We start from the raw sequence: 57,671 nt of genomic DNA on the forward strand, positions 1-57,671 counted from the left end.
ATTTAATAAAAATGACTCGTTATTTCGGTAGCGGGTTATTTTTATTGGTATAATATAGTTGTGTAAGTACTTACAAATTAGGAGGACAATTTTAATGTCTTGGCAAAATACATTACAGGAATGGCTTGATTATAAGGAATTAGATCCTGAATTGAAATCACAATTGATGGATTTACAAAAGAATCCTGATGAGACTGAGGAAGCATTCTATGCTCCAATGGAATTTGGAACTGCAGGAATGCGTGGATTACTTGGACCTGGTATCAATCGTATGAATATTTATACGGTTAGACAGGCTGCACAAGGATTGGCATCATTTATGGATACTTTAGATGAGTCAGATAAATCCAAAGGAGTTGCAATCAGTTACGATTCACGTTATTACTCACAAGAGTTCGCTTATGAGTCAGCTAAAGTGCTTGGTGCACATGGTATTCACAGTTATGTATTCGATAGTTTACGTCCAACTCCTGAATTGTCGTTTGCTGTAAGAAGCCTTCATACATATGCTGGTATTATGATCACAGCTAGTCATAATCCTAAACAATATAATGGTTTCAAAATATACGGTCCAGATGGTGGTCAAATGCCACCCGTTGAATCAGATAATATTACTAGTTTTGCACGTAAAGCTAGTGACCTATTTGCTATTGAAACAGTGTCTGTACAACAACTCCGTGTGGATAAATTATTGACTTTGATTGGTGAAGATGTTGATTTAGATTATTTAGATAAATTAGATACAGTTGTTGTTAATCATGATCTTATTAAGAATTACGGAAACAAAATGAATTTTGTTTATACACCACTTCATGGTACAGGTAAGATGATTGCTCCAAGAATTTTTCAAAAATTAGGTTTCAAGAATTTCTCAATGGTAGCAAAACAAGCCATTCTTGATCCTGAATTTGAGACAACTCCATTTCCTAATCCTGAATTTGCCCAAACATTTGATTTAGCGATTGAACAGGGTAAAAAAATCGGCGCTAATATCTTGATCGCGACTGATCCAGATGCTGACAGACTTGGTGCTGCAGTACGTCAGCCAGATGGTTCATATGAATTAATGACTGGTAATCAGATTGCTTCAGTATTGCTTAACTATATTTTGAATGCCAAAAAGGAATTGGGAGTTCTACCAGAAAACGGTGCTGTTGTTAAATCAATTGTTTCAACTGAATTGGCAACTGCTATCGCTAATAAATATAACGTTAAGATGTTCAATGTATTGACTGGATTCAAATATATCGCAGAAAAAATTCAAAACTTTCAAGATACAGGTAGTAATGAATTCTTGTTTGGTTTTGAAGAGAGTTATGGTTATTTAGTTAAACCATTTGTTCGTGACAAAGATGCAATGCAATCAACAATTCTTCTTGCTGAAGCAGCAGCTTATTATGAATCAAAAGGTAAAACAATTTATGACGCTCTAGAAGACTTATATCAAGAGTTTGGATATTATCGTGAAAAGACGATTTCTAAGACTTTTGATGGTATTTCTGGAAAAGATAAAATGGCTGCAATTATGAAGAAGTTACGTGAAGAAGGATTTGAAGAGATCGGTGGATTAAAAGTCGTTAAATCACTAGATTATCTCAAACAAACTCTTAAAACTGACAGTGGTACAGAAAGTACTGGTCTTCCTAAAGCAGATGCCTTGAAGTTTATTTTGGAAGATGGTACTTGGGTGGCAGTTCGTCCATCAGGTACTGAACCTAAAATGAAATTCTATATAGGAATTACAAGTGATAGTGATGATCATGCGGCTACAAAACTTGAGAAATTTGCTAAAGAAGTAAGTGGCTGGGAATAAGTTGTAAAATGGAAGTTATCATAATTGATAGTTTCCATTTTTTATTTTCTCAAAAATTATTTTGGTAAGTAATCACTTACTTGCGGTATAATATCACATATGAGAGCGAGGGGTTTTATTTTGACAACAAATAAACATATGGTAGTAATCTCCCTAGATTCATTAGGATTTAGAGATATTCGCGAACATCAAGAGGAATTACCAACATTAAATGAGTTAGTTAACTCTGGAACATGGGTCAAGTCAGTTACTGGTATTTATCCGACATTGACCTATCCATCACATACCACAATCGTTACGGGACAATATCCCAATGTCCATGGAATTGTTAACAATACAAAGATTCAACCAGATCGTAGATCACCTGACTGGTATTGGTATCAAAAAGATGTTAAATCAACGACTTTGTATGATTTGGCACGTCAAAAGAAGATGACTACTGCAGCATTTTTGTGGCCAGTTACTGCTGGAAGTAAGATCAATTATAATTTGGCAGAAATCTTCCCTAATCGAATTTGGACTAATCAAGTTCTGGTTTCATTAAAGGCTAGTTCACCATTATTCTTACTAGAAATGAATCATAAATATGGAAAATTAAGAAACGGTATAAAACAACCACAATTGGATGATTTCATTACTGCTTGTGCAGTGGATACGATCGAAAATAAAAAGCCTAACTTAACTTTGTTACATTTGGTCGATATGGATAGTATGCGCCATCGCTATGGAGTGCGTTCTACTGAAGCAATCCAAGCACTACATAGACTAGATGCACATGTTGCTCAAGTTATTGAGGCAACTAAAAAGGCAGGAACATTTTACGATACTAACTTTGTAATATTAGGTGACCATTATCAAATAAACGTTGATACTATGATACATTTGAATACATTGTTTGCCCACAAGGGATGGTTGACACCAAAGGATGATCAAACGTATGAGAAAGATTGGCGAGTAATGGCCAAAACTTGTGATGGTTCAACTTATATTTATACACGAGACTTTAATGATAAAGATGAACTAGAAAAGTTGATCAGTGAGGTTGAAGGAGTCGAGAAAGTTTATCCACGCTATCGCGCTATTGAACGTGGTGCTGATCCGGCATGTACATTTATGGTTGAAGCAAAGGAAGGGGATTATTTCACTGACGAAAGTAGTCGCAGTGAGGTAGTGGAAAAGGTTGATCCTGATACATTGGGACAAGCTGACCGTTATCATGGTGTTCATGGTTATGATCCTGACAAACCAGATTATCAAACGACTATTTTGTTCAATGGTCCTGCTGTAAATGAAGGACAAACAGTTGAGCATGCTAATTTAGTTGATGAAGCACCAACATTTGCACGTTTATTAGGTCTTGAGTTTAAAGAAGAGATTGCTGGTAAATGTATTAAGGGAGTTATTAAATGAGATTTAATAAACAACAATGGAGTTGGATTTTCTATGATTGGGCTAATTCTGGTTATGGAATCATTGTTACAACTGCGGTTTTACCAGTATATTTTAAAGCCGTTGCTCAAGGTAATGGTGTAAGTGCCGCCAACTCGACTGCGTATTGGGGTTATGCCAATAGTTTTGGTACATTATTAGTGTCTATTTTGGCTCCTGTATTGGGAGCATTGGCAGATTATCCTGGTTATAAAAAGAGGATGCTGAATATCTTTGCACTTGTCGGTGTAGTTATGACACTCTTGTTAAGTGTTGTACCGACTAGTCAGTGGTCATGGTTATTGGTAGTATATATTCTATCTATCATAGGGTATTCTGGTGGTAACTTATTCTATGACAGTTTCTTGACTGATGTTTCTGATAATAAAGATATGGATAAAGTATCGTCATATGGATATGGATTCGGTTATTTAGGCGGAGTTTTAGCATTTATATTATTCCTTATACTTCAATTAACAAGTGGATTTGGGATGTTATCGAGTTATGGAGTAGCAAAGTGGAGTTTTGTATTGGCAGCTGTTTGGTGGATAATTTTTTATATTCCCTTAATTAGAAATGTAAAACAAGTCTACTCTGTGAAGGCTAATGCACACCCTATCACCTCCAGCTTTAAACGAGTGTTAGAAACGTTGAAACACATTAAGAAGTATAAAGCAGTAGCGTGGTTTCTAGTTGCGTATTTCTTCTATATTGATGGGGTCGATACCATTTTTACTATGGCGACTTCGATTGGTATGGATATGGGTATAACAACGACCACGTTGATGTTAGTATTACTAGTTGTTCAGTTAGTGGCATTTCCATTCTCGATTCTTTATGGGTGGTTAGCTGATAAAACATCAACTAGGACTGGTATCTTCATTGGTATAATTTTGTATTTAGGAATTTGTCTGTACGCATTGAAGTTAACTACCGTGACTGATTTTTGGATTTTAGCTGTGTTAGTTGGAACTAGTCAAGGTGGTATTCAAGCTTTGAGTCGTTCTTACTTTGGTAGATTAATTCCTAAAGAATCAGGTAGTGAGTTTTTTGGATTCTATAATATTCTAGGTAAATTCTCAGCCGTTATGGGTCCTGTATTGGTTGGAATAGTGACGCAAATCACTGGTAAATCAACAATTGGTGCAGCATCGTTGAGTATTCTCTTTTTGATTGGCCTTGTAATATTTAGTTATTTACCTAAGCTTTCAAAAGTAAAAATATAGCGAAAGTACGTTCGGTATGTTAATATAAAGGCAATATATTTGTGCCTAACGCAAATTACATCTAATTCGTTGAGTTAGGTGTATTTTTTGGCTTTATGGAGGATGAATTCTTGATAGATAGAGTAGACGATAATAAGTTTGATTTGGTTTCTAAATATTCACCAGCGGGGGATCAACAACAGGCAATTGACAAAATTACCAATGATTTCAAAGCTGGGGATAAAGAGGTCATACTTGAGGGAGCAACTGGTACTGGTAAGACTTTTACAATGGCAAATGTTATTAAAAATTTGAATAAACCAACGTTGATTCTTTCCCATAATAAAACTTTGGCGGGACAGTTGTATGGTGAGTTCAAAGAGTTCTTTCCTAACAACGCTGTTGAATACTTTGTTAGTTATTATGACTATTATCAACCTGAAGCTTATGTTCCATCTAGTGATACTTATATTGAAAAGGACTCAAGTATTAATGATGAAATAGACAAACTACGTCATTCTGCCACTAGTTCATTGTTAGAGCGAAATGATGTGATCGTTGTAGCCTCAGTTTCTTGTATATTTGGTTTAGGTGATCCTAAAGAATATTCTGACAGTATTATTTCATTGCGGGTTGGTCAGGAGATAGGTCGTAATGAGTTACTTGAAAAGTTAGTGGATAATCAATTTGAACGTAATGATATTGACTTTCAACGTGGACGTTTCCGTGTACGTGGGGATGTTGTGGATATCTTCCCAGCTTCACGTGATGACAATGCTATTCGTGTGGAATTTTTTGGTGATGAAATTGATCGAATCGTTGAAATGGACGCTTTAACTGGTGAAATAAAAGGCCAAATGGACCATATCGGTATTTTTCCAGCTACTCACTTTATGATCAGTGATTCCAAAATGGAAGATGCGCTGGATCGTATCCAAAAGGAAATGGATATACAAGTAGCACAATTTACCAAAGAAGGTAAGTTACTTGAAGCTCAACGTATTAAACAACGTACTGAATATGATATTGAAATGATGCGTGAGATGGGTTATACATCTGGAATTGAGAATTATTCTCGTCATATGGAAGGACGTGCTGAAGGTGAACCACCTTTCACATTGATAGATTTCTTCCCCAAGGACTTTAATATTATGGTTGATGAATCCCACGTTACTATGCCACAAGTTCGTGGTATGTATAATGGTGATCGTGCCAGAAAGCAAATGTTGGTCAACTATGGATTCCGTTTACCTAGTGCACTAGATAATCGTCCGTTAAAACTAGAAGAGTTTGAAAAGCACGTTAATCGTATTCTTTACGTTTCAGCTACACCGGGTCCTTATGAGATGGATAGAACAGATCATTTGGCTACTCAGATCATTCGACCAACTGGACTATTAGATCCAAGAATCGAGGTTCGTCCTATAATGGGACAGATCGATGATTTAGTTGGAGAGATCAATGATCGAGTTGAAAAACATGAACGTGTTTTTGTCACAACATTGACTAAGAAAATGGCAGAAGATTTAACTGATTATTTCAAAGATCTGGGTATTAAAGTTAGATATTTACATAGTGATATCAAAACATTGGAGCGTACAAAAATAATTCGTGATCTACGTCTTGGTAAGTTTGACGTGTTGATCGGTATTAATTTGTTGCGTGAAGGTATTGATGTTCCCGAAGTTTCATTGATTGCTATTTTGGATGCTGATAAAGAAGGATTCTTACGTTCAGAAAGATCTCTTGTTCAAATTATCGGACGTGCATCTCGTAATGAACATGGTAAGGTTATCATGTATGCTGATTCTATAACGGAATCAATGAAAGGTGCCATTTCTAAGACGAAGCATCGTCGTGAGTTGCAAGAGAAGTTTAATGAAGAACATAACATCACTCCTACAACTATTGTTAAGCCGATTCGTGATGCAATTTCAATGTTCCAAAAAGTTGATAATACAGCGTCTGAATCTGAAAAAATAGATGATGATTTGAAATTTGAGGATATGTCGAAAAAGGAACAAAAGGACTTACTCAAAAACTTACAAGAACAAATGGAAGCTGCAGCTTCAAAACTAGACTTTGAAGCCGCTGCTAATTTGCGTGATACAATTCTAGATTTAAAGGCGGAAATGAAGTAATTATGTTAAACGATAAAATTGTAATTCACGGAGCTCGTGCACATAATCTCAAAAATGTGGACGTTACAATTCCGCGTGATAAATTAGTAGTAATGACTGGATTATCTGGATCTGGTAAGAGTTCTCTAGCGTTTGATACGTTATATGCTGAAGGACAAAGACGTTATGTTGAAAGCTTGTCGTCTTATGCTAGACAATTTTTGGGACAGATGGATAAGCCTGATGTTGATTCGATCGATGGGTTAAGTCCAGCTATATCAATTGACCAAAAAACCACTTCAAAAAACCCTAGATCAACTGTTGGTACTGTTACAGAGATCAATGATTATCTTCGCTTGTTGTGGGCTCGTGTTGGGACGCCGATTTGTCCAAACGATGGGACAGTTATCACTAGTCAATCAGCACAACAGATGGTTGATGCTGTATTGAAGCTTGATGAGGGAACTAAGTTACAAGTTCTTTCTCCAGTTATCCGTGCTAAAAAAGGTCAACACAAAAAGGCACTAGCTCAAATTCAAAAGCAAGGTTATGTAAGAATTAGAGTTGATGGTGAAATTCATGATATAAGTGAAGATATTGAACTCGACAAGAATAAGAAGCATGATATTGATGTCATTGTTGATAGAATTGTTATTAATGATCATATCAAGTCACGTTTGTTTGATTCCGTAGAAGCAGCGCTTCGTTTGTCAGATGGATATATGAACATTGATGTTATTGGTAAAGAGGCAATGGTCTTCTCTGAAAAGAATGCTTGTCCAATATGTGGTTTCACTGTTGGTGAACTTGAACCTAGATTGTTCTCATTTAATGCTCCTTTTGGTGCTTGTGACAACTGTGATGGTTTAGGAATCAAGCTAGAAGTCGATATTGATTTGGTGATTCCTGATCAATCTAAGACTTTGAAACAAGGCGCAATTCTACCTTGGAATCCTATTAGTTCACAATATTATCCAGCAATGCTAGAGCAAGCATGTAATGAATTCAAGATAGATATGGATACACCATTTGAAAAAATGTCAGAACATGATAAGAATATTGTGCTCTATGGCTCAGATGGTAAGAACTTTCATTTTCATTATGAGAATGACTTTGGTAATGTCCGTGATGTTGATGTGCCATTTGAGGGAGTAATTCCTAATATCAATCGTCGTTATCACGAAACAAGTAGTGATTTCACACGTGAAGTTATGCGTAAGTACATGACAGAGTTAACTTGTCCAGTTTGTCATGGTAAGAGATTGAATCGTAAGGCACTTGCTGTAAAGGTAGATGGTCAAGATATTGCTGATGTTTCGGCTATGTCAATTAAAAATGAACTTCCATTCTTTAAAGAAATAACTTTAGGTGAACAAAATACAGTTATTGCTAAGCCGATATTGAAAGAGGTCAAAGATCGTCTGTCTTTCTTGATCAATGTTGGTTTGGATTATTTAACTTTGTCACGTTCTGCCGGCACATTATCCGGTGGTGAGGCGCAAAGAATCCGTTTAGCAACACAGATCGGTTCTAATTTATCCGGAGTTATGTATATTCTTGATGAACCCTCTATTGGACTTCATCAACGTGATAATAATCGTTTGATTAGTTCGTTAAAGAAGATGCGGGACCTAGGTAATACTTTGATTGTTGTTGAGCATGATGAAGACACTATGTTAGCAGCTGATTACTTGATAGATGTTGGACCTGGTGCAGGTGAAAAGGGTGGACAGATTGTGGCTGCCGGAACTCCTAAGCAAGTTATGCGCAGCAAAAAGTCTCTAACTGGACAATATTTGTCTGGCAAAAAATTTATTCCAGTGCCACTGGACCGTAAAGCTGGTAGTGGAGATTATATTGAGGTTTTTGGTGCAGCAGAGAATAATCTGAAGAAGATAAATGTTAAGTTCCCATTGGGCAAGTTCATTTCTGTTACAGGTGTATCTGGATCAGGTAAATCAACGTTAGTAAATACGATACTCAAACGTGCTTTGGCACAAAAGATGAATCGTAATTCACATAAACCAGGTAAGTATAAGAAGATAACTGGCTATGATAAGTTAGAGAAGATGATAGCTATTGATCAAAGTCCTATCGGTAGAACACCTAGAAGTAATCCAGCAACTTATACTGGTGTCTTTGATAATATCCGTGATTTATTTGCTCAAACAAATGAAGCCAAGCTTCGTGGTTATAAAAAGGGTAGATTTTCATTCAATGTCAAAGGTGGACGTTGTGAGAATTGTCATGGTGACGGAATCATTAAAATTGAAATGAATTTCTTGCCTGACGTTTATGTACCTTGTGAAGTTTGTCATGGTACGCGCTATAACTCAGAGACTCTTGAAGTTACATATAAAGATAAAAATATTGCTGAAATTTTGGATATGAAGGTTGAAGATGCACTTGTATTCTTCAATAACATTCCAAAGATAAGACGTAAGTTGCAGACTATAGTGGATGTTGGTCTTGGATATGTCTCAATGGGACAATCCGCCACACAGTTATCTGGTGGTGAGGCTCAACGTATGAAGCTTGCTTCAGAATTATATAAGAAATCTTCTGGACACAATTTCTATATTCTTGATGAGCCAACAACAGGATTGCATACTGACGATATCAAACGATTATTGGCAGTTTTGCAACGTCTTGTAGATGAAGGTAATACTGTTTTGGTTATTGAACATAACTTGGATGTTATCAAATCATCTGATTGGGTCATTGACCTTGGACCAGAAGGTGGAGAAGGTGGTGGACAAGTTGTTGCCACTGGTACACCTGAAGATATCTGTGAGGTTAAAGAAAGTTACACTGGTCAATATTTGAAGCCAGTGTTAGAACGTGATACTAAACGTACAATTGATGCTGAAGAGAAATCTAAAGTAAAAACTGCAAAATAGGTATACAAAAAATACAACCATAATTGGCTGTATTTTTTTTGTGTCTAAAAGTTAAAGCTATTCAAGGATTTTGAAATGACACGCCAGGAGTGTTGTGGTATGCTTATATCTGAATGCGAGGTGCACTATGTCAAAAGACATGCTAAGTTTGGTGATCGTAACTGGTATGAGTGGTGCTGGTAAGACTGTAGCAATGCAATCTTTCGAAGATCTGGGATATTTTTGTATTGATAATATGCCACCGAATCTTCTTCCCAAGTTTTGGGAACTAGTCCATGAATCTGGAACGATAAAAAAAGTTGCATTGGTTGTGGATATTCGCTCCCGTGCATTTTATGATGAAATTTTTTCTATGATTTCTCAAATGGATGAAGATGAACAAGAGAAGCAACAAAAAGTTGATATGAAGATCTTGTTTTTAAATGCTTCGGATGAAGAGCTAGTTTCGCGATATAAAGAGACTCGTCGGAGTCACCCTCTAGCAATGGAAGGGCGTTTACTTGATGGAATTCATAAGGAACGTGAGTTACTTTCTGAGATAAGAGGCCGTGCTCAAGTAGAAATTGAAACAACTGATTTAACTCCAAGGCAACTTCGTGAAGAAATATTTAATAACTTCCAAGAGAGTACTAATACTCCGGTATTTCATATTGAAGTTATGTCGTTTGGATTTAAGTATGGTTTGCCGATAGATGCTGATATAGTAATGGATGTCAGATTTTTGAAGAATCCATATTATATTGACGATCTTAAAGCCAAAACAGGTATGGATAAACCAGTATATGATTATGTGATGGATGATCCAGTAACTAAGAATTTCTATCAGAAATTGTATGATTTATTAAAAGATATTATTCCTGGATATGAAAAAGAAGGGAAAACAAGCCTAACTATTGCCATTGGGTGTACTGGCGGACAACACAGATCCGTTGCCATTGCCCAGAAGTTAGGAACAGATCTTAGTGACAACTACTACGTCGATATCACGCATCGTGATATGGACAAATCGCAAAAGAAGGTAATTGAAGATGCCAACAAATAGGATAGTTCGTGTTGTAAAGGGACGTCGTCCAAAAGTAGTTGTTATAGGTGGGGGAACTGGTTTACCAGTTGTATTAAACAGTTTAAGAAATAAAGATGCAGATATCACAGCTATTGTGACCGTTGCCGATGATGGTGGTTCGTCTGGTGTATTAAGAGATTACATCAACGTTGTTCCACCTGGGGACATTAGAAACGTTCTTGCATCTTTGTCAGATTTACCAAAGGTCGATTTGGATGTTTTCCAATATCGATTTAATAGTGACGATGACTTCTTCTCTGGTCATGCCATTGGTAATCTAATTATTGCTGCATTATCTGAAATGTCACCTAATATTTTTGACGCAGTTCAAGAATTATCCAAAATGATGCGTGTTGATGGCCGAGTGTATCCAGCAAGTAACACGAAGTTGACCTTGAATGCGGAGTTCACTGATGGAACTACGATATCAGGTGAACATGAAATAACTCACTCAGGTAAGCACGTTAAGCGTGTCTGGGTAACTAACTCAGATGAGCCAGACAAGACACCACAGTCGCTTTTACCAGTCGTAGCTTCAATTATGCAAGCAGATGTCGTGGTACTTGGACCTGGTAGTTTATTTACAAGTATTCTTCCTAATCTTATGATTGGAGACCTTGGTGAGGCAGTCCGTCAGACGCCTGCTGAAGTGGTCTATATTTGTAATATTATGACTCAGATCGGTGAGACTGAAGGTTTCACTGATGCTGACCATGTTAATGTTTTGAATGAACATTTGGGTGGTAACTTCGTCGATACTGTACTTGTTAATACAAGACATGTCCCAGAAGGTTATATGGATCATAAGAAGTATGATGAATATGTCAGTCAAGTAAAATCGGATTTCCCAAGTTTGAGAAATATGGGATGTCGTGTTATTTCAGATGACTTCTTATCACTACATGATAATGGAGCCTTTCATGATGGAACTAAAATTGGTCGTGAAATTTTGAATTTGGCATTTCAAGCCGGAAATAGAAAAAATGAGGTGAGACACTAGTGGCTTCTTACGCAAGTGAAGTAAAAAAGGAACTCACTGGTTTAGAAGTTCATCCCGAACATGCCCGTGTAGAGCTATCTGCTTTACTGAGAATGAATGGTTCATTAAGTTTATACAACCATCAATTTGTTCTAACGGCGCAAACGGAGAATCCTGCGATTGCTCGTAGGATTTTTTCACTCATTAAATTGCGTTATGGGATGGAATCAGAACTATTAGTTCGTAAAAAAATGAAGTTAAAAAAGAACAATCAATATCTTGTTCGTCTTAAACATGATACAAATAAAGTCTTACAGGACTTAGGTATTTTGGATGAGACTGGTTTATCGATCAATACTGATGTACCCGAAGATATTCTTGATGAAGATCAAAGGATGCGCTCATATCTACGTGGAGCATTTCTAGCTACAGGTAGTGTCAATAACCCAGAGACATCAAGATATCATTTGGAAATTTACTCATTATACGAGACACACAATGATGGAATCGCTCAGATGATGAATCATTTTAATTTGAATGCTCGAGTTACACAACGCAGAAATGGCTATATTGTTTATTTGAAGGAAGCAGAAAAAATTGCTGACTTCTTACAAGTAATTGGGGCCACTAATGCAATGTTAAAATTCGAAGATATTAGAATCGTGCGTGACATGCGTAATTCAGTTAATCGTTTGGTAAACTGTGAGAACGCTAATATTAATAAGACAGTCGCAGCAGCACAAAGACAAGTTGATAATATTAAGCATCTTCAAAGTACAGTTGGCTTAGATTCTTTGCCAGCTAAGTTACAAGAAATCGCCGTATTAAGACTTGAGAACCCAGATGTTTCATTAAAAGAGCTCAGTGAAATGGTACCAAGTGGTGCCATTTCAAAGTCAGGTATTAACCATAGACTACGTAAGCTTAATCAAATCGCTGAAGAAGCCGTGTAGGATAAATGAGAGTGTGAAAATGCACGGATAATTTTCGAGCATTAACGTAAATAATTTCGGTATTCACGGAAGTGAATATCGGAATTATTTTTGTTAAGCGGAAAAAATTGTGCATTTTCACACGTTTTCACTGCAAGTTTGAGTAGAAAAATTTCCGCGTGTTATTACACTCTTTTAATTAAACCTTACGATAACGTCTCAAACCAACGATATTTAAGATAGTTAATACTACTAAAATCCCCAGCAGAACAGATATATCAAACCCCAATGACCAGATACTTGTGCCTTTCATAATGATATCTGACACAGCATCACCGGAATATTTAATAGGGATGACATATGAAATATCACTGACCCATTTGGCCATGGAATCCAACGGAACGATTCCGGAGAAGAATACTTGAGGAATAACCACAATGGGAATGAATTGCATCATTTGAAATTCTGATTTGGCAAAAGTCGAAAGTAAAATACCAAATGCTAGAGCTACCAAGGCTAAGATTAAGTTGATTATGATAACTGAGATTATGTTACCTTTAATTTGAATCCCTAACATCCATACAGTAGCAAGGACAATAATCACAGTTTGAACGACTGCAAGGATTCCGTAACTCAACATATATCCAAAGACGATTTCAAAACGTTTGACTGGAGTAGCCAATAATCGATCTAGTGTTCCACTTGTACGTTCTTTGAGAAGAGCCATCCCAGAAATTAAGAATACGAAGAAGAATACAAAGAATCCCATTAATACTGGAAGGATTTTGTCAAAGAATCCAGTATCCTTGTTACCATAAACGTAGTGATTAGTTATTTTTGGCGTTGAAATTTTTGTATTTATTGGAACAGTTTGTCCGGTTAGTTTGGCCAAGGCTGTAGTAGTTGTCACAAGCTGTTTCTTCATTTTACTGACGTTGGTTTTGGTCATTGAAGCATTGAAAACTTGTTTAACAGCAGCAGTTTTAGTTGAATCGGTATTAGCATAAGTTAAGTCATAATTGTCATTCTTTTTTTGAATGATGGCATCAATTGTGTCGTTATTCAAAGCCCTTTTAGCAGCTTTTTTATTACTGTATTTATAAACATCCACATGTTTCATATCATTTACATTATTATATAAAGCACTTGGTAAATCTACGGTGGCAATGTTCACATTAGTGGATGAGTTAGAGTTGAAAATGAAACTCAATAACAATAAAATCACGACCGGTGCAATAAACATTAGTGCTAGTGTCCTTTTATCTCTTATGAGTTCTTTTAGAACTCTAGTCATAATTGCAATTGTACGCATTATTCAACACCCTCAGCTTTCAAGAATACATCTTCAATTGAATCAACCTTGTATTGCATTTTTAATACATCTGGTTTATCAAACGCCATTACTTTGCCATCTAATAATAGTGCCACACGATCACATAATTCTGCTTCATCCATGACGTGTGTTGTTATCAGGATGCTGCGACCTTCGTCTCTAATACTGGATAATTCTTTCCATATTTGGCGGCGAAGTGCGGGATCGATACCGACGGTTGGTTCATCTAAAATCAATAACTTTGGATTTCCAAGTAGGGCGATAGCAAGTGAAAGACGTCTCATCATGCCACCTGAATAACCACTGACACGTTTATTTAAGTCATCTTTTAAATCAACAACGCTAGCAACGTGTTCAATTTCGTTATTTAATTCTGACTTTTTAAGCCCTTTCATTTTGGCATAAAAGATAAGATTCTCTTTACCACTTAGTGCGTCGTATAGGGCGTCTGTTTGTGCCATATAGCCAATATTTGCCAGCAATTGTCTATTGGGCATTGTTTTGTCAAAGACAGTAGCGATACCACCATCAGTAACTTCCATGCCCAAAGTGGTTTTAATTACAGTAGACTTACCAGCCCCAGAAGGTCCGATCAATCCGACTATTTCACCAGAAAGAACATCTAAATTAACATCTTTTAGAACAGTTTGATTACCGAATTTTTTTACAAGATGTTTTAGACTGATCATTGTATTTTCCATGTGGGTATCTCCTCAAAAAGCTTTTTAATGAGTGATTGGTCACTCACCTTTCAAAAACAATAATAGCATGCTTAAATTAATTGTCAATACAAAGAGCGTGACAGAATACGTTCAGTTTTCATATATAAGCCAAAAAACGATATTTACGTGAGTAAATATCGCTTTTTAGATTTAAATTGAGAGAATTGTATTTTGACACGCGTTTTCACTGAAATTTACGATCTATAAATAACATAACCAATCAGTGCAATGAAAAGAACAAATGAAAACCAAATCATATATGGATAAATATGAGGATAATAACTGGCTACAGAAATATTAACAGTGTTAGCTTTTGAAGGGTTATAAATAGCTATGAATCCTAAGTCGTCAGTGGTCCATTTAACTGACTTGTTGTTTACTTTGATGTCATATTTAAGTGATGAATAGCCGAATATTGGTAATTGGACATTGCCACGTTTGATGTTTTTGCCACGATAATTAACACTGTTTGTCGTAGAGCTAGTTTTCTTTAGATTTGTTGTTTTGTTATTTTGACTAGCAGTGTGATGAATCAATAAATTCTGAACTTCAGGTGAAAGAAATTGGCCATTTGAGTTAGGATCAATAGCAACTTTATCTGGAGCATAATCAGGTATCAGAGTTCGTAGTATTTTCTCACTGTTGATGCCACTGGAAGTGAGTTTAACATCTGTATTAGGTGATAGATCAGTCTTTGTTTTGGCAGTCATAGTTGTTAAAGTAGTTCCGTGATTATAGATATAGTTTGTCGTGACTTGTATTGCTGCTGACAAGGAGAGTATAGACATCAATACTAGGATATACTTACTAGTTTGAGCCTTGAAGTTCTCTAATAACAAAATAATTGGGACGATACCTAAAAATAGAGCAAATCTCCAACTTGATTCTTGGAAGTTATTGAGAATCGGAATGTGATTAAAAATTGCCCAAGGAGTTAAATCAGTGCTAAATATTACTAGAACTGATTCCACTAATAACCAAGGAAGAAGTTTGTTTGTTTTTTTCTTATCGAATCCAACCAATACTATCAACAACACAATCAATGATAAAGTTGAAAAACTGGTTTTGGCATTCCATTTAACATTGGTGAATAGTATTGATATTGGGTCAGCAATCACATTCCCCTTACCAAATGGTGGCAATAGTCCAGTTTTTGAAATAGTCATTAGTCGATAGATTAATGGAAGACACAATACCACAGCGATTAATCCTGAAATAACTAGGTTAATAAAGGGAATAAGGGTTCTATTTTTAATTGAACAAACAATTAAGAAGACACCTGCGACCATGGAGATCGCAACGGCACTCAATAAATGTGAATTGATAACTATAGTCATTAAAAGTCCGACTTTAATTGCCAGAATATAGTCAATTCTTTTACTTTCGAGAATATCTTTAAAAGTAAAGATCAGTGGAAAAGAAAAGGCTAGAACAATTGCCACTCCCGGTTGAAACTCGGTTGTAATGCCTCTAAGAACAGCACCAGAATACGTATATATCAATGCTGCCATACTTGAATTCAAACTGCTGTAGCGCTTATTTAAAGATAAAAATGTTACAACAAAAGTCATCATCGCAATCATAACTTTTATAGCGATGATTTGATGAATTGGAGATAACATATCTGTAATAAAAATAAATGGCCAAAGTGTGAAATCAGGATACATACCATTGACAGCTTGACCTGAAGAAAAGAAGGTATCAAAGTTCAACCAACTTGGTAAATTACCGTTAATAAAAGCTTGGCGGATTTCATAAATTCTTTGCGTGTGGAAAAAAGTATCACTTCCAGCAATCATATAATTAAGATGAAATTGCCAAAGCATCCAGATGATGATTGAGATAAAGAACAGTAAAATAACTGAAATAGTTTTTTTGTTAATATGATTTTGAGTATTCATGTTTCTCCCCAATGAAGATTAGTTTTCTTTATTCTTGATCAATAGAGCAAATATGAAGCCGACAATCGCCATTGCACAGAAGAATCCGAATACATAATGATAACCAATTAATCCAAGGTTGGGTGATAACCCGTGATTTTGATTGGCAGTGACAAGAATCAATGTCGCAAGTGAAACACCTAGTGATCCTAGTAATTGTCTGACGGTAGTAATTATTGCAGTTCCATGTGGAATTAAACTTTCAGGAAGGGAATTACCACCAAGAGTAGTTGCCGGCATCATAACAAAGGCATTACCACCTTCTATTAGCATGGCAATGAGGATCATTGGTAGTAAGCCTAACTTAGTATTTAATACAAACAATAACATCCAACCAAGTACTATCATTGACATACCTGATATCAGTGTCTTCTTGAAACCGATTTTATCGGCTAGTTTACCAGTTAGTGGATTGAGAATACTGAGAAGGATTGCTGGTGGAACTAATGCCAATCCAGAGACTAGAACAGAAGTATGTAATATGTTTTGATAATAAAGTGGATAAATTATTGTCACAACAATAAGTGAGATATAAGAGAATCCCGTTAGCAAAACGGAAAGGTCAAAGTTGAAATTCTTCATGACCTTTAGGTCTAGTAATGGTTGATCCTTAGTTAATTGACGATGAACAAATAATACGGATAGGATTAAGCTGACGACAAACAAAATAATTAGGTTTGTAGATAGGCTATGCTGGCTTCCGGCTTGATTTACAACATAGAGTAAGCCGATTATTCCTAATAGATAAATAATTGACAGTGAGTCTAATTTCACCTTTTGACGAGGCATAACGTCTTTGATATAGATTAATCCTGTAATAAAAATGACGATCATTATTAGTAGAAAAATAACGAATAATCCTTGCCATTGTAGAAAGTTTAGAACAATACCAGAAATAATGGGTCCAGATGCCAAGGCAGATCCCATGACTAATCCGGCGAACCCCATAGTTGTACCACGTTGTTCTTCAGGAGTGATGGTCAAAAGGACTGATTGAAACGATGGGAAAAGTATCCCGACACCAACTGCTTCCAAAGCTCTACCAAGCATTGCCATGGCAAAATTTTGAGCGATAATAATGATGAATGTTCCAATTGCAAATATAGCCACGACACTTAAAAATATCTTTTTGAATGAGATATTGTTAAGTAGCCAGGGACTGATCGGCATCATGATACTCATTATTAACATGAATCCAGTTGTTAACCATTGAATGGTTGGTGCACTAACACCGAAAAATTTCATTAATGTTGGGTAAGCAGTCGATAATGATGATTGACTGATGGACATTGTGAATGTACCCGATAGAAGTGTAATGATAAAAAGCTTGCGCTTAAGTTTATTGTTAATTGTGTTTTCCATATATTTAACCTCCAATAATTAGAATAAACTTATTTCTATTTCTCGTCCATTCAGTATGATATACGTGATGTTAAGTTGCCTTGAATTTTTAAAGGCTTAAAGAGATTGGTGCTTGTCTTGAATGTTACTCAAACTTGTAGCGCAAACGCGAGCTAAGACACAATTTCTTCCGTATAACGCAAAAAAATGGTCTTCACTTTCGTGAAGGCCATTTTTTAGTGTTATTACTCGGAAATTAACCGTGTCTTAGCTCGCTCTATTTTGCGGGGCTATTTGTCATGATTTCATCAATCAAACCGTAATCTTTGGCTTCTTGTGATGTCATGTAATTGTCACGATCGGTATCCTTTTGAAGTTTTTCAAATGATTGACCGGAGTTATCAGCTAACATGTGGTTCAATCTCTTTCTTGTCTTCAAAATCTCTTGGGCAGCAATTTCAATTTCTGTTTGTTGACCTTGAGCACCACCTAATGGTTGGTGAATAAGGATTGTTGAATTTGGTAGGGCAAAACGTTTGCCTTTTGTACCTGATGAAAGGATAACTGAACCCATTGAGGCTGCTAATCCAGTTGCGATTGTTGTAACATCAGATTTAACGAAATTCATTGTATCAACAATAGCCAATCCGTCGGTAACTGAACCACCGGGTGAGTTGATATACATTGAAATATCTTTCTCTGAGTCTTGAGCATCAAGGAATAGTAATTCAGCAATAACTGTATTAGCCATTTGGCTGTTAACTTCACCTGATAACATAATAATTCTATCTTTTAGTAATCTTGAATAAATATCATAGGCACGTTCGCCACGTGAGCTTTGTTCAATAACTGTAGGAACTAACATAAACTGCCTCCTAATTAATTAGTACTTTTTGTTTTAGCACTCTTAATAGTACAGTGCTAATTTAGCATACAATTGGTATCGGGTCAACAAACAAACCTCGAAATATAAAAATAAATAAGATTTGTGTGATAACTTTTTTCATTATCGCACAAATCTTATTTTTTTAAGCATTATTTGACCTGTTCTACAACTTCTTTAGAAGAGAATCCACTCTTAACACGTGCCCAAATAATGTGGAAAGTGTAAGCAGATGTGAATGCCAAGCACCATGTAATTAAGTAACAAACGATAATGGCAACTAGGGGATGGTCTAAGGCAAGATTATGTCCAAAGATTCTCCAGATAATTTGGAACCAGAATACGTTTGATAGATATGCACGGTATGCATAAATGGCTAAGAAATGAAATACAGGTAAAGCTTTGGAATTGTTACGTAAGTGATGCATTGATAATGCAGCAACTAAACCAATAACTAGTAGTGCATAAAGTGTCATTGATGGTTTGTAGTAAGGGGCATTTGTCAATTGAACTGGGAATCCGAAGGCTGACAATTCGCTATTTGTCCAATAATAAACAGCAATAATTGCGATGACTAGAATAATCCAAGTTTTCTTGAGGAATGTTTCGAATTGTTCACGATAAACCCAGGCAATAACACCAAAAATCCCGTAAATAACAAAACTTACAAATAATCTATCTAACAAGTACCAATTAGTAGCCTGTGGGCCATGGAATACGTTGGAATCATAGAAGAAAATCCATGCCGCATAACCAACAATAGTCAATCCAATTGCCCAAAATGCATTAGTAACACTTCTTTTGACCCAGTGACCTAGTGCCCAGAAGAATGGCATTAAAATAATGAACTGTAACATCATAGTGTTATACCACAGATGAGGTGCAGCATTACCATTTATAAAATGCCACAAAAAACTAGCAACTCCATTGAATTTGTTAACTTGTTGAACATCTGGAAATACTACTAGATATGCAAGTGTCCACCAGATCGTAGGTACAAAAAGAGCAGACCATTGTTTCTTCATGTATCCGCCATAGTTACTCCATGTATTATCACCAGTAGTTCTGGTAGTAGTGTATAAAATACCAAAAATAAAGGCTGGTGCCGTGAATTTGACTAAGTTATAGATAATTCCAATGATAGATTGGGCATTATCAGGTGGATTAGTGCTGAGAACAACACCAAGGACAGTCTGCATCATAACGGCAGTACAAGCAAAGACCTTCATGTAGTCACCAACATCGGCTGGTCTTGTATTGTCTAATCTTGAATTCATTTAGTTTTTCCCCTTTTATTTGATTGTGAGATCAACAAAAGGATTTCTTATTTGTTAATATAATCGCTTCCAAAATAAAATGCAACTTAAATTTTTAATTCTGATCTTTGAAAACTCAAAAATAACTTGATTAATTCGTTACTTATTTCCCTTTGAATATCAGTTAAGTTCATAGACGGTGAGCTTAGAAAAATGGTGCGTTGCAAGGGTTCTGGAGTAAGTCTGGCTAGTTGGACCTGAGAATCTATAGTCTGCCAAGTTACTGATGGTATAAAACTTAACCCGATTCCAGCTTCAATCAAGCCTCGAATAGTAGCTGGATCGTCAGTTTCATACATATAGTTCAAAGAAATGCCACGGTCATTAAAATATTTATCAGTGGTATTTCGTAATGGATTATTTTTGGTCAAACCAACAAACTTCTCATCTTTGACTTCTTTGGGATCGATGAATTCTTTGGTATATCCAAATTTTGAATTCCAACCAACGAATATTTCTTCTTTTAATACAGGTACATTCGTTAGGTCCTTTAATGGATGACTAGTAACTATAAAGTCAAATTGTTTAAAATCAGCCTCTCTAACAGTGTGCTGGGCGATACTTAGTCGCACGTTAGGGAACTTATCTTTGATATTTCCTACAATACTGGGAATAAAGGGGGAAGCAACTTCCATCAGTATTGAGATGGGTTGTTCTGAATTATCAACACCACCTTGAACAGCGTTTATTCCTCTATCTAATTCCTTTAAGCTGTCATTAACATAGCTGAAGAACAATCTTCCAGCACGATTTAACTTTAAGGTGCGACCAGTTCTGTCGAATAACTGCACATGTAATTCATCTTCTAGTTGTCTAATTGTTTTACTAACTGCAGGTTGAGAAATATAGAGGATCTCAGCGGCCTTAGTGATACTTTCTTGATTGGCTACGATGGCAAAACACTTTAATTGTGTCAGGTTCATTTTATCCACTCCAATTCATAACTATTTGGTTATGTACCATTCAATTTATGTATTATACACGCTTACTTTATCCTTTTATACTGTGATTGTGAGATCAGTGAAAAAGGATGATCTGGAGGTGAATATATGCGTACTTTATGGATATTCCCAGGACAAGGTGGACAACGTCCTGGAATGTTAAGTAATGTACCACGGGATTTGTTGACTAAGGTCAAAGACTTGACCGGTGTGACGTTAAATGATGACGAAGAATCTTATAAAGATTCTATACAGATTCAATTAGGTATTTTAATTTTACAGCTACAAAACATTAGACAATTAAAGTCTATTGAAGAAGTTCCTGATGTTGTTGCAGGTCACTCTTTAGGGGTGTTTGGAGCAGCAGTTGCCGCTGGGGTTTTAACTGAAGAAGATGCAATTAAAACTGTTTTTCTTCGTTCTACTAAAATGAAAGAGGCTTATCCAGTTGGATACGGCATGGGTGCAATAGTTGGATTAACTAGAAAGGAAGTTACTTCCTTAGTTGAAAAGGCTAATTTACCTGATGTTTATGTATCAAACCAAAATTCTGAGTTACAGACAGCATTGTCTGGATCCTTAGATGGTATCAACAAGATTTTGGCTTTAGCAAAAGATAATGGAGCTCAAAAGGCTGTGATCTTAAAGGTACCAAATCCGTCTCATTCACCATTAATGCAATCGGCAGCAACTGCTTTGGATAGTGCATTTGAAACAATCGATCTAAAGAAACCCAAGTGTACTTATTTAACTAATTACAATGGGCATGCTGTACAAAGTGTTGATGAGGTCAAAAAGGACATGGTCAATAATCTGATATATCCAGTTTATTGGGACACGATGATGAGTGTTGCTAGTGAACTAGGTATTGATACAACGGTAGAAGTAATGCCGGGACATGCATTCACCAAATTGATTCACACCAAATTTCCTGATCTGAGAAATATTACCATGAGTGAAATGGGAATTGATGATACTGAATTTCTATTAAAAAAATGGAGGAAAATAAATGACTAACAGAAGTTGGACTACACATCGTGATGCAAAAAACGCTAAGTTAGAAAAAATTGCACCAATGATGGATGGTAAATTTGTAAAAACAGAAAACGCTAAGGAATTGTTGGAGAACCTTATAACTCCTGGCGACAAAGTTGTATTGGAAGGGGATAACCAAAAACAAGCTAGTTTCTTGTCAAAGGTTTTGGCCTCAGTTGATCCAGAAAAAGTTCATGACTTACATATGATCATGTCTAGTGTTTCACGTCCTGAACATTTGGATATTTTTGAAACAGGTATTGCTAGTAAATTGGACTTTTCATTTGCTGGACCACAAAGTACTCGTATTTCCCAAATGATTGCTGACGGAACAATGAATGTCGGTGATATCCATACATATCTTGAATTATATGCACGTCTATATGTTGATTTGATTCCAAACGTTGTCTTAGTTGCTGCTGATAAGGTTGATCATGATGGTAATCTTTATACTGGCGCTAATACTGAAGAGACACCTGTTATTGTTGAATCAGCAGCATTTAAAGATGGTATTGTTATCGTTCAAGCTAATGAGATCGTTGATAAAGTTCCACGTGTTGATATTCCTGGTGATTGGGTTGATGTTGTTGTTCAAGCCGACCAACCATATCAGTTGGAACCACTATTCACACGTGATCCACAAAATATTACTGAACTACAAATTCTTATGGGTATGATGGCTATTCGTGGTATTTATGAGAAGCATAATGTACAAACAGTTAACCATGGTGTTGGATTTAATACTGCAGCTATTGAATTACTGCTTCCTACATATGGTGAACAACTAGGCTTGAAGGGTAAGATCGTTCCTAACTGGGAAGTTAACCCTACACCTACATTGATTCCTGCTATTGAAAGTGGCTGGGTCAAGACTATTCATTCATTCGGTGGAGAAGTTGGTATGGAGAACTATATCGCTCACCGTCCTGATATCTTCTTTGTTGGTAAAGATGGAACTATGAGATCTAACCGTGCTTTTGGTCAGATGGCTGGTCAATATGCACTTGACATGTTCGTTGGTTCAACTTTACAAATTGATAAATATGGTAATTCTTCAACTGTTACAAATGGTCGTTTATCTGGATTCGGTGGTGCTCCTAACATGGGAAGTAACCCAACAGGACGTCGTCACTCAACACCAGCATGGCAAAGTCTTAGACCAGATAATGATCCATTAGGCAAAGGACAAAAGTTAGTCGTACAAATGGTTGAAACATTTGGTTCAAATAAGAAACCTGTCTTTGTTGATCATTTGGATGCTGAAGAAGTTAGAGGAGAAGCTAAGTTAGCTAATGTTCCTATCATGATTTATTCAGAAGATACTACTCATATCGTTACTGAAGAAGGTATTGCATACTTGTACAAGACAGATAGCATGGCTGAAAGACAAGCCGCTATCGAAGCCATTGCCGGAGTTACACCAGTTGGATTGAGAAGTAATCCTAAACAATTAGCTGATTTACGTGCACGTGGTATTGTTGCATTGCCAGAAGATTTACATGTACATCGTAACGAAGCTAAGCGTTCACTTCTTGCCGCACAAACAATGGATGACTTAGTAAGTTGGTCAGATGGACTATACAATCCACCAGCTAAATTCAGAAGTTGGTCATAAAATGCAAATTAAAACATCTATTGCACAACTAGCAGTTGATGCTCTGAAGTGGGAAGTTAATTTTACTCCCAAACCTGGATTAGTAGATGCATTGTCTAATGGTTCACACGATGATATGGACCTTAGTTTGTTCTTGAAATCAGCCGATAGTTTGTTAGATGGTTTCCAAAAAATTTCAGATGTTAGTTTTAATCGAGAAATCGACGTTGCACTACGTGAAGATATCGGTGCAATCGGCAGACAAACAGAGTCTGATATGTTCCAAGCAACCGGTGGGATCAATACACATAAAGGTGCCATTTGGACAATGAGTTTGTTGATAAGTGCAGCTAGTTCTTTGCAGACAGGAGATCTGGAACAAATACTTTTGTCGGCACAAAAGTTAGCTAATTTACCAGATAAATATATTCCACAAACTGCTAAGAGAACTCATGGTATGGAAACTAAGAAAAAGTATGCTTTGTCAGGTGCTAAAGGTGAAGCCCAAGCAGGTTTCCCTAACATCAGAAAAGTTTTGAACTATGAACAAGATGTAGATGACTTGTGGATGCGTAGATTGATGTTGTTATATGGCAACGTTAACGATACTAATATTGTTTATCGCAGTAACTTAAAAGTTTTAGAAACATTACAAAGTATTTCAAAAGAGATATTTGAAAGTAACGTACCGGTAATTGAGAATGCAGAATTCATCGAACTGGAAAAGTTCGTCAATGAATACAATATTTCTCCAGGTGGTTGTGCAGATTTATTTGCAGCAAGTTATTTTTTAATTAATTTAGGAGAAGAATAAATGGAAAAATTACATTATAAATTTGAAACTAAAAATCCTATTAAAAAACCAATTCATATTGGTGTAGTTGCTTCAGGGGATCTTGAAGTAATCTTTCGTCCAACAGATTCAGACGAAACTGTCGTTAACATTGTGACTGGTAGTGATGGTTTTAAAGAAGTTTGGCAAAATGTTTTGGATAGATTCTTTGCAAGATATCCAATTCAAGCAGATATTGAAATAAATGACTTCGGCTCAACACCTGGTGTTGTAAACCTACGTTTAACACAAGCAATGGAGGCATTACAGGATGAAAAATAGTTTTGTTGAATTACATGCACGTGAACGTGCTGAGGCATTACTTGACGGAAAGGTCCGTGAGTTAGTTGGACCACTTGATAATATGATTTCACCACATCTAGAACCACAAGGTATCGTCCCTGAAAGTGACGATGGTGTTGTCTTGATGCGTGGTACTATCAATGGTAAAAACGCTTTGGTTATTTCTATTGAAGGTAAATTCCAAGGTGGTGGTATTGGTGAAGTTAGTGGTGCCAAGATCGTTGCTGCTTTAGAGAAGGCATTGGAAGATAATAAAGCTGGAAAGACTATCTATCCAGTTATCGTTCTTGATACTGGTGGTGTTCGTTTGCAAGAAGCTAATTATGGTTTGCTTTCAATTTCAGAGATCCATAACGCCGTTATTGCCTTGAAGAATTATGTTCCAGTTATTGGATTGGTTCCAGGACGTGTTGGTTCATTTGGTGGGATGTCTATTACTGCCTCGATTCTTTCTTACTTAATTGCTACTAAGAAAGCTAGAATCGCTTTGAATGGTCCAGAAGTTATTGAACAAGAAGCCGGTGTTCGTGAGTTTGATTCTAGTGATAAAGATTTGATCTGGAATACATTGGGTACAAAGCAAAGACTAGCAACTGGATTAGTTGATGAAGTCGTTGAAGATACAGTTGATGACATCAAGAAGTCAGTTTCAGAAGCTATTGATGAGAAGAAAGATGCTCATAGAACTGAACATGCTGACTTCTATCTTTCATTGTTAGATAAGCTTGATTTAACTAAGAAACTTGATATAAAGGAATATCGTAAACTTTATCCAGAAGTTAAAACACAAAAGCATGTTATTGCCGATGCAACTGAAAGTGACAAGCCAGGAACAAAGAGTCGTGGTCGTTTATGGTTTGAAAAACTTACAGGAATTAAGAACGCAAAGAGTTCTGTACCAACAGTTTTGCATGCTGAAAAAGACGGTAAGGAATATGTTGCCATTGTCCCAGATGCTGATAACAAGTTCCCACGTGTTCGTGATGGTGAAGTTGGTCTTGAAGAAGGATTTGCTGTTGCAAGTATCGTTAACAAAGTTGTCGCAGAAGATGCTGATAAGGATGTAAAACGTCCAATTATTATGGTTGTTGATGTTCCTAGTCAAGCTTATGGTTATCAAGAAGAATTGATTGGTATTCATGTTTCTCTTGGTTCAAGTGCTGCTGCATATGCTAAAGCACGTCAAGCAGGACATCCAGTTATTGCCTTTATTCCAGGGGATGCTGTATCTGGTGGATTCTTAGCACATGGTTTGCAATCAAATAGATTAATCGCTTTAGACGATACATCAATTACCATTCAAGCTATGTCAAAGGCTAGTGCCGCACGTATTACACAACGTACTATTGCTGAACTAGAAGAAGCCACAAAGCATGTTCCAGCTATGGCTTATGATATTGATAACTATGAAAAGCTTGGTGCCTTGTACAAACTAGTCAAGGGCATTGGTTCATATGATGCCAGTGATGAGAATGTTTCTAAGATCAAAGATATTATTGATGAGGCCATTAAGAGTACTGTTGGAAAGCCAGCAGACTTACATTTCCGTTATGAGACTCCTATCGCTGTAGAGAGTGGTCGTAAGGCAACAAACGCCGTTCGTAAAGCTGTTTTTGAACAATGGGACGTATAGAATTCTTACCTCATAATTTAATTAAAATTGATCCAAAGGGATTTTTAAGTGAAAATGAAATTCCTGATTGGGTTATTGATAGTTTGGAGAAGACTCCATTAGTAATAGTTCGTCGTGGTGAGATTATTGATAATAAGGTGCCAGTAGGTGTTAGAGGTGTTAAACGAGAACAAAGATTTGCTGGATTCATATTAATTGATTCAGTAATCGATGTGTTAACACCACAGTCTTTGGTAAATAATTCTTGGGATAAGTTATCTGAGGATAGGTTTGAATTACCAGCAATCAAGGCTTTAGATCAAGTCTCAAAAATACTAAAGGACTACAACTTTGGAATTGGTGGAAGTGTCGGTTTCGAGTTGGCAAGTGGACAAGCTACTGCTAAGATGACTAGTGACTTAGATTTAATTTGGTATGAGAGCACACGATTGTCTCATGAGGAAGCCTTTAAGTTATTGAAGAAGTTGAATCAGTTTGGAGTCCATGCTGATTTCCAAGTTGTTCATGGTCAAAAGGGATTTTCACTCGAAGAATTTGTTAATAGTTCAAGTGATACAATATTAGTTAAAACTGCCAATGGACCTATATTGTCAAATGATCCATGGTCAGAAATAGAGAAGGATTAAAAAATCTTGGATTAATATCCAAGATTTTTTTGGTAGATTATGAAATTTTTAACAGATGATAAAATTGAACTGGATTATAACATTTATGGGTCAGGTAAACCGGTCATACTTATTGCTGGATTTGGTGGTTATCAAGAGATATGGCAACTACAAGTAAAATATTTACTTGATATGAATTATCAGGTGATAACTTATGATCATAGGAATCATGGTGCTTCACAACGTACTGACTCACAATTAAATATGGCAAGATTAATTACGGATCTACATGAATTAATTGAATTTTTAAAGCTGGATAAGCCACTTTTAGTTGGTCATTCAATGGGAGCTAGTGTTTGTTACGGATATTTATCAAGATATGACAACGTTGCTGGCGTCATGGGAGTTGATCAGACTACTAAGATGCTGAATGATTCTATTTGGCATTATGGTTTTATGGATATTAATCAAAGCAATTATAAAGAGAAAACCACTAATGTTAATGTTCATGAGACATTGCATGGTTTAGACAAGCGGGTAATTACTAAGTTAAATGACGCTAAGAATAAATATCCATTCAATCGAGTTAGTAATTTGCCACTGCTATATGATCATGTTACTAAGGATTGGACCAAAGCTGTTGAGACTAGTAGTCATCCAGTGATGATTTTGGCTGCTAAAGATAGTCCTTATTACAACTCTGGTTTTGCTAAGGTGGTTGCTGATTTAAGTGAGAATGTGACATTTTCTGTGATGGATAATTCAGGTCACGACATTATGGCTGAAGTACCTGATCAGTTCAATCAGTTGTTACGACATTTTGTATTATCTAATCAACGCTATCAGTGAGAAACACTAATTAAATTAAAATTTTTCAAATCTTTTTATTGACAAACACCTCAAATAGTCTTATTGTCTGTATCAACAAAACAAATTCGTCCATAAACCGTTGAGATGGAGATCAAGACTATTGTGCATGTAAAGAGAGTTTCCGTTGGTGAGAGTGCAATCAAACGCAGATAGTTAAATGGACCATCGAGGGTTCTCTCAAAAATTTTTAACTGAATCAGTACAGAGAAACGTCAGGCATACGTAAGTTGTCGGAAGGGTGATTGCCCTTTGCTAAGAGTAATGGATTGTAGTGTTATTTGTTATACACTACCAGTCTATTAAAATAAGGTGGCACCGCGGAAATTCCGTCCTTAAACTTTTAATTAAGTTTATGGGCGGATTTTTTTTGTGATCAAATTGAAGCGGAGGAACCAAAAATGATTGAAAATGCTATTAAAGAATTAGTTAACGGAAAGAATCTAACTTTTAAAGAAACGAATCAAGTAATTGACGAGATCATGAGTGGGGAAACAAGTGATATTCAAATTTCGAGTTTCCTAACAGCCTTGTCGATTAGAAAAGAAACAGTTGAAGAAATAGCTGGTGCAGCTAATGCAATGCGTGCCCATGCCTTAGAGTTTGAAGCTGATGAACCAGTACTTGAAATTGTCGGAACTGGTGGTGATCATTCGAATTCATTCAATATTTCAACGACTTCAGCATTAGTAGTTTCAGCAACCGGGATTCCAGTTGCTAAGCATGGTAATCGTGCTGCATCTTCGAAAAGCGGTGCCGCAGATGTACTTGAAGCATTAGGTATCCAAATCAATATTGATCCTAAGCAAAGTGAGTCAGTATTGAACAAAATAGGTATTTGTTTTCTTTATGCACAGGAATATCACAGGGCAATGAAGTATGTTGCTCCAATCAGAAAAGAGCTTGGAATTAGAACGTTATTCAATATACTTGGACCACTAGCCAATCCAGCCCATGCCACATCACAATTATTAGGAGTATACGATGAAGAATTAGTCGTTTCCATGGCCGAGGTTTTGAGAAAACTTGGTGTCAAAAATGTCACAGTCATTCATGGTCAAGATGGATTCGACGAGGTTTCAGCCTCTGCCTCAACTACCGTGGCAGAAATCAAAAATGGCGAGATTAATAAATATGAAATAACCCCAGAAGAATTTGGAATTAAGCGTTGTAAAAAAGATGAAGTTATCGGTGGAACTCCGATTGAGAATGCACAAATTACTAGAGATATTTTAAATGGAAAAGTTGGTGCCAAACGAGATATTGTTCTGATGAATGCAGGAGTTGCTATTCATACTGCTAATCCATCACTAAGTATTGCTAAAGGAATTGAAATGGCAAGACAAGTTATTGACGACGGATCAGCCAAAAGAAAATTGGAAGAATTCATTAATCTAACTCAAGTTGGCATGGTCGCATGATCTTAGATGATCTGGTTGAATCCACCAAGAAGAGGATTGCTGATGAGAAGAGCAATAATAATATTCAAGAAATTATAGATAAGTTTTTAAAGTCAAAAATGGGATTCATTGGTGAAGTAAAGCATGCATCTCCATCAAAAGGTGAAATCGTTAAAGACTTCCCGTATATACAAATTGCAAAAGAATATTCAAATGCCGGAATTGATGCCATTTCAGTATTGACTGAACCCACGTACTTCCAAGGTAAATTAGAATATTTATCTGATATAGCAAAGAATGTTGATGTACCGGTATTGAGAAAGGACTTTGTGATCGATCCATATATGATTTATCAAGCCAAGTTTGCTGGCGCAAAAATAATTTTGTTGATCGTTTCAATTTTGACTCCAGAAAAGTTGAAACAATTCCAAAATTTGGCTAATGAATTGGATCTAGCAGCTATTGTGGAAGTCCATTCAACAGAAGAATTACAAATCGCCTTAGATTCTGGTGCAAGAATCATTGGAGTCAATAATCGTAATTTAAAAGATTTCACGGTTGATTTGAATAATAGCTTGAAATTACGGCCATTGGTTCCATCTCAAATACCGTTTATTGCTGAAAGTGGCATCAAGACGGTTGAAGATATTAAGTTATTAAAAGCAGCGAATATCAATGAAGTATTGATCGGCGAGACTTTTATGAAGGCCGAAGACAAGTCATTGATTATTAGAGAATTCAAAGAAGCATGATAGTATGACAAAAATTAAAATATGTGGATTGATGACTATAGAAGATATTGATGCAGTGAATCAAGCCAAGCCTGATTTTGCAGGATTCATTTTTGCAGGTGGCAGACATCATATCGACTTAGATCAAGCAATTAAATTAAGAGAACATTTGGATCCACGAATAATCAGTGTTGGAGTGTTCGTTGACGCTCCAATCGAGGAAATACTTAAGGCCGTGAATAGTGGGGCAATATCAATTGTCCAACTCCATGGCAATGAGTCAGAAGAGGTAGTTGATTATTTGCATGATAAGAATATAAAGGTTATCCAAGTATTTAACCCCACCGATGAAAAGTTCAATACTGGCGCTGACTACACAATGTTAGATAGTGATAGTGGTGAAATATTGGATTGGAAGAATTTGTTGATAATTCCGGATATTTTAGCTGGATCAATTAATTCAGCTAATGTTGATAAAGCAATTAAGATAGTAAAACCCAAAATAATCGATGTTTCGCGTGGTGTTGAAACTAACGGAAAAAAAGATATTAACAAGATAAGACAAATCGTAAACGAAGTACATAATTCTTAAGGAGTGTTCAACTATGAAAGAAATGCAAAAAAAGAGTCAAGAGTCTCATTATTATGGTGAATTTGGAGGACAATTCATTCCTGAAACTTTAATGACGGCACTAAATGCAGTATCTAAGGCGTATGACAAATACAAAGATGATCCAGACTTTTTAGATGAATTTCATACGTTATTAAGAGATTACGCTAATCGACCATCGCTTCTATATTATGCAAAGAATATGACAGAGGACTTAGGCGGTGCCAAGATTTATTTTAAACGAGAGGATTTGAATCACACTGGCGCTCACAAAATTAATAATGTTATTGGACAAGCATTGATTGCCAAACGTATGGGGAAGACTAGATTGATTGCTGAAACAGGTGCTGGACAACATGGAGTCGCTACAGCAACTATTGCCGCATTGTTTGGGATGGAATGTGAAATCTATATGGGAAAAATAGACACAGAACGCCAAAAACTCAATGTCTATCGTATGGAATTACTTGGTGCAAAGGTCCATCCAGTTACAAGTGGTTCAATGGTTCTAAAAGATGCTGTTAATGCAGCCTTACAAGCATGGACTAAGCGAATCGATGATACGTTTTACGTTATGGGTTCTGCTGTAGGGCCATACCCATATCCAGAAATGGTACATGACTTTCAAAGTGTCATAAGTAAAGAGTCTAAACAACAAATCTTGGCTGATGAAGGAAGACTTCCTGATGCAATAGTAGCCTGTGTCGGTGGTGGAAGTAACGCAATCGGGAGTTTTGCCCAATATATTGATGATAAAAATGTTGAGTTAATTGGCTGTGAAGCTGCAGGTAAAGGTGTTGATACTGACCAAACTGCTGCTACGATCGAACGTGGGTCGACTGGTATATTTCACGGGATGAAATCACTCTTTCTACAAGATAAAGATGGGCAGATCGATAAGGTATATTCGATCTCTGCAGGTCTCGACTATCCCGGTGTTGGTCCAGAACACGCTCATCTAGCTATTACTAAACGTGCTAAATACGTGGGTATAACAGACGATGAAGCTGTCGATGCTTTTGAATATATTGCCAAAACAGAAGGAATAATCGCTGCAATCGAGAGTTGTCATGCAGTGGCCTACGTTAGGAAACTAGCTCCAACTATGTCAAAGGACAAAATAATTATCTGTACATTATCTGGTCGTGGTGATAAAGATGTTGCCGCAATTGCAAAATATAGGGGGAAAGATATCGATGAATAAATTAGAAGAAGTATTTAAAAATAAAAAAGCTTTCATTCCATTCGTTGTAGCAGATGATCCTAATTTTGATGAAACGGTGGCTAACGTTTTAACATTAGCCGATAATGGCGCTGATATTATTGAATTGGGTATTCCTTTTTCTGATCCGGTAGCCGATGGTCCAATTATCCAAAAAGCTGATCTTCGTGCGTTCAGTGCTGGAGTTAATACAGATGTTGTTTTTGATATTGTTGAAAAAATTCGAGAATCAACACAGGTACCGATTATTTTTCTTACCTATACTAATATTGTTTATAAGTATGGTTATGAAAACTTCTGTCGTAAATGTTCAGAGTTAAACATCAGCGGATTAGTGATCCCGGATCTGCCATTAGAGGAACAAGATGAATTACGTGAAATTAGTGATTCATATGATATTTCATTGATTCAATTGATTGCACCAACATCTGGGAAACGTGTTGCTAAAATTGCCTCTCAGGCCAAAGGCTTCATTTATATGGTATCTTCAATAGGCGTTACCGGGAAAAGAGAAGATTTTTCCAATGAATTAGGAAGTACTATAGAAGAGATTAGAAAAGTTACGAATGTTCCGATTGCCATTGGATTTGGGATCCATTCAGTTCAACAGGCCAAAGACCTGTCACAAATCGCCGACGGAATTATTATTGGTAGTGCTGTTGTTGAGGTAATTAATAAAGGTGAGAATTTAGCTAAATATTCTCAGTTGATCAGTTCAGCTATTTAAGAGTGTGAAAATGCACGGGTAATTTCCGAGCATTAACGAAAATAATTTCGGTATTCACGAAAGTGAATGTCGAAATTATTTTTGTTAGGCGGAAGAAATTGTGCATTTTCACACGTTTTCACTGCACGTTTGAGTACAAAAAGAGTTATGTCTCAGACTATTTTTGGTTACATTTATTTATTTAGGAAGGCTGTCAATGTTTGTTTCCCCCAAGTATGTGTGATTAGATTGGGTGTAACTTTCATTAGTTGACGTAATAACTTTGTGAATCCAACGTCAATTTGTGGCTTGTTTTTCTCCATTCCTTTAATACCAGCATCTACCAATTTTGATAGTGGAGAACTTATTATTTTGGTTAGAACGGCATTGTCATATTGGGTCGTTAGATTAGTTTCGGTCACTAATGGTGGAAGAAGTTCGACTATGTGAATATTTGCACCGCTAAAACGGACTTGTTCTCTTAAAGCAACGGTATACATATGTATACCTGCTTTTGTAGCTGAATAAATAGGTGAGTCAGAAACTGGTAATAGTGAAAGTAGCGAGCTGATATTGACTATCATTGATTCATTTTGCTTCCTTAAAATAGGTAGTAATGACTTTGTAATGTATATTGTTCCATTCAAGTTTGTTTGGATTTCAGCTGTTAATTCAGTTATAGGTAGATTTTCGTCGAATAAATCATATTGACGCATGATCCCTGCTGAGTTTAGGACTATGTTGAGGTCTGGAAAGTCCTTTTTTATTTTATCAGTCAATATTTGGACATCCAAAGGGTCACTGATATCGGCAGCTATACCACTTAGTTTTGGATGCTCATTCAATAATTTATCAATTTTCTTTTGAGATCTTCCAACGATTATTACGTTGTTATTCATATTCATTAGCCTTAACGCGAATGATAAACCGATCCCAGATGTTCCACCAGTTACTAAAATAGTATTGTTATTAAGCTTCATAGTTATCCTCTTTTTCAATGAATTTATTTTCTAAGTGAGGTAACTATAATTCATTTAGTTACAAAAGTCAATAAAAGTAACCAAAGCTGTTTTGTGATAGAATTGATTTAATAAATCAAATTCAAAGAGAGATTACGAATGAATAAAATAACTAATGAGAAGATAATTGAAACAGCAGAGGAACTTTTAAAAAATAATTCAGACGTAACACTGTACGATATAGGTAAAGAATTAAATATCACTCATGCAGCACTGTATAAGCATTTTAAAAATAAAGATGAGTTGTGGACAGCTGTATTGATACATTGGTTTGACACTGAAATCTTTAATAAAATAGAAGTACATATGGAATATAAAGAACCAAAATTGATACTTAAGAATTGGATATGGCAGTTTATTAATGCAAAGAAGAATGTTTATAACATTAATAAAAGAATGTTTATTTTGAATACACAATATATCGATAATAGGCCGATAGTTTTGAGAGAAGTCCTTGAGAGTTCTTATGCAACTATTAATAATATAATGGGGTATGAAGATAACGACTATAAAACTGCTGAAGCCATTATGTCAGTATTCTCAGTATTTATAATCCCGAGTTTTGCGGAAACATGGAATTTGCCAGATTATGAGGAACGCTTTGAGAATATTTGGAATTTGATTGCTGGTGGAATTTAATCAAAAAAGTTTCTGTCAAAAAAATGATAGAAACTTTTTTGTTTTATATTGAAATATAAATATTACAAAAAAAGCATCCCAGATTTGGAATGCTCATTATTCTAATTTAAAATTATATCTGCAACGTCTTCTGAAATATTTGTATTACCTGATTTGGGATTAAATTCTTTGATTTTTTCTGAGGAATTAGTAAATAATGTCATAACCACGGGATCTTTTTTTGCTTCTTGGATTTGTTCTATATCCATAGAAGCTATAGGTTGTCCAGCTTTTACAATTGCTCCATTTGTTACTTCCATTTTAAATGGGGAGCCATTGAGTTCAACGGTATCAATTCCTAGATGAAGGATTACTTCCAAACCATTTTTTGTTGTGATTCCTAGTGCATGCTTGGTATCTGCAATCATCCCAATGGTTCCGTCTACAGGACTAACTATTTGACCATCGTTAGGAATTATTGCAATTCCATCACCCATCATTTTTTGAGCGAATACCTCATCACTAACGCTTTCTAAAGGAATTATTTTACCAGAAACAGGGGCTTTTATTGCTATTTTTTTTGAGGATTTAAATAGTTTTATCATTATGGATTCTCCTTAAACTGGTTCTTCTTCACCGACTTCAGAAATAAGTCCGTATTTTTTGTCGGGGCGCTTTAGTTCTGGCCAAAATTCTTTGTTTGCTTCAACTAAGTCATCAAGTAATTCTTTTGCCACTTGTGCACTTGGAACAGTCTTTGAAAGGGACAAGGCTTGCCAAAGCTTTTGATAGTCATGTTCAATCCATGCTTGAACGGCAAGTTTTTCTACTGTTACTTGTTCGTACATCATTCCACGTTGGAACATTGGAATATTTCCTTGAGCTAGTGGTTCAGGGCCATCATTACCGACAATGCAAGGAACTTCAACCATGGCATCATCATCAAAATTCGAAATTGCTCCATTGTTAGGGACAATTAGAAGCATACGTTCATGGGTATTGAATGCTATGGCACGTGCCAAATCAACGATGAAAGATGCGTGACTGTCAATATTAAATTCACCAACCGATGAGGTTCCGGCATCAACTATACGTTTGGCAGCGGAGAATACATTTTTTTCTCGTCCGTCCATAACTTCATTTGCTCTAGTATAATTAGGATCTGACTCTTCAACTACATAGTCTGGATATAGATAATATTTTAAATAAGTGTTAGGTAAGAATCTTGGATCAATGGCCAATAGGTCTTTAGCTTTTTTGTGTGTCGCTTGCCAACTGGCGTCCATATGTTGAGTATCAACTTCAACTTTTGTTAAATAACCATGTTCAGCTACATAATCTCTAATTTCTGGAAGGTATTCGTGTCCTTTGTGATCTTTTACGCTTGTCCACCAACCAAAATGATTCAGGCCAAAATATTTAACTTCTAGGTCTTCAGGTGTTAATCCAACAATTTGTGACATTCGTCTAAGTGTACCAACTGGCATATCACAAATATTAAGGATTTTTGAATTTGGTCGAAGTACACGACATGCTTCGGCAACTATCGCTGCTGGATTAGAGTAATTCAACATCCATGCATTAGGAGAATATTTTTCCATAAAATCAATTAATTCAACAATATCACCGATACTTCTCATACCATAAGCAATTCCACCAGGACCACATGTTTCTTGCCCAACAACGTTGTGTGCCAATGGTATTTTTTCATCTAATTCTCTCATACGGTATTTACCTGATCTAATATGAGCAAAGACAAAGTCAACATTAGTGAATGCTTTTTCAGGATCAGTCGTATATTCGAATTCAATTTGTGGAGCTTTTTCAGTTAGAACAATTTTTAGTGCTCTTCCAAGCTTAGCCTGTCTTTCCTCATCATTATCATAAAGTTTCAATGAATCAATTGGGAAACGATCCATATTATCTAGTAACATCATTACAATTCCTGGAGTAAAAGTACTTCCGCCACCTGCGATTAAAATTGAATGTTTTTTCATGATTAAATTTCTCCCTTTATTCTATTTCTGCATCCATATCTGAGATTCCAAGTGCTTCGTCAACAGCTTTTCTGACTGCAGTGACTGTTAGACCATAAACTACATGTACGTTTTTTCCCTTAATTATCAAACCGCTTGCTCCGGTATCATTTTTTAGAGTTGCTTCATCAACCAAGGAAGGGTCTTTCAAAACGGTTCTTAGTCTTGTATAACAATTTGTGACACTTTCAATATTTTCTTCACCACCCAAGGCTTCAATAATTAAGCTGGCTGGTATACCTTCATTTGCTTTTGGTAGAGTTTTCTTTTCAGAACTATTATCTTTTTCTTTGTAGTCTTTTTTAGAATATAATTTAACATCCTTAGTATCATCTTCGCGTCCAACCGTTTTAAGATTGAAGGCAGTTATCAGGACTCTAAATGTAATATAGTAAATAAAGAAGAATACTATACCTACCACTATGTACATTGGCCAATGTGTTTTTGATACTCCTAAAGGTACATTGTATAGAAGAAAATCTAAGAATCCATTTGGTCCAATTGCTCTGACGTTCAGTAGGTTTAGTACCACCATACTCAATCCTGACAATGCTGCGTGCACAACAAAGAGTAATGGGGCAAGAAACATAAATGAAAATTCAATTGGTTCTGTAACACCAGCTAAAAATGAGGTTACTACTGCCGGAATTAAGATGGCCTTAACTTTCATTTTGTTTTCTGGTTTTGCAGTTTGGTACATGGCCAAGCATGCGCCAATTAATCCAAACATTTTAGAAATTCCTCTGGCATCCCATATAACGGAACGTGATAGGAGATGAATTGAGGGATCTGCCATTTCAGCGTAATAAATATTCCTAGCGCCTTCATATACATGTCCGGCAATAGTTTCTGTTCCACCAAGTGATGTATATAAAAATGGAGTATAAATCAAATGATGTAGTCCGGTTGGAATGAGTAATCTTTCTAGTGAACCATATAAGAACAATCCAAAATTACCAGACTGTCTAATAAAACCACCCATGCCTGAAATACCAGATTGAATGAATGGCCAAACATATGTTAGAGCAATTGCTAGAATTACAGTTACTGGAATAATAACGATAAAAACAAATCTTGACCCACCATATATTTGAAAGGCACTTTTGAATTCTGTGTCAACAAATCGATTGTGAACGATACCGACAATGATTCCTAAAATGATTCCTAGGAAAACGCCCATATCTAAAATTTGAACACCAAGAACCATTGTTTGACCAGTTCCTTGTAAATCTTTAGATGTGTTCAATAGATTGTTCAAATCCATAAATTTATTCATTGCATTAATAAATACTAGAAAAGCTAGTAGTGCCGTGAAGCCAGCTTCAGCTTTCTTTTTCTTAGCCAATCCAACTGCTAATCCAACACAGAAGATTATTCCAAGATTAGTTAAAATTGAAACTAAGGATCCTGACAGAATAGCTCCAAATCCAGTTGTTATAGGATTGTTTAGAAATGGAACTGCCTCTAAAAGTTTTACGTTTGTAAAAATATTTCCAATTGCAATTAAGATACCAGCTATTGGAAGTATAAGAACGGGAATAAACATTGCTTTTGAAAAATGTTGTAGCCCATTCATAACTTTTTCTTTCATAATAAGTAACATCTCCTTTACTTGAGTTCATAAGTGAGTATATACAAAAACAAGCTCCATGAAAACGCTTTTATAAAGTTTGGAAACAGGTTACTGAACAATAAAACTTGTTTCGTAGAAAATAAAGAGCTTGTGACATAACTCTACATTAAAAGAGCCTTCATACAGAAACGTTCGGTTTCCGTATGAAGGCTCTTCTTGTATAATAAAAGAATAATAAAAAAAGAGCACCGGTCCGAACACCGATACTCCACGAAATCACCCTCGAAAGGATGTTCCAAATTATGTTCAATAATTATAACATAAATCAGACAAGTTTAAATATGGCAATCGAATTTATTCCAGAGAAAGATCACGAAGCGTATTATATCAATGAATTAGTGGAATCTATTGAGTTTCACGATAGTTATGAGACAGGACGTCCGCGTGAATATGATTTGCGGGCCGTCCTAAAATTAGTACTATTTTCATATCTTAGAGGTCGCTACACTTGTCGCCAAATTGAGCGAGAAGCTCGCGAGAATATCTATGCACGTTGGTTGACTCAAGAACACGTTCCTTCATATCGCACAATTGCACGCTTTATAGTTTCCGACGAAGCTATGGAGATGATTCAATCAAGTTTTGAATCTATGCGTAGCTTTTTAGTTGAACATAACTTGATTGACGATTGTGTATTTATTGATGGGACCAAGATTTTGGCGAATGCCAATAAATATTCGTTTGTCTGGAAGAAGAAAATCATTCATTATGATGATTTAAACCGCGAAAAAGCTGAAGTCATTCTAAATGAAATAAAAGAAGTTGAAACCACTGCCTTTTCAGAATCATTACCCATGGACTATGATAATTTAGATTTGACTATTGCTAAGTTAGAAGAACGAATTGAACAATTGGATTTAAAAGTAGAAGAAACCAAGAAAATCTCTCCTAACCCTGCGAAGCGGGTGCGGAGAATAATGAAATCCAAGTTAAACAAGACAAAACATATCAGTGAGAAGCATGATAAATATTCAGAAGATATGAAGATTTTTGGTGAACGTAATAGCTTTTCAAAAACTGACCATGACGCTACATTCATGCGAGTCAAAGAAGACCCAATGCAAAACGGACAACTGAAACCTGGATATAACCTACAGATTGCCACTAGTAATCAATTTACCTTGGATTATGATCTGTTCTGGAATCCAACCGATACTCGTACCTTGATTCCATTCCTCAAAACTCTGGAGACCCACCGAGTTTTAGGACGTTTCATAGTGGCTGATGCAGGATATGGTTCAGAATCTAACTACAGATATATTGAAGATGAATTACTAGACCAAACTTCCTTGATTCCTTACGGTACGATGCTCAAGGAAAATAGTCGTAAATGGAAATCAGATGAAAAGAAAGTTCTAAACTGGGACTACCATGATATCGATGATTATTACATTGATCCCAACGGTGTTAGATTCAACTTTCTAAGAGTTACTATTAGAACCGATAAATATAAATTTAAAAGACAGTTTCGTTGTTATAAAGCCGAATCAAAAGATGAGAATCAAGAAATAATTGATGCGGCATTTAATAAAAGTGGAGGTGTCAGATATATTTATATTAATTCTGAATGGGAATATTTCAAAGCACATGAACGAGAGAAGCTTTATGGTAAAGTTGGGGCAAAAATATATGCCCAACGAAAAATCGATGTAGAACCGGTTTTTGGACACCTTAAGGCTTATTTGCATTTTACCAGGTTCACGGTTCGTGGAACTGATAAAGTCAAAAGCCAAATGGGATTAGCCTTAATGGCAATGAATATGGGAAAACTAGCCAAAAGAATGGCTTTTTCTTTAAAAAACAAAAGGACCAGAACAGGAAATCTTCGGATTTCCAAGTTCTGGTCTTATTTTTTATGGAGTTTTGTCACAAGCTCTTTATTTATCAAAGCCGTTCATAGAGGCCTATGATATGTTCGAATAGTAATAATATATTGGGGAAAAAGTCATTTGAAAATTGATTATAGTCATCCAAAGGGTAGTCATCTTTGCATGTTATAGGAAGATTTGAAATATAGTTAATTGAGCTTTCTTTATTACCAGTGATACTAATAACTTTAATATCCTCGTCCTGTGCCATTTTGACCTTATCTAAAACTTGTTTTGTTTCGCCAGATTTAGAGATTACGATCAGTAATCCAATGTTATTTAAATTGTTTTCAAATACTCCAATGGAATCACCACCGGTAGATATTAAACATTTTTTACCTAGAATCAATAGCTTTTTATAAAAATATTCGGCCACTGTTGAAGAGAACCCAGTAGCATATATATAGATAAATTTTTCCTCTTGTTCAGAAATTAATTTGGCAAATTTTTTAAATGAAACTTCAGTAGTGTCCACCACTATACTATTGATGTCAGTAGATGGTTGTTTTATAGGTGTGTCTTTCATAATATATTCCGCAATTCGATAGTGCATTTCAACAAATCCGGAATATCCCAATTTTTGTGCTAATCTCATCACAGTTGAGGTAGAAGTGTAGTTTGCTTTGGCGACTCCACGGACGCCTAAGTCCAGCACAGTGTTATTATTATCTAGTAAGAATTGTAGAACTTGTCTTTCATTTGAAGAAAGTTTATCGCTATTCTTAAACTTAGAGATGTTCATAAGACTGCCTCCAATAAAATTTTAGATAAAAAAATGCGCCACGTGGGAATCGAACCCACATCCCAGGAACCGGAATCCTATGTGCGATCCATTACACTAGCGGCGCAATTACGCTTACAATTCTATCGCAAGTGTATAGTAAATGTAAATTGCAAAAAAAAATTCACAAAGATAGATGTTTTTAGGTGATATTACTTGAAATAATCACAGGACCAGTTATAATAATCAGTGTGCTTAGGAGATTAATGGTTCGACTGAGCTATTATTTTTTGAGTATATGGGTCGTAAACAGACATACAGGGACGACACATGTCCCATGGAGTATATCAAATGACTAATAATGAAGATTTAGAATTGCTTGATTTAATTGCCCCAGACTTCATTAAAACTGTGGAAAAGCGATTTATGATTCTTCAGAACATACTATTAATGGAACCTGTGGGACGCAGAACTCTTGCTGATGATTTGAACGTTACAGAACGAAGCCTTCGAACAGAGACTGATTTACTTAGGAAACAAGGTTTGATTATTTCCTCTAAGTCAGGGATGTCTCTTACTAGAAATGGTAGACATGTAACAGATCATCTGGGAAAAATGCTAGCTGATTACCAAGGAGTTGCTCTTTTAGAGAAACAACTTAGTCAGAAGTTAGGAATCTCTCGTTGTATAGTTTTACCGGGTAATTCCGATAAGCAAGCACGTGTGATTGATTCATTTGGTAGACGATTGAGTCAATTACTTGGATCAATTCTTCCAACTGGTGAAGCGTTAATATCGGTAACCGGTGGAAGAACGATGGCAAGAGTTGCAAGAAACTTTTCACCAGACTTATCCAAGAATAGAAAATTAATTTTCCTACCTGCTAGAGGTGGAGTGGGAGAATCGGTTGAAATTCAAGCGAATAATGTCTGCGCTGAAATGGCGGATAGAACTAAGGGTCAGTACCGGGCTATGTATCTTCCAGAAGATATTAGTGAAGAAAGTTTTGAATCTCTTCAAAAAGAGACTTCAATTAAGTCGGTACTTGATTTAATATATAGGAGTGATGTTGTTGTTCACAGCATCGGTTCAGCAAGTATCATGGCTGATCGTAGAAACTTGTCACGAGAAGAAAAGATGGACATCGTAGAAAAAGGTGCTGTTTCTGAAGCTTTTGGAGATTTCTTCGATCAAAGTGGTAGACTTGTATATAAGGTACCTAGGATTGGACTTCATGTCCGGGACCTTGATAGAATTAAGTATGTGATTGCGGTTGCTGGTGGGTCAAATAAGGCCAACGCAATTCAATCATATATGAAAAACGCACCTGCTCATACAGTACTCATTACTGATGAAGGTGCCTCAAAACTGATTTTAAGGGCTAACCCTTAAAAATATATTTTTTAATTTCCTGAAGGAGGAATTTTTGTATGACTACAAAAGTTGGTATTAATGGATTTGGACGTATCGGTCGTTTGGCATTCCGTCGCATTGCTGATCTTCAAGCACAAGGCAAGACTGAATTGGAAGTTGTTGCAATCAACGATTTGACATCACCTGCTATGCTTGCACATTTATTGAAGTATGATACAGCTCATGGTAACTTCAAGGCTGACAAGATCAGTGCTACAGAAAACTCAATCGTCGTTGACGGTAAGACTATTCCTGTATATGCTGAAATGAACGCTGCAGACCTTAAATGGGTTGGCAACGACGGTGTTGACATCGTTCTTGAATGTACTGGATTCTACACATCAACAGAAAAAGCACAAGCTCATATCGATGCTGGTGCAAAACGTGTATTGATCTCAGCTCCATCAGGTGACATGCCTACAGTTGTTTATGGTGTTAACGACGATGTTCTTACAAATGACGTTAAGATCGCTTCAGCTGGTTCATGTACAACAAACTGTCTTGCACCATTAGCTAATGCCGTAAACAAAGAATTCGGTATCAAAGCTGGTACAATGACAACAGTTCACGCATACACAGCTACACAAAAACTTCAAGATGGTCCAGAACGTAAAGGTAATGTTCGTGCTGCACGTGCTGCTGCTGCTAACATCATCCCTCATTCAACTGGTGCTGCTAAGGCTCTTGGCCTTGTTGTCCCAGAACTTAAGGGTAAACTTGATGGACATGCACAACGTGTACCAGTTATCACAGGTTCACTTACAGAATTAGTTGCTACTTTCAACAAAGAAGTTACAGTTGACGAAGTAAATGCTGCCGTTAAGAAATATACTGACAATAACCCTTCATTCGGTTACAACGATGACGAAATCGTATCATCAGACATTATCGGAACATCATTTGGTTCAGTATTTGACCCAACACAAACACAAGTTGTTGGTTCAGGTGCCGGCCAAGTTGTAAAGACTGTTGCTTGGTATGACAACGAATCAGGATTTACTGCACAAATGGTTCGTACACTTGAAAAATTTGCTACATTAAACTAATTCATTAGTTTAACTAGTAACTAATTTAAGATAAAACCTAATTTAGTATGATTTAAATTGGCGGAGGGAGGAAACTCCTTCCGCTTTTTTTTAAGGAAAATATTGGAGGATTTATTTACAATGACTAAACTTATTGTTTCTGACGTTGACGTAAAAGGCAAAAAAGTCTTAATGCGTGTAGATTTCAACGTTCCTATTAAAGATGGCGTTGTCGGCGATACAAACCGTATCGTTGGTGCTATCCCAACAATCAAATATGTATCAGAAAATGGCGGAAAGGTTATCTTGCTATCTCACTTGGGTAGAATTAAGAGTGATGCAGACAAGTTAGCTTTATCATTGAAGCCAGTTGCTGCTAAACTTCAAGAGTTAAGTGGTATGTCTGTTAAGTTCGTACCAACTAACGAAGGTAAAGAACTTGAAGATGCTATCAACGAATTAAAAGATGGCGAAATTCTTCTTATGGAAAACACTCGTTTCCAAGATATCGACAACGACTTTGGTAAACGTGAAAGTAAGAATGATCCAAAACTTGGTGAATACTGGGCATCACTTGGTGACGTATTTATCAACGATGCTTTTGGTACAGCTCACAGAAGCCATGCCTCAAACGTTGGTATCTCAACAGCTATGAAAGCTGCTGGCAAACCAGTTGCTGCTGGATATTTGATGGAAAAAGAAATCAAATTCTTAGGTAACGCTGTTGATAATCCTGTACACCCATTTGTTACAATTCTTGGTGGTGCAAAGGTTTCAGATAAGATCGGTGTTATTGAACATCTAATTCCAAAATCAGATCACATTATTATCGGTGGTGGTATGGCATATACATTCTTGGCCGCTCAAGGTCACAAGATTGGTAAGTCACTATTCGAAGCAGATAAAGTTGAACTAGCTAAGGACCTCCTTCAAAAAGCTGGCGACAAGATTGTACTTCCTGTAGATCACATTATTGCTAAAGAATTCTCAAACGATGCTGAAGCAACAACTACTGATGGTGTTGATATTCCTGATGACGAAATGGCTCTTGATATCGGACCTAAGACAGTTAAGTTATTCCAAGACACTCTAAAAGGTGCCAAGACTGTTGTATGGAATGGACCAATGGGTGCATTCGAAATGAGCAAGTTTGCTGAAGGTACACTAGAAGTTGGACGTGCTATGGGTAACTTATCAGATGCTATTACTATTGTTGGTGGTGGTGATTCAACTGCTGCTGCTAAGAGCCTTGGTATTGCTGATAAATTAACACACATCTCAACTGGTGGTGGTGCCTCACTAGAATATCTAGAAGGTAAAGTATTACCAGGAATTGACTCAATTTCTGACAAATAATTTAAGGAGAGTTTAAATTTATGCGTACACCTATTATTGCGGGTAACTGGAAGATGAACAAAAATCCTAAAGAAACCCAAGAATTTTTAGACGGTATCAAAGGTAAATTACCAGAATCAGGCGTAGAAACTATTATTGGTGCCCCAGCCATTGATCTTACAACACTTGTTGCAGGAGCAGAAGGTACACCATTAAAGACTGCTGCTGAAAACTCATACTTTGAAGAATCTGGTGCATTTACTGGTGAAACTTCACCTAAGGCTCTTGATGAAATGGGCATTGATTATGTAATCATTGGTCACTCAGAAAGACGTCAATACTTCGGTGAAACTGACGAAGATATCAATAAGAAAGCACATGCTATCTTAAAAAACAACATGCTACCTATCATCTGCTGTGGTGAAACACTAGAACAACGTGAAGCCGGAAAAGCTGAATCATGGGTAACAGGTCAAATCGAAGCAGCCGTTAAGGGTGTTTCAGCTTCTGACTTAGCAAAATCAGTTATCGCTTACGAACCAATCTGGGCCATCGGTACTGGTAAAACAGCTACTTCAGATCAAGCACAAGAAATGGTTCACGTAATCCGTGAAAAGATTGCTAGCTTATACGATGCTGACACTGCTGATAAAGTACGTATTCTTTACGGTGGTTCAGTTAAACCTGCTAACGTTAAAGAATTAATGTCTAAAGAAGATATTGATGGTGGACTTGTTGGTGGAGCATCAATGGAGCCAGAATCATTTATCGCTTTAGCTAATTTCAATAAATAATAACTTTGTGTTATATATTTATTTTAATAGTTAAAAAGGTTAAAATTAACTTGTAATAAAATCATAAAGGAGATTTTTAAAATATGTCTGTAATTACTGATATTTTAGGTCGTGAAGTTCTTGATTCACGTGGTAACCCAACTGTTGAAGTTGAACTATATACTGAATTAGGCGGCTTTGGCCGTGGAATTGTTCCATCAGGTGCTTCAACTGGTGAACACGAAGCTGTTGAATTGCGTGATGGCGACAAGTCACGTTTTGGTGGCAAGGGTGTTCTTAAAGCAGTTGCTAACGTTAACGACAAGATTGCTAAAAAGATTGTTGGTATGGACGTTACTGATCAAAGAGGAATCGACCAAGCAATGATCGACCTTGATGGTACAGAAAACAAAGGTAACCTTGGTGCCAATGCTATCTTAGGTGTATCACTAGCTGCTGCACGTGCTGCTGCTGATGAATTAGGTCTTCCATTGTACGAATACCTTGGTGGTCCTAATGCTCACGTACTTCCAACACCAATGATGAACGTTATCAATGGTGGTAAGCATGCTGATAACAACGTTGACTTCCAAGAATTCATGATTGTACCTGTTGGTGCAAAGTCAGTTCATGAAGCCGTACGTATGGGTTCAGAAACTTTCCAAGCACTTAAATCAATTCTTAAAGATCGTGGTTTGAATACTGCTGTTGGTGATGAAGGTGGATTTGCTCCTGACCTTGAAAACAACGAAGCACCATTCAAGATCTTGGTTGAAGCTATTGAAAAAGCTGGTTACAAGCCTGGCGACGATGTTGCTATTGGTTTTGACTGTGCCTCATCAGAATTCTACAACACAGAAACTGGTAAGTACGATCTTAAGGGTGAAGGCGAAAATGGTGCCAGCTTAACAACTGACGAATTTATCGACTTGCTTGACGGAATCGTTGAAAAGTACCCAGTTATTACAATCGAAGACCCACTTGACGAAAACAACTGGGAAGATTGGCAAAAAGTTACAAAGGCTCTTGGTAAGAAAGTACAACTTGTTGGTGATGACTTGTTCGTTACAAATACAGACTACTTGAAGAAGGGTATTGATATGGGAGTATCAAACTCAATCCTTATCAAGCTTAACCAAATCGGTACACTTACAGAAACATTTGAAGCTATCGAAATGGCTAAAGAAGCTGGATTCACTGCTGTTGTTTCTCACCGTTCAGGTGAAACAGAAGATACAACAATTGCTGATCTTGTTGTTGCTACAAATGCTGGTCAAATTAAGACTGGTTCAATGAGCCGTACAGATCGTATTGCTAAGTATAACCAATTGATGAGAATCGAAGATCAACTTGGCGAACAAGCAGAATACAAGGGTATTCACAGTTTCTACAACTTAAACAAGTAATTCATATTTTAAATTGAGACAATCCTTTAGGGTTGTCTTTTTTTATTTCAAATTGTATAAAATGATATTTCATAATTTGAATTATAATATCTTGTACATCAGTTATAATATATTTAATTTAAATTATTAATAATAATTTACTCTATTTTGATCGCACAGGAGAAATCACTATGAGATTACAAGTAAATAAAAGAATTATTTTATATGTAAATTTGATTATATTTAGTTTCTTTGCAATCGTAACTGGTTTGTCCACGATAGATAGCAAGGCAGCAAGTGCTACTGATGATGACTATGATGCCGCGATAAGTAGTGCTCCACAAGGGTTGGATTTAGAAGATATCTTTGTTCCGGGAACTTTCAAGGATAATGTTTCGACTGTTATTGAGGTTAATAATTCTCAAGTTACAGATACAGATGCAGTTAGATTGACGTATGCCAAGAATCAATTGGGTGCAATCTGGTCCACTGATAGTAACTATTTTGATTTGAATAAGGACCAAACAATGTCCATGTGGATGTATTTTGGTGGGACCAAGAATCCCGGTGATGGAATGGCTTTTGTTCTACAAAATGATGACAATGGAACGGGTGCCATATCAACATTTACTTCTAAGAATATTATCGGTCAGACCACAAAAACTCCGGCTGGTGGTGAAACATTGGGAGTTTGGGCAGCTGATCAGGATGGTAGTTTGAAGGATACTGAGAAATTTGCGACGACTGCCATTCAAAATAGTTGGGCACTTGAATTTGATACTTATATTAATGATAGTGATAATTATGCAGCAGCTGGTAGTGCAAGTGCTTTTGATGTTCAGATTTCTGATGCAGGACAACATATTGCGGCCAATTATCCTGGTGATGCAGCCAGTTACTATACCGCTACTAAGAATTATGATTTTACCGGGTTAATAAAGAAATATATTAACTATATGAACCATGGTGGCCTGATCCCTAATGTAGATTTGGCTAATGGGACATGGCATCATCTGACGATGAACTGGGATTCAACGACTAAGGTGATGACTTATAACTTTGATGACATCAATCCGGATGGATCGGATAATCCTGATGCCTTGATGAATAGCTTTACAATTGATACTGATGTATTCGCTTCTACTAATGGACAAGTTCGCTGGGGGTTTACTGGTGCAACAGGTAGTAAGTATGAGAATAACTTAGTTATATTTGAGTCAATTCCAGACTTAGTTAATGCCACGGTAACGCCGTCAATTTATGATGTGACACAAGATAGAGAAATTGCTGATGGTGATTCAATTATTTCCAAGGATGAACTAGAGGTTTCGTACAATCTTGATTACGAAAATGGTAGAAGAGATTGGAAAGATATCGTAGCCAAGATCAAGTTGCCTGGTATTGCGCCTGATCCAGATGATACTAGTAATGATATTGAGAATATAATCTATGATGATACGGCAACTATCACTTATGCTGATGGAGCGTCTGAGACGTTCTCGATTGAAGGGATGACTGAAAATGAAGTCCAATATACGCTAGCGGAGACTCTTTCAGACACAAATCAGAGTGCAACTATTGAATTCACTGGTAATGCAATTGCAGTTAATCGTGATACTGAGATAGGTGAGGAGACATCTACTTTTTCATCTACTAACTTTATTACCCATGTGAATACGCCAAGTTTCACGATTCAATCGGATAAAAGTATTACGATTGCACTTTTGAGTGGTTCAAAACAAACCGTCCAATCAGGAGAAGATGCTAATCTGACGGGTGTTATTTTATACGCCGGTGGAGATGCAGACATTACTAACTCTAGATTTACGGTTAATACAGAATTAAATGGTGAAGTTTTGGATACGGTACAGATGGACGATAATGAAGAAACCGGGATTTTTAAGATCAATATTCCAGCAGGGATATTAAAACCAGGTGACAACGATCTGGATATTTATATAACGGATGAAGTCGGGACAAAGTCCAATGTTGTATCGGCAACTATCACTGTGGCTGGGTATTTGAGCTTTAAAGATGTGTCAGACAGTGTATCGTTTAATCCAATTCATTATATTGGAGAAGCTGGAGTTATCGGTAGAAATGATGATTGGAGCTTGTCAGTCAACGATGCCAGGAATGCTGGATCACAATGGAAAGTTATTGCATCGTCAACTACTATGACTAATGGGTCAGATACTTTACAAGGTGGATTGATATATACTGATGGAAACTCGGTTACTTCGATAGTTAACAATCCAGTTATGATTGCTAGTTATACGGATCAAAATGACGGCGATGAAGTGACTGATATTATAGGCAATTGGAATGATGATGAAGGGATTCTTTTAAGGACTAGTAGTAGTGAGAAGGGCGGAACATATACTGGAACGATAAAATGGGAATTATATGACAGTATTTAATGCTTGCTGACTGTCTTTTTCAATAAGGGTTTGGTAAAGTGAAGGTATTAATACTTCACTAGTATTGGAGGAGAAGAAATGTCTTTGAAAGTTGCTTTTATTGGATTCGGTAAATCAGCCAATCGCTATCATTTACCATATTTAAATATACGAAATAACTTTGAAATAAAGATGGTATATACGAGAAAGGGTCCTAATGAAGATTTAGCTAAGCCATATCGAGAAAAGGGAACTAAGTTCACAACTAATATCGATGATATTTTGCAAAATAGTGAAATTGACTTAGTAGTTATTTGTACACCAGCAAGTACACATTATGAGCTTGCCAAACAGGTAATTAATGCAGGTAAGTCAGTCATTGTGGAGAAGCCATTTGTTGATACGGTTGATCATGCTAAGGAATTATTACAGCTTGGTAAAGAAAAACATGTGTTAGTAATGCCATACCAAAATCGTCGTTTCGATGGTGATTTCTTGGTTACTAAACAAGTTGTTGATCAAGGATTTCTTGGTGATATTGTCGAGGTCGAGTCTCACATTGACTATTATCGACCAGGTAGTGTGACTGGAAAAGGGACTAAAGAACAAGGATCATTTTATGGATTAGGGATTCATTTGATGGACCGTTTGGTAGCTTTGTTTGGCCGGCCAAATACTGTTGCTTATGACATTCGGAATACTGATGTTGTTGATGCTGTGGACAATTATTTTGATGTAGATTTACATTATGGCAATCAAATGAAGGCCAAGATTAAGGTCGGATATGATATTGCCAGTGAATACCCAAGATTCATTGTTCATGGGACTAATGGTTCATTTATAAAATACGGAGCTGATCAACAAGAAAATGACCTAAAAGCAGGTATCATGCCTGGAACTCCAAATTTTGGTGAAGATAGTCCAATGTATTATGGAATAGCTAAGTATAAGAATTCCAATGGAGATTGGATCAAGAAACAAATCAAGACACCAACTGGTGATTATGGTTTGTACTATGATTCTGTTTATGACACGTTAGTTAATGGAGCACCAAAGTTGGTTACTGACAGTCAAGTGATAACTGATATAGAATTACTTGAAGCAGGTTTCAGTAAACCTTCACCATCGGTATACAAAGTTTCAAAAATATAGTAGCCTGAGTGGCTACTTTTTTTTATATGTGGAAATTGTTGTATACTTAAACTAACGGGGTGAAGTGTATGAAAGTAATCGTTGCAGATAACGATAAATTGAAACTCACGCTTGAGGGAGTAGCAGTTGGGGCTCTCACTGGTGTGGTTGTTAGTGTGTTTCGTTGGTCGATAGGCCAGTTGTTAACTATCTTTCAAGGAGCATATGTTGCTGCTAGGAAGAACATAATCATTGTTTTGGCATTATTTGTACTGTTAGTTGCAGTTGGATTAATAGTTGCTGGTTTACTGAAAAAAGAACCAAACATTTCAGGATCTGGTATTCCTCAAGTTGAAGCTCAATTAGCTGGAGAGATGGAAATGAGTTGGTGGTCGATTCTTTGGACTAAGTTTGTTGGGGGAATTTTAAGTATTGGTCCAGGTTTATTTCTTGGACGTGAAGGTCCCTCAATACAATTAGGTTCAGCTATTGGTCAGGGGTTTAGTGAAGTAACAAAAGAGACTGGTGTGTTCCGTAGAGTATTGATTGCTAGTGGTGCAGCCGGTGGACTAGCTGCTGCTTTTAACGCTCCAATTGCGGGAGCAATGTTTGTGTTGGAGGAGATTTATCATAACTTTTCTCCATTAGTTTGGGTGACCTCACTGGCTAGTGCTGTTAGTGCAAATTTCATTGCACTATATGTATTTGGTTTAACGCCAGTTTTGGATATTACTCATAAGCAAAGTTTACCAATCGGATTATATTGGCACTTGATTTTATTAGGGATTGTTTTGGGATTAATGGGACGTTTATATCAAAAGGTTCTATTGATTATGCCATCATGGTATGCAAAAACAAGAATTCCTCGTTATTTACAAGGATTGATTCCTATTTTATTGATATTGCCCATAGGTATGATGTTCCCTCAGTTTATTGGTGGTGGAAATAGTATCATCACAAGTTTGAACAGCTGGGGAACTAGTTTGTGGTTTTTGATAGGATTGTTAGTACTAAGATTTATCTATTCAATGATTTCTTACGGTTCAGGTTTACCTGGTGGTATCTTCCTTCCAATCTTGAACTTAGGTGCAATTATTGGCGCTATATACGCTGTATTTATGCACAACATGGGATTATTACCATTGGGATTTGAAAGTGACTTGATAATATTTTCCATGGCGGGATATTTTGCTTGTATTGGTAAAGCGCCTTTCACAGCGATTATCCTAGTCACTGAAATGGTTGGATCACTAAGTCATCTTATGCCACTAGCAGTGTTGTCTTTAGTGGCCTATGTAGTGGTTGATATATTAAATGGAGCACCGATCTATGAGTCTTTGAAGGAACGTTTGAATATTGATTCTGATTATTTGAATCGTGTAAGTAAGTTGAATGATCGACTAGAGATGCCGATTTTTGAAGGTAGCTCAATTGATGGTAAATATATCAGGGACATTCCATTTCCAAAGGATATTTTAATTATTGCGATTTATCGTGGAGAGTCTCAGATCATTCCCAAAGGTGATACTGTTATTAAAGCCGGCGATAGGATAGTAATGATGGTTAATGCCGCTAAGCGAGTTAAAATGAGAGATAGAATAAATCGTTTGATTAATGGTATGGACTAGAATTTTGACTTATTTTGTGTTATTGTTTTAGGAGTGATTTCAGCTTTCAACACCATGAACGGAGGTTTTACGGGTGTATAACGTTATTGAAACTATACTTATTATTGTTTCCATTTTGATAATTATTGCTGTATTAATGCAGCCTACAAAACAACAAGATGCATTGAACGCCTTATCAGGTGGCGGTGGAGACTTGTTCAGCAACCAGAAGAAGCGTGGTTTTGAAGCTTTCATGGTAAAGGTTACCTATGTTTTGCTAGTGCTATTTTTTATTTGTTCATTAATACTAGTATACTTATCATCACACTAAGCAAGTTACCCTCCTGAAGCTACTAAAAGTTGCTTGGGAGGTTTTTTGTTATAAGGAGTGTTTTTTTGAAAATTTTGATGCCAAAACCATTTTTCTTTAATGCTGGAGATAAAGCCGTAATATTATTGCATTCATTTTCAGGTACATCAAATGATCAAAGATTAATGGGTAGGATGCTTGAACGTAATAATTATTCTGCTTATGCGCCAATGTTTAAGGGACATGGAACGAACAATCCAATAGATATTTTGGATTCTGGTGGTCCAGATGAGTGGTGGAAACAAGTTAATGAATCGGTTCAATTTTTGAAGAACCATGGTAAAAACGATATATATATATTTGGTCTTTCACTAGGGGCAATTTTTGCTACCAAGGCTGTTGAAGAGATTCCGGAGATAAAAGCCGGTGGAGTTTTTGGTTCTCCTATATTGTCGAATGATTTTTCAAATATTAGGGATGCTTTTATGACATATTCTAAAAAAGTCTATGAAATAAAAGAAGTAAGTGAAACTGATAAGTATGCTGATTTAAGGATAATTGATTCCAAGATTGACGCCATGCTTGTTAATATTCGAAGAACTACGAATAGTGTAAGTGATAATTTAGCTGAAATTAAAAAGCCATATTTTATTGGCCAAGGTACGAGAGATAAAATGGTAGATCCAAAAGCTGCTGAAAAAGTGGCTAGTATAGTTGGGACAAGAGACTTTCATCAATATGATGCTGGTCATGTCTTGACGATTAATCGTGCTCATAAAGAATTAGAGGGCGATGTGTTAAACTTTTTAGAAAATATTGAGGATAGAAATGCCTGATAAAGAAAATAAATTAATTGCGGATATACTTGAATTTTTCAGAAATAATCCAGAACATAGATATACTTCTGAACAAATTGAAGATTCATTGAGAATGCATGGAGCTTCAGCGTTTAAACGTGTTGTTAAAGCTATTGCAGTTCTTGAAGGTGAGGGGAAAATCACTCTCACAAATACAGATGAGTTCAAAATGGCTCAACCTGATAAGGTCCTTGAGGGTACTTTTAAGGGTAATGACAAGGGATTTGGATTTGTTAAATATGATGAAGTAGAACCAGATGCCTTTATCTCTAGGGATAATACACTTCATGCTGTTAACGGAGATACAGTAGAAGTTAAATTTATTAAGCCATCTAATCCATGGATTGATAAGGGTCCAGAAGGCGAGATTGTTAAAATCGTCGAGCGTTCATTGTCTAGAATTGTTGGAGAATTTCATCCATACAGTGATGCACAAGTGGAGAAGTCTGGTAATTATGGATATATTAAGAGTCATGAGAAGAAATTAGCTTCATACATGGTTTTTATTTCTAACAAGGGATTACACCCACAAATGGGAGATATGGTTCAAGTATCCATTGATGAATATCCAAGCGATGATCATCCACAAAGTATGGAAGGTACTGCTCTAGAAGTAATTGGTAATAAGAATGATCCTGGTGTTGATATTATGTCGATCGTTATTGATAATGATATTAATCCAGAATTCCCCAAAGAAGTTCTTGAAGAAGCAGAAGAGATTCCTGATCACGTTTTAGAGAGTGATCGAGTTGGTCGTCATGATTTAACAGATAATATGGTCATTACTATTGATGGGGATGATTCAAAAGACTTTGATGATGCTGTCGGTGTTGAAAAAATGGCTGATGGTAAATTCCACCTTGAAGTACATATCGCTGATGTTACTCACTATGTAACTGAAGGATCTGCTTTGGATAAAGAAGCTTATGAACGTGGAACAAGTACATATTTAGTTGACCGTGTTATTCCTATGCTTCCATTCAGATTGTCAAATGGTATATGTTCACTGAACCCTGGTGAAGATAGATTAGCTCTAACTTGTGATATGGTTATTGACCAAACTGGACAAGTTGAAAAGTATGACATTTATCCAAGTGTTATCCAATCTAAATATCGTATGACATATAACAACGTTAATAAGATATTGGATGGCGATGTTGAGTTATGTGAGGAATACAAACCATTAGTTCCAATGTTAAAAGACATGTCAGAACTTCATGATATTTTATTGAAGATGAGACATAGTCGTGGTGCTATTGACTTTGAAGAAACAGAAGCTAAGATCATTGTGGATGAAAACGGTAAGCCAGTTGATATTCAATTGCGTGACCGTGGTATATCTGAACGTATGATTGAATCATTTATGTTGGCAGCTAATGAAACAGTTGCTAAAAACTATAATTTGAAACATGTTCCATTCCTTTATCGTGTCCATGAAAAGCCAGATGATGAAAAGGTTAAGCGTTTCTTCGAATTTGTTGCAGCTATGGGTGTAGATGTACATGGTAATTTGAAAGATATCAGTCCCAAAATGTTCCAAGGTGTTTTAGCACAAGTTACTGGTACACCTGAAGAAGCAGTCGTTACTATTATGTTGCTTAGAAGTATGCAACAAGCTAGATATTCTGATGAGCCACTGGGTCACTTTGGTCTTGCTGCCAAGTACTATACTCATTTCACATCACCAATTCGTCGTTATCCTGACTTGACCGTTCATCGTATGATTCATAGCTATGCTGAAAATGGCTTTACTGATGATGAAAAGGCCAAATGGGGCGGAAAGCTTAAGGAGATCGGTGATCATACTTCTGGTCGTGAAAGAAAGTCTATTGACGCTGAACGTGCTGTTGATGATCTTAAGAAGACAGAATACATGGCTGATCAAGTCGGTGAGACCTTTGACGCTGTCGTTAGTTCAGTAACAAGTTTTGGTATGTTTATTCAATTGGATAATACTATCGAAGGATTAATTCATATTTCTAATATGAAAGATGATTATTATGAATTCGATGAAAAGAGTATGTCGATGCATGGTAGAGGAACTGGAAAGACCTTTAAAGTTGGTCAACCAATTCAAGTTAAACTAATGCGTGCTGATGTTGAACATAGACAAATTGACTTTGAAAGAGTTCTAACTCCAGAAGAAGCTGAACAAGTTAAGAAGCGTGAAGCAGAATTCGCCAAGCGCCGTGCAAGTCACAGTAGAAGTGATCATCGTCACAGTAATAACGGTGGTCGTTCAAATGGTAATGGTCATAGCAACAATCATGGTCATTCAAATAATAATGGGAGTAACAAAAGACGCAGTAAATACGAAAGTCGGTGATGATATATGAAGAAACATCACGTAAAGGCTGCTAATGAAGTAGCTAACAACCGTAAAGCTCGTCATGACTATAATATTTTAGATACCTATGAGGCGGGGATTGCTTTAACAGGGACTGAGATTAAGTCCGTACGGGCAAGTAAGATTAATATTCGTGATGGATTCGTGCAAGCTAGAAGTGGGGAATTGTGGCTTGAGAATGTAAATATTGCTATTTATGATCAAGGGAATCAATTCAATCATGATCCATTACGTAATCGTAAATTGTTGTTGCACAAAAAAGAAATTAGAAAAATATCTTCAACAGTACAAGAAAAGGGTATAACAGTAATACCATTGAAAGTATATTTAAAGAATGGTTTTGCTAAAGTCCTAATCGGAGTTGCTGAAGGTAAAAGACAATATGATAAACGAGAGACGCTAAAACGTCGTGATCAAGAACGTGAGATACAAAGAACACTTAAAAACTATAGGTAATTGAAAAGTGGGATATTTCAATGGGAATGTCCCTTTTTCGTGTCCTAAGTATATGTAGTACTGTATGATAAAACTTGAGGTGAAAGTATGTTTAGAAATGCAAAAGAAGAAGATGCTGATCAGATATTACCAACCCTTTTTCAAATATTTGACGAGATGGAGTTAGATATTTTTAAAGAGATCGGTAATGACAAAATGGCACAGGTTATACGTGAAGGATTCGAGTTACCACAGTATCGTTATGGACTAGATCATATTTTAGTCGATGAGATCAACGGTAAAGTGGCGACGATTGCTGTCGGATATCCTGAGGAACAAGAAGATAGCATTGATGATCCACTAATGAAAATTTTGCACAAGTATGGTATTAAACAAAGTATTTTTACTGATAAAGAAGCTTGGCCAGGCGAATGGTATCTGGATTCCTTTGCCGTTGCAGAAGATATGCAGGGTAAAGGTGTTGGTACTAAGTCACTTGAAGAACTCATTACTATCGTACGTGGTCGTGGTGAGAAGACTATGAGTTTGAACGTTGACGTTAAAAATGAACCAGCTAAACATCTATATGATAAATTAGGATTTAAAAAAGTTGGTCAATTATATATTGGTGATCATTTGTATGATCATATGCAATTAGATTTGTAAAATTATGTTTAAATAAAAAATATTAGAGCGTGACAAAACACGTTCAGTTTTCGTTTATAAGCCTAAAAGACCAGTATTTACATGCGTAAATACTGGTCTTTTAGGCTTATATTGAGAAAATTGTGTTTTGGCACGCATTTTCACTGCAAGTTTGAGTAGAAAAACAACTCCATATTTTTCACTTAGAACCTGTCAGTCTTTTTACAATCTCTATTTTTAAAGTTGAAATAAGATAATTTAGATTTCAAGCCAATGTTAAGTTCAGGTTCATGTTTCATACTTGGGATTCTAACGTACTTATCTAAGAATATTGCGATGAGAATTCCAATTGGTCCATTGTCCATGTCGTTTACATTGATCTCAAGTCCAGGTTGTCCTTGGTTCATGACAGTTGGTTGTACTTTCATAACTTCTTTTCCACTTTGTAAGGCATGATAGTCAGAAGTTATCAAATTTCCAATAATATTCCAATTTATTTTGGAAAGGAAAACGTACTTCATTTCGATAACTGGCACGGCATTGATAGTGGCTTTTTCCTCTTCATTTATTTCTATTGAATAAATTTTTAGGAAATTATTTTTGATTTTGATTTCACCGATCTTGGTATTAAGGCGATTATATAGCTGAATTAATAATGGGTTGTCCTTATCACGTGAAGCGATAAAAATAGTTTCTTTATTCTGATTTGTTACTACAAGAATATTTCCCACCATTAAATCTGCTTTACGTATGTAGAATTTCATCCCATTTGACCTGCTGTTTCGTTTTGTTTAATAACCTTTTGAATAATTTGAGCAACACCATCGTTAACATTATTATCAGTAAATTCATCAGCTATTTCTTTGATTGCTGATACGGCATTGTCCATGGCAACTCCAATACCAGCTTCTCTTATCATTGATTCATCATTTAGATTATCACCAATCGCCATAATTTCACTTTGTTTGATACCTCTTAATTTAGCATACTTCATCAAAGCAATCCCTTTTTGTGCATCGACACTGTTTACTTCGATATTATTAGGTGATGATGAAGTAACAACAACGTTTTTGATTGATTGATTTATTTCGTTAGTTAAAGGATGTAATTTTACTTCACGATCATTTTTAGAATCAAAAGCTAACAACTTCATAATATGGTAGGATTCATCACTGAATATGTGATCATAATTATCAACAAATTTCATTGGGGTCATTTTGATTCGCTCCAACGTATCATTGTAAGCTTGTTCATAAGTTGTTCCTGGATTCAAACTTACTAATAATTGAGCTAAACTAGATACACGAAGTTCTTTATTGTCAGAAAAGATCCCCTTGTCAGTAACAACTTCAAAATATACATTGTACTTATGTAGTAGATCCACTAACTTATGTTCAGATTCTCTAGAAATTGGATTGCTGGATGCAAGGTTTTGTTCCTCATCAAAAACCTCTGCACCATTTAATGTGATATATCCAGTATTTACGCGTCCATCTAGAAATGGTCTAGCCTCACTTAGACCACGCCCAGTAGCAATTAGGAATTCAATTCCGTTTGCTTGGGCATCTTTTATCGCTTGAATATTACGTTCGGATACTTTCATTTTATCGTTTAACAAAGTTCCGTCCATATCTGATGCAATTAATTTAATCATAAAATT

General features: G+C 36.3%; 50 protein-coding genes and 1 tRNA gene (1 of these 51 running past the window's edge). 36 read left to right on the forward strand and 15 right to left on the reverse strand.

All coding sequences use genetic code 11. The features are described from left to right. The 9 genes from BTM29_RS07000 to whiA form a co-directional block, all read left to right on the forward strand. Nucleotides 1-6, forward strand: the end of a protein-coding gene (locus BTM29_RS07000; protein WP_083685951.1) for a helix-turn-helix domain-containing protein. The gene continues 246 nt to the left of window position 1, outside the view; only the last 6 of its 252 coding nucleotides appear in the window; its start codon lies beyond the left edge, outside the window; the stop codon is at nucleotides 4-6. Between the two features lie 88 nt (nucleotides 7-94). After that, nucleotides 95-1,813 carry a phospho-sugar mutase gene (locus tag BTM29_RS07005; protein ID WP_076615281.1) on the forward strand — a complete coding sequence of 573 codons (1,719 nt, stop codon included), beginning with the start codon at nucleotides 95-97 and terminating at the stop codon, nucleotides 1,811-1,813. Between the two features lie 120 nt (nucleotides 1,814-1,933). Further along, entirely contained in the window at nucleotides 1,934-3,223 is a 1,290-nt protein-coding gene (locus tag BTM29_RS07010) for an alkaline phosphatase family protein (RefSeq protein ID WP_083685952.1), read from the forward strand. Then, complete coding sequence (locus BTM29_RS07015) at nucleotides 3,220-4,467, forward strand: MFS transporter (RefSeq protein ID WP_076615288.1); 1,248 nt, start codon at nucleotides 3,220-3,222, stop codon at nucleotides 4,465-4,467. The genes BTM29_RS07010 and BTM29_RS07015 overlap by 4 nt, the downstream gene beginning before the upstream one ends. 110 nt (nucleotides 4,468-4,577) lie before the next feature. Next, a complete protein-coding gene (uvrB, locus tag BTM29_RS07020; protein ID WP_076615292.1) occupies nucleotides 4,578-6,587 on the forward strand; it encodes an excinuclease ABC subunit UvrB in 2,010 nt (669 codons plus the stop codon). Nucleotides 6,588-6,589: 2 nt separating this feature from the next. After that, a complete protein-coding gene (uvrA, locus tag BTM29_RS07025; protein ID WP_076615295.1) occupies nucleotides 6,590-9,466 on the forward strand; it encodes an excinuclease ABC subunit UvrA in 2,877 nt (958 codons plus the stop codon). A gap of 127 nt (nucleotides 9,467-9,593) precedes the next feature. Then, entirely contained in the window at nucleotides 9,594-10,508 is a 915-nt protein-coding gene (rapZ, locus tag BTM29_RS07030; protein ID WP_076615299.1) for an RNase adapter RapZ, read from the forward strand. Beyond that, nucleotides 10,495-11,529 carry a gluconeogenesis factor YvcK family protein gene (locus BTM29_RS07035; protein ID WP_076615303.1) on the forward strand — a complete coding sequence of 345 codons (1,035 nt, stop codon included), beginning with the start codon at nucleotides 10,495-10,497 and terminating at the stop codon, nucleotides 11,527-11,529. The genes rapZ and BTM29_RS07035 overlap by 14 nt, the downstream gene beginning before the upstream one ends. After that, entirely contained in the window at nucleotides 11,529-12,461 is a 933-nt protein-coding gene (gene whiA, locus BTM29_RS07040) for a DNA-binding protein WhiA (RefSeq protein ID WP_076615307.1), read from the forward strand. Before BTM29_RS07035 ends, whiA begins: the two co-directional genes overlap by 1 nt. 178 nt (nucleotides 12,462-12,639) lie before the next feature. On the opposite strand, the gene BTM29_RS07045 is transcribed toward whiA, so the two are convergent. The 7 genes from BTM29_RS07045 to BTM29_RS07075 form a co-directional block, all read right to left on the reverse strand. Further along, nucleotides 12,640-13,752 carry an ABC transporter permease gene (locus BTM29_RS07045; protein ID WP_076615311.1) on the reverse strand — a complete coding sequence of 371 codons (1,113 nt, stop codon included), beginning with the start codon at nucleotides 13,750-13,752 and terminating at the stop codon, nucleotides 12,640-12,642. Further along, complete coding sequence (locus BTM29_RS07050; RefSeq protein ID WP_076615315.1) at nucleotides 13,752-14,474, reverse strand: ABC transporter ATP-binding protein; 723 nt, start codon at nucleotides 14,472-14,474, stop codon at nucleotides 13,752-13,754. Before BTM29_RS07050 ends, BTM29_RS07045 begins: the two co-directional genes overlap by 1 nt. Nucleotides 14,475-14,689: 215 nt before the next feature. Further along, nucleotides 14,690-16,396, reverse strand: a complete 1,707-nt coding sequence (locus BTM29_RS07055) for a hypothetical protein (protein ID WP_076615319.1) — start codon at nucleotides 16,394-16,396, stop codon at nucleotides 14,690-14,692. A gap of 18 nt (nucleotides 16,397-16,414) precedes the next feature. Next, nucleotides 16,415-17,797, reverse strand: coding sequence for a DHA2 family efflux MFS transporter permease subunit (locus tag BTM29_RS07060; RefSeq protein WP_076615323.1), 1,383 nt, complete (start codon nucleotides 17,795-17,797; stop codon nucleotides 16,415-16,417). Nucleotides 17,798-18,053: 256 nt separating this feature from the next. Continuing rightward, the gene (clpP, locus tag BTM29_RS07065; protein WP_076615326.1) at nucleotides 18,054-18,641 is read right to left on the reverse strand and encodes an ATP-dependent Clp endopeptidase proteolytic subunit ClpP; all 588 of its coding nucleotides are present in this window, start codon (nucleotides 18,639-18,641) and stop codon (nucleotides 18,054-18,056) included. Nucleotides 18,642-18,811: 170 nt separating this feature from the next. Next, complete coding sequence (locus tag BTM29_RS07070; RefSeq protein ID WP_076615330.1) at nucleotides 18,812-19,936, reverse strand: acyltransferase family protein; 1,125 nt, start codon at nucleotides 19,934-19,936, stop codon at nucleotides 18,812-18,814. Between the two features lie 86 nt (nucleotides 19,937-20,022). Then, nucleotides 20,023-20,898 carry a LysR family transcriptional regulator gene (locus BTM29_RS07075; RefSeq protein ID WP_076615335.1) on the reverse strand — a complete coding sequence of 292 codons (876 nt, stop codon included), beginning with the start codon at nucleotides 20,896-20,898 and terminating at the stop codon, nucleotides 20,023-20,025. Nucleotides 20,899-21,024: 126 nt separating this feature from the next. Here BTM29_RS07075 and BTM29_RS07080 point away from each other — a divergent pair, with 126 nt between their 5' ends. From BTM29_RS07080 to trpA, 12 genes are all read left to right on the forward strand, one after another. Continuing rightward, nucleotides 21,025-21,933 carry an ACP S-malonyltransferase gene (locus tag BTM29_RS07080; protein WP_076615338.1) on the forward strand — a complete coding sequence of 303 codons (909 nt, stop codon included), beginning with the start codon at nucleotides 21,025-21,027 and terminating at the stop codon, nucleotides 21,931-21,933. After that, nucleotides 21,926-23,566: a malonate decarboxylase subunit alpha gene (gene mdcA, locus BTM29_RS07085; protein WP_076615341.1), complete on the forward strand. Its 1,641-nt coding sequence runs from the start codon at nucleotides 21,926-21,928 to the stop codon at nucleotides 23,564-23,566. The genes BTM29_RS07080 and mdcA overlap by 8 nt, the downstream gene beginning before the upstream one ends. 1 nt (nucleotide 23,567) lies before the next feature. After that, complete coding sequence (locus BTM29_RS07090) at nucleotides 23,568-24,359, forward strand: triphosphoribosyl-dephospho-CoA synthase (protein ID WP_076615344.1); 792 nt, start codon at nucleotides 23,568-23,570, stop codon at nucleotides 24,357-24,359. After that, nucleotides 24,360-24,659: a malonate decarboxylase subunit delta gene (locus tag BTM29_RS07095; protein WP_076615347.1), complete on the forward strand. Its 300-nt coding sequence runs from the start codon at nucleotides 24,360-24,362 to the stop codon at nucleotides 24,657-24,659. Beyond that, nucleotides 24,649-26,313, forward strand: a complete 1,665-nt coding sequence (gene mdcD, locus BTM29_RS07100) for a biotin-independent malonate decarboxylase subunit beta (protein ID WP_076615350.1) — start codon at nucleotides 24,649-24,651, stop codon at nucleotides 26,311-26,313. The genes BTM29_RS07095 and mdcD overlap by 11 nt, the downstream gene beginning before the upstream one ends. Further along, the gene (locus BTM29_RS07105; RefSeq protein ID WP_076615354.1) at nucleotides 26,301-26,939 is read left to right on the forward strand and encodes a malonate decarboxylase holo-ACP synthase; all 639 of its coding nucleotides are present in this window, start codon (nucleotides 26,301-26,303) and stop codon (nucleotides 26,937-26,939) included. The genes mdcD and BTM29_RS07105 overlap by 13 nt, the downstream gene beginning before the upstream one ends. Nucleotides 26,940-26,978: 39 nt before the next feature. Then, nucleotides 26,979-27,767 (forward strand): alpha/beta fold hydrolase, encoded by a 789-nt coding sequence (locus tag BTM29_RS07110; protein ID WP_076615358.1) that lies wholly within the window; start codon nucleotides 26,979-26,981, stop codon nucleotides 27,765-27,767. A 419-nt stretch (nucleotides 27,768-28,186) separates the two neighbouring features. After that, nucleotides 28,187-29,206: an anthranilate phosphoribosyltransferase gene (trpD, locus tag BTM29_RS07115; protein WP_076615362.1), complete on the forward strand. Its 1,020-nt coding sequence runs from the start codon at nucleotides 28,187-28,189 to the stop codon at nucleotides 29,204-29,206. Continuing rightward, entirely contained in the window at nucleotides 29,203-29,937 is a 735-nt protein-coding gene (gene trpC / locus BTM29_RS07120) for an indole-3-glycerol phosphate synthase TrpC (protein WP_076615365.1), read from the forward strand. The genes trpD and trpC overlap by 4 nt, the downstream gene beginning before the upstream one ends. Nucleotides 29,938-29,941: 4 nt before the next feature. Continuing rightward, on the forward strand, nucleotides 29,942-30,508 hold the full coding sequence (locus BTM29_RS07125) for a phosphoribosylanthranilate isomerase (RefSeq protein WP_076615369.1): 567 nt from the start codon (nucleotides 29,942-29,944) through the stop codon (nucleotides 30,506-30,508). Nucleotides 30,509-30,521: 13 nt separating this feature from the next. After that, nucleotides 30,522-31,730, forward strand: coding sequence for a tryptophan synthase subunit beta (gene trpB / locus BTM29_RS07130; RefSeq protein ID WP_120270371.1), 1,209 nt, complete (start codon nucleotides 30,522-30,524; stop codon nucleotides 31,728-31,730). After that, nucleotides 31,723-32,475 (forward strand): tryptophan synthase subunit alpha, encoded by a 753-nt coding sequence (gene trpA, locus BTM29_RS07135; RefSeq protein WP_076615373.1) that lies wholly within the window; start codon nucleotides 31,723-31,725, stop codon nucleotides 32,473-32,475. The genes trpB and trpA overlap by 8 nt, the downstream gene beginning before the upstream one ends. A 173-nt stretch (nucleotides 32,476-32,648) precedes the next feature. Here the strand turns inward: trpA and BTM29_RS07140 are convergent, their stop codons facing one another. Then, a complete protein-coding gene (locus tag BTM29_RS07140) occupies nucleotides 32,649-33,434 on the reverse strand; it encodes an SDR family oxidoreductase (RefSeq protein WP_076615377.1) in 786 nt (261 codons plus the stop codon). 138 nt (nucleotides 33,435-33,572) lie between these two features. Here BTM29_RS07140 and BTM29_RS07145 point away from each other — a divergent pair, with 138 nt between their 5' ends. Further along, nucleotides 33,573-34,112, forward strand: a complete 540-nt coding sequence (locus BTM29_RS07145; protein WP_076615380.1) for a TetR/AcrR family transcriptional regulator — start codon at nucleotides 33,573-33,575, stop codon at nucleotides 34,110-34,112. A 101-nt stretch (nucleotides 34,113-34,213) separates the two neighbouring features. Here the strand turns inward: BTM29_RS07145 and BTM29_RS07150 are convergent, their stop codons facing one another. From BTM29_RS07150 to BTM29_RS07160, 3 genes are read right to left on the reverse strand one after another with little or no spacing between them, the layout of a single operon-like run. After that, entirely contained in the window at nucleotides 34,214-34,696 is a 483-nt protein-coding gene (locus BTM29_RS07150; RefSeq protein WP_076615384.1) for a PTS sugar transporter subunit IIA, read from the reverse strand. 12 nt (nucleotides 34,697-34,708) lie between these two features. After that, complete coding sequence (locus tag BTM29_RS07155; protein ID WP_076615389.1) at nucleotides 34,709-36,088, reverse strand: 6-phospho-alpha-glucosidase; 1,380 nt, start codon at nucleotides 36,086-36,088, stop codon at nucleotides 34,709-34,711. 16 nt (nucleotides 36,089-36,104) lie between these two features. Further along, nucleotides 36,105-37,718 carry a PTS transporter subunit EIIC gene (locus BTM29_RS07160; protein WP_076615394.1) on the reverse strand — a complete coding sequence of 538 codons (1,614 nt, stop codon included), beginning with the start codon at nucleotides 37,716-37,718 and terminating at the stop codon, nucleotides 36,105-36,107. A gap of 284 nt (nucleotides 37,719-38,002) precedes the next feature. Here BTM29_RS07160 and BTM29_RS07165 point away from each other — a divergent pair, with 284 nt between their 5' ends. Further along, nucleotides 38,003-39,670 (forward strand): IS1182 family transposase, encoded by a 1,668-nt coding sequence (locus BTM29_RS07165; protein WP_076615398.1) that lies wholly within the window; start codon nucleotides 38,003-38,005, stop codon nucleotides 39,668-39,670. On the opposite strand, the gene BTM29_RS07170 is transcribed toward BTM29_RS07165, so the two are convergent. Together BTM29_RS07170 and BTM29_RS07175 are read right to left on the reverse strand one after the other, a co-directional pair. After that, a complete protein-coding gene (locus tag BTM29_RS07170; protein ID WP_076615402.1) occupies nucleotides 39,645-40,370 on the reverse strand; it encodes a MurR/RpiR family transcriptional regulator in 726 nt (241 codons plus the stop codon). The two genes, BTM29_RS07165 and BTM29_RS07170, sit on opposite strands and share 26 nt — an antisense overlap. Nucleotides 40,371-40,404: 34 nt before the next feature. Then, a tRNA-Arg gene (locus tag BTM29_RS07175) sits at nucleotides 40,405-40,476 on the reverse strand. A 224-nt stretch (nucleotides 40,477-40,700) separates the two neighbouring features. Between BTM29_RS07175 and BTM29_RS07180 the strand changes: the two genes are divergently transcribed. From BTM29_RS07180 to BTM29_RS07240, 13 genes are all read left to right on the forward strand, one after another. After that, nucleotides 40,701-41,741: a sugar-binding transcriptional regulator gene (locus tag BTM29_RS07180; RefSeq protein ID WP_076615405.1), complete on the forward strand. Its 1,041-nt coding sequence runs from the start codon at nucleotides 40,701-40,703 to the stop codon at nucleotides 41,739-41,741. 38 nt (nucleotides 41,742-41,779) lie between these two features. Continuing rightward, nucleotides 41,780-42,808, forward strand: a complete 1,029-nt coding sequence (gap, locus tag BTM29_RS07185; RefSeq protein WP_076615409.1) for a type I glyceraldehyde-3-phosphate dehydrogenase — start codon at nucleotides 41,780-41,782, stop codon at nucleotides 42,806-42,808. Between the two features lie 120 nt (nucleotides 42,809-42,928). Continuing rightward, complete coding sequence (locus BTM29_RS07190; RefSeq protein WP_076615412.1) at nucleotides 42,929-44,143, forward strand: phosphoglycerate kinase; 1,215 nt, start codon at nucleotides 42,929-42,931, stop codon at nucleotides 44,141-44,143. Nucleotides 44,144-44,163: 20 nt separating this feature from the next. Continuing rightward, entirely contained in the window at nucleotides 44,164-44,916 is a 753-nt protein-coding gene (tpiA, locus tag BTM29_RS07195) for a triose-phosphate isomerase (protein ID WP_076615415.1), read from the forward strand. Between the two features lie 83 nt (nucleotides 44,917-44,999). Further along, nucleotides 45,000-46,301: a phosphopyruvate hydratase gene (gene eno, locus BTM29_RS07200; protein ID WP_076615419.1), complete on the forward strand. Its 1,302-nt coding sequence runs from the start codon at nucleotides 45,000-45,002 to the stop codon at nucleotides 46,299-46,301. Nucleotides 46,302-46,471: 170 nt separating this feature from the next. Next, nucleotides 46,472-48,700: a lectin-like domain-containing protein gene (locus BTM29_RS07205; RefSeq protein ID WP_076615423.1), complete on the forward strand. Its 2,229-nt coding sequence runs from the start codon at nucleotides 46,472-46,474 to the stop codon at nucleotides 48,698-48,700. A 78-nt stretch (nucleotides 48,701-48,778) separates the two neighbouring features. Next, nucleotides 48,779-49,831, forward strand: a complete 1,053-nt coding sequence (locus BTM29_RS07210) for an oxidoreductase (RefSeq protein WP_076615427.1) — start codon at nucleotides 48,779-48,781, stop codon at nucleotides 49,829-49,831. 68 nt (nucleotides 49,832-49,899) lie between these two features. Beyond that, nucleotides 49,900-51,438 carry a ClC family H(+)/Cl(-) exchange transporter gene (locus BTM29_RS07215; protein WP_076615431.1) on the forward strand — a complete coding sequence of 513 codons (1,539 nt, stop codon included), beginning with the start codon at nucleotides 49,900-49,902 and terminating at the stop codon, nucleotides 51,436-51,438. 73 nt (nucleotides 51,439-51,511) lie between these two features. Further along, nucleotides 51,512-51,748 (forward strand): preprotein translocase subunit SecG, encoded by a 237-nt coding sequence (secG, locus tag BTM29_RS07220; protein WP_076615435.1) that lies wholly within the window; start codon nucleotides 51,512-51,514, stop codon nucleotides 51,746-51,748. A gap of 65 nt (nucleotides 51,749-51,813) precedes the next feature. Continuing rightward, nucleotides 51,814-52,563 (forward strand): alpha/beta hydrolase, encoded by a 750-nt coding sequence (locus tag BTM29_RS07225; protein ID WP_083685953.1) that lies wholly within the window; start codon nucleotides 51,814-51,816, stop codon nucleotides 52,561-52,563. After that, the gene (gene rnr, locus BTM29_RS07230) at nucleotides 52,556-54,910 is read left to right on the forward strand and encodes a ribonuclease R (RefSeq protein WP_076615439.1); all 2,355 of its coding nucleotides are present in this window, start codon (nucleotides 52,556-52,558) and stop codon (nucleotides 54,908-54,910) included. Before BTM29_RS07225 ends, rnr begins: the two co-directional genes overlap by 8 nt. A gap of 6 nt (nucleotides 54,911-54,916) precedes the next feature. Continuing rightward, complete coding sequence (smpB, locus tag BTM29_RS07235; protein ID WP_076615443.1) at nucleotides 54,917-55,387, forward strand: SsrA-binding protein SmpB; 471 nt, start codon at nucleotides 54,917-54,919, stop codon at nucleotides 55,385-55,387. An 87-nt stretch (nucleotides 55,388-55,474) separates the two neighbouring features. Continuing rightward, nucleotides 55,475-56,032: a GNAT family N-acetyltransferase gene (locus BTM29_RS07240; protein ID WP_076615447.1), complete on the forward strand. Its 558-nt coding sequence runs from the start codon at nucleotides 55,475-55,477 to the stop codon at nucleotides 56,030-56,032. Between the two features lie 182 nt (nucleotides 56,033-56,214). Here BTM29_RS07240 and BTM29_RS07245 read toward each other — a convergent pair whose 3' ends face one another. Together BTM29_RS07245 and BTM29_RS07250 are read right to left on the reverse strand one after the other, a co-directional pair. Further along, a complete protein-coding gene (locus BTM29_RS07245; protein ID WP_076615450.1) occupies nucleotides 56,215-56,775 on the reverse strand; it encodes a hypothetical protein in 561 nt (186 codons plus the stop codon). Then, nucleotides 56,772-57,665 carry a Cof-type HAD-IIB family hydrolase gene (locus BTM29_RS07250; protein WP_076615453.1) on the reverse strand — a complete coding sequence of 298 codons (894 nt, stop codon included), beginning with the start codon at nucleotides 57,663-57,665 and terminating at the stop codon, nucleotides 56,772-56,774. Before BTM29_RS07250 ends, BTM29_RS07245 begins: the two co-directional genes overlap by 4 nt. Between the last annotated feature and the right edge of the window lie 6 nt (nucleotides 57,666-57,671).

Origin of the sequence: Companilactobacillus allii, assembly GCF_001971585.1 — a bacterium.
GTDB classification, from domain to species: domain Bacteria; phylum Bacillota; class Bacilli; order Lactobacillales; family Lactobacillaceae; genus Companilactobacillus; species Companilactobacillus allii.

Bases quoted from the DNA above. Each gene is read 5' to 3' on its own strand.
- BTM29_RS07005 (WP_076615281.1), top strand. From the start codon at position 95: ATGTCTTGGCAAAATACATTACAGGAATGGCTTGATTATAAGGAATTA.
- BTM29_RS07015 (WP_076615288.1), top strand. From the start codon at position 3,220: ATGAGATTTAATAAACAACAATGGAGTTGGATTTTCTATGATTGGGCT.
- uvrA (WP_076615295.1), top strand. From the start codon at position 6,590: ATGTTAAACGATAAAATTGTAATTCACGGAGCTCGTGCACATAATCTC.
- rapZ (WP_076615299.1), top strand. From the start codon at position 9,594: ATGTCAAAAGACATGCTAAGTTTGGTGATCGTAACTGGTATGAGTGGT.
- BTM29_RS07035 (WP_076615303.1), top strand. From the start codon at position 10,495: ATGCCAACAAATAGGATAGTTCGTGTTGTAAAGGGACGTCGTCCAAAA.
- BTM29_RS07045 (WP_076615311.1), bottom strand. From the start codon at position 13,752: ATGCGTACAATTGCAATTATGACTAGAGTTCTAAAAGAACTCATAAGA.
- BTM29_RS07050 (WP_076615315.1), bottom strand. From the start codon at position 14,474: ATGGAAAATACAATGATCAGTCTAAAACATCTTGTAAAAAAATTCGGT.
- BTM29_RS07055 (WP_076615319.1), bottom strand. From the start codon at position 16,396: ATGAATACTCAAAATCATATTAACAAAAAAACTATTTCAGTTATTTTA.
- BTM29_RS07060 (WP_076615323.1), bottom strand. From the start codon at position 17,797: ATGGAAAACACAATTAACAATAAACTTAAGCGCAAGCTTTTTATCATT.
- clpP (WP_076615326.1), bottom strand. From the start codon at position 18,641: ATGTTAGTTCCTACAGTTATTGAACAAAGCTCACGTGGCGAACGTGCC.
- BTM29_RS07070 (WP_076615330.1), bottom strand. From the start codon at position 19,936: ATGAATTCAAGATTAGACAATACAAGACCAGCCGATGTTGGTGACTAC.
- BTM29_RS07075 (WP_076615335.1), bottom strand. From the start codon at position 20,898: ATGAACCTGACACAATTAAAGTGTTTTGCCATCGTAGCCAATCAAGAA.
- BTM29_RS07080 (WP_076615338.1), top strand. From the start codon at position 21,025: ATGCGTACTTTATGGATATTCCCAGGACAAGGTGGACAACGTCCTGGA.
- mdcA (WP_076615341.1), top strand. From the start codon at position 21,926: ATGACTAACAGAAGTTGGACTACACATCGTGATGCAAAAAACGCTAAG.
- BTM29_RS07090 (WP_076615344.1), top strand. From the start codon at position 23,568: ATGCAAATTAAAACATCTATTGCACAACTAGCAGTTGATGCTCTGAAG.
- BTM29_RS07095 (WP_076615347.1), top strand. From the start codon at position 24,360: ATGGAAAAATTACATTATAAATTTGAAACTAAAAATCCTATTAAAAAA.
- mdcD (WP_076615350.1), top strand. From the start codon at position 24,649: ATGAAAAATAGTTTTGTTGAATTACATGCACGTGAACGTGCTGAGGCA.
- BTM29_RS07105 (WP_076615354.1), top strand. From the start codon at position 26,301: ATGGGACGTATAGAATTCTTACCTCATAATTTAATTAAAATTGATCCA.
- BTM29_RS07110 (WP_076615358.1), top strand. From the start codon at position 26,979: ATGAAATTTTTAACAGATGATAAAATTGAACTGGATTATAACATTTAT.
- trpD (WP_076615362.1), top strand. From the start codon at position 28,187: ATGATTGAAAATGCTATTAAAGAATTAGTTAACGGAAAGAATCTAACT.
- trpC (WP_076615365.1), top strand. From the start codon at position 29,203: ATGATCTTAGATGATCTGGTTGAATCCACCAAGAAGAGGATTGCTGAT.
- BTM29_RS07125 (WP_076615369.1), top strand. From the start codon at position 29,942: ATGACAAAAATTAAAATATGTGGATTGATGACTATAGAAGATATTGAT.
- trpB (WP_120270371.1), top strand. From the start codon at position 30,522: ATGAAAGAAATGCAAAAAAAGAGTCAAGAGTCTCATTATTATGGTGAA.
- trpA (WP_076615373.1), top strand. From the start codon at position 31,723: ATGAATAAATTAGAAGAAGTATTTAAAAATAAAAAAGCTTTCATTCCA.
- BTM29_RS07140 (WP_076615377.1), bottom strand. From the start codon at position 33,434: ATGAAGCTTAATAACAATACTATTTTAGTAACTGGTGGAACATCTGGG.
- BTM29_RS07145 (WP_076615380.1), top strand. From the start codon at position 33,573: ATGAATAAAATAACTAATGAGAAGATAATTGAAACAGCAGAGGAACTT.
- BTM29_RS07150 (WP_076615384.1), bottom strand. From the start codon at position 34,696: ATGATAAAACTATTTAAATCCTCAAAAAAAATAGCAATAAAAGCCCCT.
- BTM29_RS07155 (WP_076615389.1), bottom strand. From the start codon at position 36,088: ATGAAAAAACATTCAATTTTAATCGCAGGTGGCGGAAGTACTTTTACT.
- BTM29_RS07160 (WP_076615394.1), bottom strand. From the start codon at position 37,718: ATGAAAGAAAAAGTTATGAATGGGCTACAACATTTTTCAAAAGCAATG.
- BTM29_RS07165 (WP_076615398.1), top strand. From the start codon at position 38,003: ATGTTCAATAATTATAACATAAATCAGACAAGTTTAAATATGGCAATC.
- BTM29_RS07170 (WP_076615402.1), bottom strand. From the start codon at position 40,370: ATGAACATCTCTAAGTTTAAGAATAGCGATAAACTTTCTTCAAATGAA.
- BTM29_RS07180 (WP_076615405.1), top strand. From the start codon at position 40,701: ATGACTAATAATGAAGATTTAGAATTGCTTGATTTAATTGCCCCAGAC.
- gap (WP_076615409.1), top strand. From the start codon at position 41,780: ATGACTACAAAAGTTGGTATTAATGGATTTGGACGTATCGGTCGTTTG.
- BTM29_RS07190 (WP_076615412.1), top strand. From the start codon at position 42,929: ATGACTAAACTTATTGTTTCTGACGTTGACGTAAAAGGCAAAAAAGTC.
- tpiA (WP_076615415.1), top strand. From the start codon at position 44,164: ATGCGTACACCTATTATTGCGGGTAACTGGAAGATGAACAAAAATCCT.
- eno (WP_076615419.1), top strand. From the start codon at position 45,000: ATGTCTGTAATTACTGATATTTTAGGTCGTGAAGTTCTTGATTCACGT.
- BTM29_RS07205 (WP_076615423.1), top strand. From the start codon at position 46,472: ATGAGATTACAAGTAAATAAAAGAATTATTTTATATGTAAATTTGATT.
- BTM29_RS07210 (WP_076615427.1), top strand. From the start codon at position 48,779: ATGTCTTTGAAAGTTGCTTTTATTGGATTCGGTAAATCAGCCAATCGC.
- BTM29_RS07215 (WP_076615431.1), top strand. From the start codon at position 49,900: ATGAAAGTAATCGTTGCAGATAACGATAAATTGAAACTCACGCTTGAG.
- rnr (WP_076615439.1), top strand. From the start codon at position 52,556: ATGCCTGATAAAGAAAATAAATTAATTGCGGATATACTTGAATTTTTC.
- smpB (WP_076615443.1), top strand. From the start codon at position 54,917: ATGAAGAAACATCACGTAAAGGCTGCTAATGAAGTAGCTAACAACCGT.
- BTM29_RS07240 (WP_076615447.1), top strand. From the start codon at position 55,475: ATGTTTAGAAATGCAAAAGAAGAAGATGCTGATCAGATATTACCAACC.
- BTM29_RS07245 (WP_076615450.1), bottom strand. From the start codon at position 56,775: ATGAAATTCTACATACGTAAAGCAGATTTAATGGTGGGAAATATTCTT.
- BTM29_RS07250 (WP_076615453.1), bottom strand. From the start codon at position 57,665: ATGATTAAATTAATTGCATCAGATATGGACGGAACTTTGTTAAACGAT.